This is a genomic window from Bizionia saleffrena (genome assembly GCF_008086175.1).
Lineage (GTDB): Bacteria > Bacteroidota > Bacteroidia > Flavobacteriales > Flavobacteriaceae > Bizionia > Bizionia saleffrena.
Genome location: NZ_VSKM01000006.1, coordinates 1 through 57671 on the forward strand (window position 1 = coordinate 1; position 57671 = coordinate 57671).

The following is a 57671-nucleotide window of genomic DNA, read 5'->3' on the forward strand; positions in this document are numbered from 1 at the left end:
ACACCGCAAGTTTAAGGTGATTATAGCGTTGGGGCTCACCTCTTTCCATTCCGAACAGAGAAGTTAAGCCCAATTGCGCCGATGGTACTACATTCGTGGGAGAGTAGGTCGTCGCCTTTTTTAAAGAACCCTTCATAGAAATATGAAGGGTTTTTTTATACCATAAACTCTCGTAAACCGTCCTTCGAATACCCAATGAAATATCCCACAATGCTTACTATGTAATAGGTATACTAATATACGTGCTATTTTAAACTATAATCAGTTAATTTAATTCTTCAACTTTGAAAAATATCAAGTTTTGTGTTTTAAATTTTATTATATTTCACTCTTAATGTTTTTAAATTTATGGCAGACAATAAAGAATTAGATTTAGCTTGGGATTTTGTAACGCATACCAACAGAACACTTTTTTTAACTGGAAAGGCAGGAACCGGTAAAACTACATTTCTTCATAAAATAAAACAGGAGTCTAATAAACGGATGGTAATTGTTGCGCCCACTGGAGTAGCGGCTATCAACGCGAAAGGAGTTACAATTCATTCTTTTTTTCAATTGCCCTTTGGCCCAATTTTACCAGATGCTGATTTAGCGGGCTCAGCACAATTCAATAGAAAATTTAGTAAAACTAAAATTAATATCATTAAGTCTTTAGATGTATTGGTTATTGACGAGATAAGTATGGTTCGTGCCGATTTACTAGATGGTATTGATAAAACACTTAGACGCTTTAAAAATAAAAATGAGGTCTTTGGTGGCGTGCAATTATTAATGATTGGCGATTTGCAGCAACTCTCTCCTGTGGTAAAAGATAACGATTGGCGATTATTACAACCCTTTTATAAAAACGCATTTTTTTTTAGTAGTCGTTCTTTTCGCGAGTGTAACCCTATTACTGTAGAATTAAAACATATATACCGACAAGAAAATCCGCTGTTTATCACTATTCTTAACGAGATTAGAAATAATAAGTTGAGCGAATCGTCAGCTAAAGAATTAAATAAGCGCTTCAATCCTGAGTTTAGACCTGAAACCGAAGAAGGTTATATTTCCTTAACGACCCATAATAATAAAGCTAATGAGACGAATCAAAGTAAATTAAAGGAATTAAAAGGGAAATCTATTAAGTATGATGCAATAGTCACCGGTAATTTCCCCGAACATTCTTACCCTAACGAATTGGTGTTAAAACTTAAAGTTGGGGCACAAGTGATGTTTATTAAAAATGATAGTACCATTGAAAAACGGTATTTTAATGGTAAAATAGGGCAAGTCGTAGCTCTAAACAAGAGTAAAGTGACCGTACGCTGTCCAGACGATACCGACGATATTGAAACTAGTTTAGAGACTTGGGAGAATATTAAATATAACTTAGATGCTGAAACCAAAGCAATTTCTGAGGACAAAATAGGGAGCTTTTCTCAAATTCCGTTACGTTTAGCGTGGTCTATAACCATACATAAAAGTCAGGGATTAACATTTGAGAAAGCAATTATTGATGCGGAAGATGCTTTTGCTCATGGCCAAACCTATGTCGCTCTTAGTAGATGTAAAACTTTGGAAGGCTTGGTTTTAAAAAGCAAAATTGAATCGAAACAGATTATTAGTGATCATAATGTGATCTCTTTTAATAAGAGCGCCGAAGAAAATTCTCCCGATTCCACAATTCTTCAACAATCGAAATCTCAATATCAATTAGATTTAATTTCAGAGGTATTTTACTTTTATAACTTTCTTTTTCCTATTAATCGCTTACTAGATATTTATTATAAAAATAAAACACGAATTGAAGGGGATATCGAAACAGGTTTAATAGGTCTTAAAAATAACAGTACACAATTAGTGAAAATTAGCACCGCCTTTAAAGCACAATTACAAAGACTTAAGAAGGAAGATGCCACGCCCGAAAATAATAAAGATATTCAAGAACGTTTTACTAAAGCCATTCAGTATTTTAAAGAACAAACAGAAATACTTCTTCAAGCACCCTTAAGAACCGTTTCTTTTACAACAGATAATAAAACTGTGGAACAGGATATTAATAAAAATTTAGATGTTTTGGAGGAATTACTAGCGGTTAAGACTTTATATTTTAAGGAACTTAGTACGAAATTTACTACAGTTGATTTTTTAAAGTTGCGATTGAAAGCCGTGTTTTTACAAAAAAGTGCACCAAAAAAAGAGCGTAAAACAATTATAGATGGTACGGTTAACGTCGAACTATTTGAAGAATTACGACTGTTACGTAATCAAATAGCCCAACGAAACGATTTGATCCATTTTCAAGTATTTTCACAAAAATCATTATATGCAATGTGTGAAACGTTACCAACTACTTTAGTTGCATTGAAGGACATTGAAGGTATGGGGAAAACACGAGTTGATAAATATGGCTCCGCGATTATTGCTGTCATTAAAACCTTTTGTGAAGAAAATGATATTGAAATGACCAGCGATGCTTCCTTAATTGAAGACGACACAATTAAATTAAAGAAAGGAGAAACTAAGACGGTTTCTTTAGAGTTATTTCAATCGGGGAAATCTATCAATCAAATAGCTTTAGAGCGCGAACTAAATGTAAACACGGTATTTGGACATTTAGCAAGTTTTATTTCTTCTGGAGAAATCAGTGTTTCCGATGTTATGACGACATCACATTATAAAAAATTACAAACTCTTATTCCCACAAAAACATTCGAGAATCTTTCAGATTTAAAACAGCAGTTAAATCATAAATTCTCTTATGGTGAATTGCGGTTGGTTGTTGATGAATTAAAAAAAGAATAAAAGGCATAAAAAAAGCTTCAAAATTTCTTTTGAAGCTTTCTAATTATATCCATAACGTTTTTACCCGTTGATAACGCCTCTCGAAATAACAATTTTCTGAATTTCAGAAGTTCCTTCATAAATCTGAGTTATTTTAGCATCACGCATTAAACGTTCTACGTGGTAGTCTTTTACGAAACCATTTCCACCGTGTATTTGCACAGCTTCTACGGTTTGTTCCATTGCCACTTTACTGGCGTATAACTTAGCCATTGCGCTAGACATGTCGTAATTATTACCTTGATCCTTGTCCCAAGCTGCTTTCATTACTAACAGTCTTGCAGCTTCAATTTCTGTATACATATCTGCTAATTTAAAAGCGATAGCTTGATGATTACAGATTTCTGTTCCAAATGATTTACGTTCTTTAGAATATTTTAAAGCTAATTCGTAAGCTCCCGAAGCAATACCTAAAGCTTGCGCCGCAATACCGATTCTTCCGCCAGATAATGTTTTCATAGCAAATTTAAACCCAAAACCATCAACTCCAATTCTATTTTCTTTGGGAACTTTTACATCGTTAAACTGTAGTGTGTGTGTGTCACTTCCTCTAATTCCTAATTTATCTTCTTTTGGTCCTACGTGGAAACCTTCTAAACCTTTATCAACAATGAAAGCGTTAATTCCGTGGTGTCCTTTGTCTCTATCTGTTTGCGCGATTACTAAATACACGTCGGCTCTACCACCACTTGTAATCCAGTTTTTAGTCCCGTTTAAAACGTAGTGATCTCCCTTATCTATTGCTGTAGTTTGTTGCGAAGTCGCATCGCTTCCCGCTTCAGGTTCACTTAAACAAAATGCTCCTAGAAATTCTCCAGTGGCTAGTTTTGTTAAATATTTATCTTTTTGTTCTTGGTTAGCATAATATTCTAAACCGTAACATACTAATGAGTTATTTACGGATACAATTACAGAAGCAGAAGCATCAATTTTAGAAAGCTCTTCCATGATTAATACATAAGAAATCGCATCCATACCACTTCCTCCATATTTTGGGTCTACCATAATTCCTAAAAAACCAAGCGCCCCCATTTTCTTTACTAATTCATCAGGAAACTCTTGTTTATTATCTCTTTCTATAACTCCTGGAAGTAATTCGTTTTGAGCAAAATCTCGTGCTGCGTCACGAATCATTATATGTTCTTCTGTAAGACTAAAATTCATATTGTAAATTATTATTAATGTGATAAATAAAGACTGCAAATATAGCGTATAATTATTTTTTATTCAATAGATATTGCTAATTTTACGGAATATGATAAAAGAGAAGTATAGCGTTATTGGTGTGATGTCTGGTACCTCATTAGACGGCGTAGATTTAGCACATATAACCTTTATTAAAGGGATCGTTTGGCGATTTACTATTAATACATCGCAGACAATTGCGTATTCTAAAGTGTGGTTTGATAAATTAAAAACAGTAACACACAAAACATTAGCAGAATTAGATCAGTTGGATATTGAATATTCTGCTTTTTTAGCACAAACAATTAAACAATTTATAACTAGGCATAATATTACACAAATAGATGCTGTTTGTTCTCACGGTCATACCGCTTTACATCAACCTTTAAACGGGGTAACTTACCAAATTGGAAATTTAGAATGCATATCAGATATTTTAGACAGCATTGTGGTATGCGATTTTAGAATTCAAGATGTTCAGTTGGGAGGTCAAGGTGCGCCATTAGTTCCGATAGGTGATAAACTTCTATTTTCAGAATACGATTATTGTATTAATTTGGGCGGCTTTGCAAACGTGTCTACGACGATAGAAAAGGAAAGAATTGCTTTTGATATTTGTCCAGCAAACAACGTTTTAAACGAATATGTTAGAACGTTAGGTCGCGATTTTGATAATGCCGGCAAAATAGCACAATCAGGAACTCTAAACGAAACGCTCTTGAAACAATTAAATGCTTTGGAGTTTTATGCGCAAACGTACCCTAAGTCGTTGGGTGTAGAGTGGACGGAAGCTAATATTTATCCATTAATTGATTCGTTTAATCTACCGATAAAGGATATTTTAAAAACGATGGTCGAGCATATCGCCATACAAATTTCAAGAGTAATTAATACTACAAAGACGCCTTCGGTTTTAATAACGGGTGGCGGTGTCTATAATACCTACCTCCTTTCTAGAATTGAGCACCTAAGTGCTACAAAAATAACAGTGCCAGAACCAAAAATCATCGAGTTTAAAGAGGCGCTTATTTTTGGGTTTTTAGGCGTTTTACGATTAAGAAACGAGATTAATTGTCTAAAATCAGTAACAGGAGCAGGGAGAGACCATTCCTCCGGGAAAATATATACACCACAAAACCAACAGATATGCTAAGGAATTTCTTAGAAATATTTACAATTAAAAGGACTTTCCAATTAAAGCCATTCATTGTTTTTTTATATTTGTTGCAATTATTTTTAGAAACAAAAAAAGCAAACAATAATATCTGGATTAAAGAGAATTACAGATTAATAATTTTAAAATAGAAAACGACCATACAACTTAAAAAATAAATGAAAGATTTACTTAAGAAATACGAGAATAAAGAGCCTGAAATAATTTTTAATTGGAAAGATTCAGAAACGGAAGCTGAAGGTTGGACGGTAATAAACTCGTTAAGAGGTGGAGCCGCTGGTGGCGGAACAAGAATGCGCAAAGGGTTAGATATTAACGAAGTGTTATCTCTAGCTAAAACGATGGAAGTAAAGTTTACAGTTTCTGGCCCAGCTATTGGAGGTGCTAAATCTGGAATTAATTTCGACCCTAAAGATCCTAGAAAGAAAGGTGTTTTAGAGCGTTGGTTTAAAGCGGTGACGCCATTATTAAAAAGCTATTATGGCACAGGTGGAGATTTAAATGTAGACGAAATTCACGAGGTTATCCCAATGACGGAGGCTTGTGGAATATGGCATCCACAAGAGGGCGTTTTTAGCGGGCATTTTAAACCTTCTGAATCTGAAAAAATAAATATAATTGGTCAGCTAAGACACGGTGTAATTAAAGTTATTGAAGACGCGAAATATTCGCCAGATATTACTAAAAAATATTTAATAGCCGATATGGTTACCGGTTATGGCGTAGCAGAAACGGTAAAACATTATTACGATGCCTTTGGAGGAAGTGTTAAAGGAAAACGAGCGATTGTTCAAGGTTTTGGTAATGTAGGGTCGGCAGCAGCATATTACTTAGCACAAATGGGAGCTAAAATTGTTGGTATTATAGACATTTCTGGAGGCGTTATTAATGAAGAAGGATTTACTTTTGAAGAGATAAAAGAGCTCTTCCTAACTAAAGATGGTAACACACTAAAAACAGATAATATGATCTCATTTGAAGAAATGAACAGTCGTATTTGGTCTTTAGAAACCGAGATTTTTGCACCCTGTGCAGCCTCTCGTTTAATTACGCAGGATCAAATTTCAAAAATGATTGCTTCAGGATTAGAAGTTATCTCTTGCGGGGCAAATGTACCTTTCGCTGATAAAGAAATCTTTTTTGGATCTATTATGGAGTATTCGGACGAGCGCGTAAGTTTAATACCAGATTTTATCTCTAACTGTGGTATGGCACGTGTATTTGCTTATTTTATGCAGACAAATGTAGAAGTAACTGACGAAGCGATTTTTAATGATATTTCGAATACAATAAAAAAAGCAATTCAAGATGTCCACGAGAGAAATCCAAATCCTAAAGAAATTAGCAAAACAGCTTTCGAAATAGCTTTAAAGCAATTAGTGTAAAAACAATCCCTTAACAAACAATCACTGTAAAAAGAAATGGAAACTATAATAATTTTAGTCTTCGTACTTGGGTATTTAGGAATTACTCTAGAACACACTTTGAAAATTGATAAATTAATTCCGGCCTTAGTTATGATGGCTATAAGTTGGGCATTGATTTCGTTAGGAATCGATACTTTTCCTATCTGGTTTGATTCCGCAAAGCATGCCTTAGTCGACAATTTTCCAGCATTGGGCCACGACGAAAGAATGCATTTAATGGAAGAAACATTATTGCATCATTTAGGTAAAACGGCCGAAATTTTAGTGTTTCTTTTAGGTGCAATGACGATTGTAGAAATAATTGATTATTTCGATGGTTTTTCAACGATTAAGAACTTTATAAGAACAAAAAAGAAAAGCAAAATTTTATGGATATTCACCATTTTAGCGTTTTGTTTATCTGCTATAATTGATAACCTTACGGCAACTATTGTTTTAATTTCAATTTTACAGAAAATTGTTAGTAATAGAGATGTGCGTATTTGGTATGCAGGTTTAATTATAATCGCAGCCAATGCTGGTGGGGCGTTCTCTCCTATTGGAGACGTTACAACTACTATGTTATGGATAGGTAAAAAGGTAAGTACTGATCATTTATTTGGTTATTTATTGTTACCTTCTTTAGTTTGTATGGTATTACCAACATTTATCGCTTCTTTTATGCCCGCTTTTAAAGGGAACCTCGAAGAAGATGGTGGTGTAGTAACAAAGCCCAAAAGCAGATTTAGTGGTACAATGCTTTATTTAGGATTAGGTGCCATTATTTTTGTGCCAATTTTTAAAATGGTAACGCATTTACCACCGTATGTAGGGATGATGTTGTCTTTGGGGATTGTAGCCGTTTTTGCCGAGTACTTTAGTTTTTCTAAATTTAGTTTAACGAGTACAGACTCAGAGATAAGTGATGCACATGCCGAACACAGTCCTGTGCATTATTCATTATCAAAAATCGAATTACCAAGTATCTTATTTTTCTTAGGAATTTTAATGGCGGTTGCTGCTTTAGAATCTATAGGAACACTATTTGGTTTTGCGTCGTCCTTAAAAGAATCAGTACCAATGTTAGGTACAGAATTACACCATTCAGGCGTATCAGATTTAGTAGTTATCTTATTAGGATTAGGATCTGCAGTAATTGACAACGTACCGTTAGTAGCGGCCAGTTTAGGAATGTTCTCTGAACCTATGGATAATGAACTTTGGCACTTTATAGCATTTTCTGCTGGAACTGGTGGAAGTATGTTAATTATAGGCTCTGCAGCGGGTGTAGTAGCAATGGGAATGGAGAAAATTGACTTTTTCTGGTACTTTAAAAAAATATCTTGGTTAGCATTAATAGGCTTTTTAGCCGGAACAGCAGTTTTCTTTTATACAAGAACATTGTTTTAACATACACTAAACTTAAAAATAACGTTATACTATATTAGTAATAAAAAATAAAATATGCTAAGCACATTAATACAAGAAACGGCGCAAGATGCAACAGCGCTAGCCGATGGTGAACCAGTAGAAAAAACACTATCTATAATAGAACTAATAACAACAGGAGGGACGGCTGGAATTATAATTATAGCTTTACTATTTGTTTTATTAATTGTGGCATTATACATTTATTTCGAACGTATTCTGGCCATTAAAGAAGCGTCTAAAAAGGATGCAAACTTTATGAATCAGATAAAAGATTATGTCACGAATGGCAAAATCGATTCAGCTCAAAACTTATGTGCGCAAAAAAACACGCCAGTATCACGCTTAATTAGTAAAGGTATTTCTAGAATAGGGAAGCCCTTAGAAGATATTAATACTGCGATAGAAAATGCTGGACGTTTAGAAATTTACAGTCTAGAAAAAAACGTAAGCGTATTGGCAACAATTTCTGGAGCTGCACCTATGATTGGGTTTCTTGGTACAGTTATCGGTATGATTTTATCTATATTCGAAATAGCAAATGCAGGTGGTTCTATCGATATTAAAACGTTAGCCGACGGATTATATACAGCAATGACAACGACCGTTGGTGGTTTAATTGTTGGTATTGTTGCTTATATCGCGTACAACCATTTAGTGGTAAAAACCGATAAAGTAGTGTACCAAATGGAAGCACATTCATTAGAGTTTTTAGACCTTCTAAACGAACCAATGTAAACGTAAAATGATATTTACAATTACAGAAGTTTAATCTAAAAAATAGTTACTATGAATTTACGCGGAAGAAATAAAATAACACCAGAATTTAATATGTCGTCAATGACCGATATTGTATTCTTGTTACTTATCTTTTTTATGATAGCATCAACTTTAGTGTCAGCTGAAGCCATCGATTTATTGCTACCACAGTCTACGAGCAAAACAACTCAGACTAAAAATGTTTCTGTTTCGGTAAATAAAAACAAAGAGTATTTTGTAGATATGAAGCAGGTACCAAAAAGTAGTTTAGAGGCTGAAGTGTTAGCGAAATTAGGGCAGTCAGACACTCCAACAATTACTATTAGATCAGACCAAGATGTCGAAATGAAACACGTGGTTTATATTATGGACATTGCGAATAGAAATAAAATAAAGTCAACATTAGCGGTGAAATCAGTGCAATAAATGAAATATCTTAACACTAAACACGAACGTAATTCTGCAAAAATAACGGCACTTATCGTGCTTATTTTGCTATTGCTACTATTTGTGGTGGGCCCCCCTTATATGGACCCTCCAGAAGAATATGGTGTGGCGGTAAATTTCGGAAATTCTAATGTTGGGAGTGGTACTATACAGCCAGACAAACCGGTAAAGTCGAAAGACCTTAATATCAATAAACCACCAGAAGAAGTACAAGCACAACCTACAACTTCAGAAAAAGTAGAGGAGCCTACTCAAGCCGCCTCAGAAGCCTTAAAAGAAGATGTTTTAACGCAAGAGACAGAAGCTGCAGCAGCTATTAAAAAAGAAGAAACTGCAAAAAAGGCAAAGGCCACAGCGGAAGCAAAGGCAAAAGCCGAAGCGGATAAAGTAGCCAAAGCCAAAGCAGCAGCCGAAGCGAAAAAGAAAAAAGAAGAAGCTGATAAAAAAGCGAAATTGGATGCTATGATGGGCGGATTAAATAATTCCGATGGTGAAAGCTCTGGTAGCGAAGGCACCGATAATCAAGCAGGAGATAAAGGACAATTAAACGGAAGTCCGTATGCAACGAGTTATTTTGGAGATCCGGGCACTGGAAGCGGAGGTGTAGGTTATGGTTTAAAAGGTAGAGGTAGCCCCACTAATAAAGTGTTTAAACAAGATTGTAACGAGTCTGGTTTGGTAGTGGTAAGAATAGAGGTAAACCAAAACGGACAAGTTGTTAAGGCAGAAGCTGGAGTAAAAGGAACAGAAAATACAGCGCCTTGCTTGTTAGAACCGGCTAGAAAAATTGCAGTATCGCATAAATGGAAACCCGATGCTAAAGCACCAACACGTCAAGTTGGTTTTGTAAGTATCAATTTTAAACTCGGTCAATAATAATGACATATCAAGATACTATTAATTGGTTATTCTCTCGATTACCAATGTATCAAAATCAAGGTAAATCGGCTTATAAAATAGATTTATCTAACACGTTACTTTTAGCAAATCATTTAGATAATCCAGAAGATCATTTTAAGACTGTTCATATAGCAGGTACAAATGGCAAGGGGTCTACAAGCCATATGCTCGCCTCTGTTTTGCAAGAAGCTGGTTATAAAGTAGGTTTGTATACCTCGCCCCACCTTAAAGATTTTCGAGAGCGCATAAAGATTAACGGTAAAGAAATCGATGAAGATTATGTGGTTCAATTTGTAGATAGAAACACGTCGTTTTTTGAGAGTAACGCATTGTCGTTTTTTGAAATGACTGTCGGTTTAGCCTTTCAATATTTTGCCGAAAAAGACGTCGATATCGCTATTATTGAAGTGGGCTTGGGAGGCCGATTAGATTCTACTAACATTATTTCGCCAGAGCTCAGCGTTATTACAAATATCGGTTTAGATCATACGCAGTTTTTGGGGAACTCTTTACACGCTATTGCAAAAGAAAAAGGTGGTATTATAAAACAAAAGACTCCTGTAGTTATAGGTGAGACTCAAGACGAAATAAAGGCTGTTTTTAAAGCTATCGCTGAAGAGCAACAAGCAAGCATCACCTTTGCTGATTCATTTAAAACTAAAACGTATCGAAGTGATTTAACGGGTAGCTATCAAGTAAAAAACATAAAAACGGTTTTAGAATGTGTAAAACAGTTACAAAATAAGGGATTTCATATTTCAGAAGGAGCTTTAAACCAAGGCTTACTAAGTGTGGTGAAAAATACAGGCTTATTAGGGCGCTGGCAAATTTTGCAATTACAGCCTAAAGTTATTTGCGATACTGCACATAACACAGCAGGTTTAACATACACAATAACACAGCTTTTAGAAGAGCCTCACAACGCTATGCATATTGTTTTTGGTGTTGTAAATGATAAAGATTTAAGTACTATTGTAGATTTATTACCTAAACAAGCGACCTATTATTTTTGTAAACCTAATATTCCTAGAGGCTATAATGCTAAAGATTTGAAAATCGATTTAAATGCGCACGGATGCAAAGGAGAATCTTATAATTCTGTAAATGAGGCCTATATAACGGCTTTACAAAATGCCGATACAACCGATGTTATATACGTTGGTGGTAGTACGTTTGTGGTCGCCGAAATAATTTAATTATTTTCTTTGAAACCTTTGCGAAATTCAAAAACTAATGTATATTTGCACACCTAATAAATAGGGCGATTAGCTCAGTTGGTTCAGAGCACTTGGTTTACACCCAAGGGGTCAGGGGTTCGAATCCCTTATCGCCCACAGAATCTCAAACACGTTTTGAGTTTTTTAGCTAGCATATTGGTGTTTAGAGTTATTAGAAATAATGAATAACACTTCTATTAAAGCTTTGACAAATTCAAAAACTAGTGTATATTTGCACTCCCTATTAGTAGGGCGATTAGCTCAGTTGGTTCAGAGCACTTGGTTTACACCCAAGGGGTCAGGGGTTCGAATCCCTTATCGCCCACTATAATCCCAAAAGATTTCTTTCTTTTGGGATTTTTTTTGTTTTAAATCTTAACACTTAATTAGTAGATATTCTTTTTATATATCATTTTTTCTGTCGAACTTTAGGTGTACGGAATATATAAAACGAGTGGCGCAATTTTTAAGGAGTATTTAATCTCATCATTGATGCTTTAAGTCATTAATTGTGGCGTTTTTTCTTATTTATTAATAAGTAGGAGCCGTATCTATTCCGTTTATCACAAATAAAACAACTAAAAAAATAAGACTATGACTGTTATAACAGAAAACGTAATACCAGGGAATCACGGAAGAATTTTTACTACAAATGCAAGTAGCGATGCCGAAATGGAAGAATTAAAATCTATTGTCGAAAAAATTGACGGGGTAAAAGACGTGGTTTTAATTAAAGAAGTGTATCCAAAGGAATTTATAGTACACACTACTAAATTAATTAAGAATAATGTGATTGAAAAAGCAGTAAATGAGCTTAAAATAAAAGCCATTCCTAAAGGTATATTTCCACTTTTAAATATATAATTAGTACTAGCATAACCATCAATTTAGATTAGATCTCACCTATGAAAAAAGCAGTTTTAATCGCCTCCTATTCTGTTTCGGCTGTAATTTTATTGTTTCTAGGGGTAGTTGTAATAACTAATATACTCGTTAAGAATAAATTTGAGAAGTTTTTAACTTCTAGGCTGCCCAATCATATCACCCAAGATTATGAAAGTATTTCTTTAAATACTTGGGGGGGCACAATAACGGTGAATGAGTTAACTATTATGCTCGGCAATAAAACGGATAGTGTGGTACACACAAAAGTCTCGGTAGCTAAGTTGATTGTAGAAAATGTGTCTTATTGGGATTATTTAATGCATTCTGAAATTCATATTGAGGATATAAAAATAAATTCTCCTACTATTTCGTATTACACGCACAGGGTCCATAAAAAGCAAGACGCTGCTGTAACGTCAGGGTCTATAAAGCTATATAAACCCATTCTTGTGGATGCATTGAGTATTAATAATGCGCTGCTTTATATTTACGATAACGAAAAAGATTCGCTAGTAGTGTATGTCGAAAACAGCGCGGTAACTATCAATGATATAACGATTGATAAAGACATTATTAACCGTCGATTGCCAGTAGAATTTAAAAAGTATAAAGCAAGTGCCGATTCTATATTTGTAAAAACAAATGCTTTTGAAAATCTTACGGTAACCGACTTTAATTTGGAAGATAAAAAAGCAGTTTTCAACACTATTAAACTGAAAACAAAATATTCAAAAAATGAGCTATCACAGAAAATTACAACTGAGCGGGATCACTTCGATTTAGAAGCCAAAAAACTGACGGTTGATGCCATTGCGTTCGGTTTTGAGGATAGAATGCTTTTTCTATCTAGCGCGTATGTTACGATTGACACTCCTGACTTAAAGATGTTTAGAGATAAATTGGTCGCTGATGATGTAACTATTAAAAAGTTGTACAGCCAATCGTTACGAGAATTACCGTTTCAATTAACTGTCGATTCCGTGGCAATCAATAATGCTTCGATCGAATATACAGAGAAAGTGAAACCAGAAAATAATGGTGGTTCCATTTATTTGAATCAACTTAATGTAAAAATAGCTAACGTTAGCAATACTTATAAGGCGCCTGAGCATACTAAATTGGAAATTGAAGGTTCTTTTATGGAGAATGCACCTTTCAAAAGTCAGTGGGATTTTGATGTCAATAACCCTAATGACGATTTTGTTTTCTCAATGCAAATTGGGGAGCTGCAAGCCGATCGCTTGAATACATTTACGGAACCTAATTTAAAGATGCGTTTAAGTGGACAAACCGATAAAATCTATTATACTATTGATGGTAATAGAACGACTTCCAGTGTTGACTTAAAAGTGAAATATGAAAATTTTGAGATTAGCGTACTTAATAAACAAGGAAATAAGAAGAACTGGGTACTGTCTACCGTGGCTAATCTATTTGTGTCTAAAGACAGTCAAGATAAGAGCGATAATTTTAGAGAAGCCAGCGCGGAGGTAGAGCGAAATAAAACCAAATCTGTATTTAATTTTATATGGCTAAATCTTAGTAAAGGTTTATTGAAAAGCATTGCTGGAAATGGTGAAAAATAAACGTGTTAGGTTCTTTTTTACAGCAGGTTTAATACGCGTTCCAAAGCCATCCCGCGAGATCCCTTAATTAGAAGAGTAGTATTCTTAATACTACTAAAGTCAAAATTATTTTTAAAATCCTCAAACGTACGGTAGCGTTTAATTTTATTAGAGTGGACGTTCGTGATATAGAAGTTTTCGCCTACAAGTAATACTTCATCTATGTTTAGATTAGAGGCTAAAGCTGCAATAGCGTTATGCTCTGTTTTGGCTTCATTACCAAGCTCAAACATATCTCCCAAAACAGCTATTTTTGATGCGCCATTTAGAGTGCTCAAACTTTCTAAAGCAGCCGTCATACTCGTAGGGTTTGCGTTGTAAGCATCTAAAATAATTTTAGCGCCGCTTTTGTTTATAATTTGCGAGCGGTTGTTGGCAGGGACATACCGTTCTAATCCTTTTTTAATGGCAGCATTGCTTACTTTAAAAAACGTTGCAATGCAAATTGCCGCGGAAATATTATTGAAATTATAAGCCCCTATTAGTTGTGTTATTAACTTTTCATTTTTAAAATTTACGGCTATAAAAGGAGCTGCAGCCTCTAAGAGTACTCTAACATCAGCGTTATTTTCGGTTCCAAAACTAAAGATTTTTATGTTACTACTATGTTTTATTTGAAGCGTATCGTTTGTATTAACAAAAATGAGTTTATTGTTCTTCTCAAGATATCGGTATAATTCTGTTTTACCCTTAATAACACCCTCAATACTTCCGAATCCTTCTAGGTGCGCCTTTCCAAAATTAGTAATGTAGCCGTAATCTGGCTTTGCGATGCGACATAAAAAGGAAATTTCTTCCAAGTGATTTGCACCCATTTCTACAATACCAATTTCGGTATGTTTTGTCATAGACAATAGGGTAAGTGGTACGCCAATATGGTTGTTTAAATTACCAACGGTTGCCGTCGTGCAATATTTTTGAGAAAGTGCAGCATTAATAAGCTCCTTGGTCGTTGTTTTACCATTACTACCAGTTAATGCTATAATGGGAATATTTAAGGCCGAACGATGAAATGTGGCTAATTCTTGTAGCGTTTCAAGCACATTATTAACCAGTATTATGTTTTCTGAAGTTTGGTATTCTGCGTCATCAACAATAACATAACTCGCTCCATTTTCTAGTGCCTTATGTGCAAATGTATTGCCATTAAAATGGTCGCCTTTTAAAGCAAAAAACATATCATTCTTGGCAACTTTTCTAGTGTCTGTAGAGACGTTATCGCACTCTAAAAACAGGGCGTGAAGTAAATTTATTTTCATAAAATAAAAGTATAAAAAAAGTCCCAACAAATGTCAGGACTTTTTAAAATATATATTTTATATAAATTAGTTTTTTGTTTTTCTAGAACTTTTCGATTTTGAACCTACTCTAGACATTGCACATCTAAACCCAATATAGTCTGTTGCCATATTTTGTGGGAAATAGCGTCTTTGTGCTGGATCTAACCAGTATGCTCTGTCTTTCCAAGACCCACCTTTATAAACACGAGCTTCGTCGTTTACAAGAGATGTTCTTCTACTTGACTTATCGTATTCTCTAATTAATGTTCCAGCAGAATCTACTTCAACATTATGTTTTGGAGCGTTATACATTTTTCCTGTTACAGAAGCATCTTCACCTTCTACATCGTCATAAAAACCTTGATCGTAATCACGAGAAGAAGCGACGTCACCATCTCTAAAATTCCTGTTATCACTAGTGTCAAAGTTAGTACGTAAGTACGTTTCGTTTTCATCTACTGGCACTTGCGCAATTGCTCCTGGTAAATCTCTAGCGATTACTTTTCCATCTGGAAGCGTATCATATACAATCTCGTCTGTCGTTACAATTTTCACTGTACCGTCTTCTCCAATAGCGTTTTTAGTATAGACATTTCCACGGTAGTAATTAAAGTCATTAAACTCATCATCTACAATTGGTCTATAAACATCGGCAACCCATTCTGCAACGTTTCCAGCCATATCATATAGTCCATTATCGTTTGGTTTGAATGATTTTACTTGAGCAGTAATATCAGCACCATCGTCAGACCATCCTGCGATACCACCGTAATCCCCTTTACCTTGCTTAAAGTTAGCTAATTGATCTCCTCTTACTTTACGAGATCCTGAACGAGTATATTGTCCGTCCCAAGGATATTTTTTTCTACCTCTATATGTGTTGTAACTTCTTAATTCAGATAAACCTAAAGCAGCATATTCCCATTCAACTTCAGTTGGAAGTCTGTATTTTGGAGAAATAACACCCGTTTCTCTAGAAGCATAAACACCAGATTCGTTTCCTTCCGCATCTACTTGTGGTTTTATTTTTCCACCTTTTAAAATCTCTTCGTTTCCACCAAAAGATTGTGTAGGAGCGTTAATATAAGTTTCTGTGTTAAAGTTAGCATCTGCGGTAGCTTCGTATTGGCTTCCTTGTTTTAAGTAACCCTCTTTTTGCAATTTTAATTCGTTAACACGGTCTGTTCTCCATTTAGCGAATTCTACAGCTTGCATCCAGCTAACACCAACAACAGGGTACTCACCATAGCCTGGGTGACGTAAGTAATTGTTTGTCATAACTTCGTTGTAACCCAATCTATTTCTCCATACTAAGGTATCTGGAACAACACCTTCGTAGATTTTTCTAAAATTTTCTTCTTCCGGTGGGAATACTGTTTTAACCCAATCAAGGTACTCCATGTACATTTTATTGGTTACCTCAGTTTCGTCCATATAAAAAGACATTACGTGTTGTTGATTTGGTGTATTGTTCCAATCGTGCATAACATCATCTTGAACTCTACCCATTGTAAATGTTCCTCCTTCTACAAAAACTAAACCTGGGGCATTCTCTTGTCCCTTGTATTGTGTATTGTATTGAAATCCACCTTCTTTAGCGTTAATTTGCCAACCAGTAGCTCTAGATGTGTTAGAACCTCCCGATCTTTTACAGCCAACCAAAGTTAAAGATATCGCTAAGATCACTAATAACCTTGATATAAGTACTTTTTTCATATTCATACGTTTAAGTAAGATAATTAAGTTTTTTTTAAGAGACGCAATATAACAATTCTACATAACTCTACAACTAATTTTATAAAATTTGAATAAAATTTATATTCACTTTGACCTCTTTATTTACAGTATGTCGATTTTAAAACCTCTTTTTAAAGCGCCATATTGGAATACTATAACGGGAGACTTTATAATTTATTATTGTAGTTTTGCTATGTTTTTAAGAAATTTTTAAGAAACCAATACTAACAAGGTTATAATAACGTTATTTAGTCAATGAAAAAGATTTTATTTGTTTTTACTCTATTGGCTTGCACCGCTTTGTTTTCTCAGCAAAAAAAGTTTAATTTAGATTGGAATGGCACGACATTGATGACTACGGATGGTTATCGTGTACAAGTACCCGTTTTCACTCCTAAAGAACAGTATAGTTATGACGTTGATGCGGGATTTAAAATAGTGTCTCAATGGGAAGTAAGTTCTTCAATTAATGAAAACTCGGTTTCTGTAAGTGCTATCAAATACAGTCCTATTTCTATTTCAGAATTAAAGGGAGTCAATTTAAAAAGTATTCCAGACGCCTTTAAATTTTCAGTTAAAAACTCGACAGGTAGAAATAAAAAGTATGTAATGCTTAATGCTTCGGCGATAGTAAAATCGCAAACTGGAGGTTATAATAAAGTGACTGCTTTTACTTTGCAATTTAATACGGCTAGTAGAATGGGAGGGGCAAATTTTTCAGCAAATCAAAGTGTCTCAAATTCCGTTTTAAGGTCGGGGGCTTGGTATAAATTCGCGGTCGATAAAACGGGTGTATTTAAAATATCTAAGAATTTTTTAAATCAAATGGGAATCAATACCAATACTATCGATCCTAGACAGATTAAAATATTTGGTAATGGTGGACAAATGATACCTTATAAAAATGATATTAATTATCCTATAGACCCTATTGAAAATGCCATAACAATTGTTGGTGAAAGTGACGGTGTATTTCACGATAGCGATTATATTTTGTTTTATGGTGTTGGCCCCACCGGGATAGTAAAGGATACGAGAGTGAATACAAATTTAAATCCGTATAGTAATTTAGCGTATTATTATATAAGTATAAGTTCTGGTTTAGGAAAACGTATGCAATCGCTTATCGAGCCTGTAGGCGCTTCAGATGTAGTGATTACGAGTTTCGATGATTATAAATTTCACGAAGTAGATGAATTTAATCTCGCTTTTGTAGGTCGTCGTTGGTTTGGAGATAAATTTGATATAGAAACTACTAAAACCTTCAATTTTAACTTTCCTAATTTAGTAACGTCCCAACCTGTTAAAGTAAAGGTGATTGGCGTTTCTACGTCTGCAAACACGTCTACTATGACGGTTAAATTGAACGGTACCGATGTTTCGACGATGATATTACCGGGCGTTACCACTCCAAATTATGTTAGTGAAGCTTCACTTGAAGAGGATGTGAATTCTACTTCCGATGCTGTCGCTATTCAAATAACATATAACAAGGAAGGTAATCCAGGAGCGGTGGGCTATTTAGATTACATTGCATTAGAGGCCACTCGCGCTTTAAACTTTACAGGAAGTCAAATGCGTTTTAAAAAGAATGCAACAGCACAAACTACTGGAATTGGGGAATATGTTGTGTCGAATAGTGCTAATGTAAAAGAAATTTGGGAGGTTACCGATGCTAATAATGTAAGAACAAAACAAAATTTCGGGAACTCTAATATCAATTTTAAATCGGCTTTAGGAACAGTTAGAGAGTATGTTGCTATTTCAAATTCGGGATTCTACACACCTGTACTAGCTGCTAACTCTTCAGTTCAAAACCAAGATATAAAAGGACAAATATTTAAAAATAGTCAAGGAGATTTTCAAGATATAGATTATATAATTGTCACGCCAAATGCAAATTATAATCAGGCAGAACGCTTAGCGCAAATAAATAGAACTAGAAATAATTTAAATGTAAAAGTAGTTAGTTTAGAAACGATATATTCTGAATTCAGTACAGGAAATAAAGACATTTCAGCCATTAGAAACTTGGTGAAATATGTTTACGATAATGCCAGTACACCAGATAAACGACTGAAATATTTGTGTTTGTTTGGAGATAGTTCTTTTGACTATAAAGGAAGGATTGCCGAAAACACCTATTACGTTCCTTCGTGGCACGCTTATAGTAGTTTTAATTTAATCAATTCTTTTGTAACAGACGATTTTTATGGGATGATGGATCCCGATGAAGGAGAGTTATATATAAGTGATAAATTAGATATAGCTATAGGTCGTATGTTAGCCGACTCCCCGCAACGTGCTAAAGAATTAGTAGATAAAGTAGAAAGCTATTACACAAAAGAGGCGTACGGAAGTTGGAGAAATAATGTCGTCGTAATTTCCGATGATGTTGACGAATCTTACGAATCTAGCTTGCAAGAAACAACCGATAATATTGGTGATTTAATTTCAGAAAACAAACCTTTTATAAATGTCGTTAAAATCCATACCGATTCGTATAAACAAGAATCGTCGGTAGGAGGAGACCGTTATCCAGAGGTAACCACCGCTATTGCAAATGCTATAGAAAACGGCGCGTTGGTCGTTAATTATTTTGGTCACGGTGGGGAAGATGGATTAGCAAAAGAAAGAATTTTTGAAAAAACCGATGCTCAAGCATTGCGTAACGAATGCAAATTAAATTGTTTTGTTACCGTAACCTGCGAGTATACACGATTCGATAACCCGTTGCGCGAAACCGCTGGAGAATTAATTTACTGGAATACCTCTGGAGGTGCCGTGAGTTTAATAACAACGACACGTCAGATTTTTCTAGGTGTTGGAGTTACTTTTAATGTAAAGTTAGAAGAGTATTTGTTTTCATTTAGTGATTTAGATACCTATGGCGATTATGAATACCCATCGATGGCTGAAGCTCTAAGACTTACTAAAAGTGATCCCTCCATTTCTGGCATTGGTCAAAAACACTTAGTTTTTTATATTGGTGATCCGGCCTTAAAATTAGCCTTTCCAGAGCCAAATGTTAGACTTACAAAAATTAACGATGCTCCTGTGGCTCAAAACACCGAGGTTTTAGAGGCTCTAAGTTATGCGAAATTAGCAGGAGAAGTAACCGATTTAGCAGGAAACGTACTTACTAATTATAATGGTAAAGTAATCACAACAATTTACGATAAACCTATAGACCGCGAAACACTAGGAAACGATAATACGACGCAAGGTGGACAACTTATAATCTTAAATTATAAAACCTTAGGCGAGGTTATTTTTAGAGGTTTAGCTACAGTTACTAATGGTCAGTTTGAGTTCGATTTTATTGTACCAAAAGATATAGGTATTCCTGTTGGGTACGGTAAAGTGAGCTTTTATGCGTATCGAGAAACACCATTGTCCGATCAATCGGGTGCAACAACAACCAATTTACAAATAGGGGGCATTAACGAGAACGCGCCAGAAGATAATATAGGGCCCGTTATAAATTTATATCTCAATGATGAAAACTTTGCTTCCGGCGGAATTACCAACGAGTCACCAACATTATTAGTAAAACTTCAAGATGAAAACGGTATAAATACCGCCAGCGGAATTGGGCACGATATCGTGGCTACTATTGATGGCGACGAAGTCAATCCATTTGTTTTAAATAACTATTATGTTACAGAATTAGACGACTATACGCGCGGAGGATTAAGTTTTCCATTTAGAGATTTAAAACCTGGATTACATACGTTAACTTTAAAAGCTTGGGATGTGTATAATAATTCCTCGATTGCCGAAATACAGTTTGTCGTTTACGATCAAGATAATGGTTTAGTAATAGATAGAGTCTTAAATTATCCTAACCCCTTTGTAAATTATACCGAGTTTTGGTTTAATCATAACAGTTCAGAAATATTAAATATTTCTGTTCAAATTTTTACTATCTCTGGAAAAATAGTACGAACAATTAATGGTCAAACCTCGGGGGCGGGTTCTAAAATAACGACCTCAACGTCTCGCGATATCGTGTGGGATGGAAGGGACGATTTTGGCGATAAAATAGGAAAAGGAACCTATGTTTATAAATTGAAAGTACAATCGACATTAACTAACGATACCGTCGAAAAAATAGAGAAACTTGTAATCCTCTAATAATAAATTATATTTGTCTAATAAAAATTATATATGAAGAATAAAATAATAGCATTAGTTGCGTTGCTTACTGCCTCTTTTCAATTAAGTGCGCAGAACTCATTCGAAGTAACACCAAACCCCGATTCACGGGTGATAACTACAGGTATGCCCTTTTTATTAATCGCGCCAGATGCAAGAGCAGCGGCTATGGGAGATATGGGAGTAGCGACATCTGTAGATGCGTATTCTCAGAAGTGGAATCCCGCTAAATATGTATTCTCGACAGCAAAATCTGGAATTTCTTTAAGTTATACACCGTATTTAAGTAAGTTAGTTAATGATATAGGTGTCGGTTATGTATCTTATTTTAATAGGTTAAACGAACAAAGCGCTTTTGGAGCGAGTTTAACATACTTTAGTTTAGGTGAGATAGAGTTTCGAGAAACTGCAGATCAAGAGGCGTTAGTTCAAAAACCGAACGAACTAGCTTTAGATGTCTCATATACTTTACGTTTAAGCGATCAATTTGCTATGGCGGTTGCTATGCGTTATTTAAGATCGGATTTAAAATTAAACACTGGAGGAAATGATATTAAACCAGCAAGTACTGTTGGCGTAGATATTACAGGGTTTTACCAGAGTGAAGAAGAAGCGTATAACGATTTTAACGGGCGCTGGAGAGGTGGTTTTGCCATCCAAAACTTAGGACCAAAATTTAAATACGACGAAGGTGGTCAAGAAAACTTTCAACCAACAAACTTGCGTTTAGGAGGTGGTTTCGATTTTATATTCGATCAATACAATACATTAGGTGTTACTGTAGAGGTTTCTAAACTTTTAGTGCCAACACCTCCAGTGTATGGTACACAAACAGAATATGTAGATAATAACAATAATGGTGTTTACGATCCCGAAAACGGCGATGAGTTTGTAGACAGAGATACCAGTTATATTATAGACGGTAAAGATCCAGATGTTAGTTTTATTTCTGGTGTTTTTCAATCGTTTGGTGATGCTCCGGGAGGGGTCAGCGAAGAGTTAAAAGAATTTACTTATGCCTTAGGAGCAGAGTATATGTACCAAGATGCGTTTGCGTTTAGATTGGGTTATTTTAATGAAAACGAAAGTAAAGGAGCGCGTAAGTTTTTTGCATTGGGAGCAGGGTTTAAGTACAATGTTATTAATGTAGATTTATCATACTTATTTTCGGCGTCTAAAGTGCCAAGTCCGTTAGAAAGCACATTGCGATTCTCTCTAACATTTAATTTAGGAGAAGGTTCATATACCGAGTATTAAGAAAAAATCGTTAAAACAGAAAAAAACTATTGTGTAAAAGCAATAGTTTTTTTGTCTAACACCACTTTTTATAATAGCAATAAGATAAGTTATGAAAGAATTAAAAATAGAAACCACATTATACGTCTACGATGCGTTAAGCGAACTAGATAAAGAGGTGCAGGATTTAATGGAGCAGGCCGTTGAAGCAAGAGACAAAGCGTATGCGCCGTACTCTAAGTTTTATGTTGGTGCCGCTTTATTGTTAGATAATGGCGAAGTAATAACGGGTAGCAATCAAGAAAATGCGTCGTACCCTTCGGGCTTATGTGCAGAGCGAACCGCTATTTATTATGCGGGCGCAAAATATCCTAAGGCTCAGATTGTAAGAATGGCAGTTACCGCAGCGTCACAAATTAATAAAACAACAGCCCCAATCCCACCATGTGGTGCTTGTAGACAGGCTATTGCGGAGTACGAAGTAAAACAAGAAGTGCCAATAAAAATTTATTTTATGGGTGAAACAGGTGCTGTTGCAGTCTCTAATTCTCTAGCAAATTTATTGCCTTTGCTTTTCGATAAAGCCGCTCTATAACGATTTCGTAACATTTTCCGTTTTACAGTTTTTTCATTAGTGACTAATGTATTACTTTTGCTATTCGTTTATTAAAAATAACGTTTCCAAATGCAAAAAATAACAAAAGAAGTTTACCTTAAATGGTATGAAGATATGTATTTCTGGAGAAAGTTTGAAGACAAACTAGCTGCGGTCTACATACAACAAAAAGTAAGAGGATTTCTTCACTTATATAATGGTCAAGAAGCAGTGCTAGCAGGAGCGCTACATGCTATGGATTTATCGAAAGATAGAATGATTACTGCCTACCGTAACCACGTTCAACCTATTGGTATGGGTGTAGACCCTAAACGTGTTATGGCAGAATTGTACGGAAAAGCAACAGGAACATCTCAAGGCTTGGGAGGTTCTATGCATATTTTTTCTAAAGAACACCGTTTTTATGGTGGACACGGTATTGTTGGTGGTCAAATTCCTTTAGGAGCAGGTATTGCTTTTGGAGATAAATACCACGATAGAGATGCCGTTACACTTTGTTGTTTTGGAGATGGCGCAGCACGTCAGGGATCACTACATGAAACATTCAACTTGGCAATGTTATGGAAGTTACCTGTTGTTTTCGTTTGCGAAAATAATGGTTATGCGATGGGAACATCTGTAGAACGTACCGCTAACCATACCGATATTTGGAAATTAGGATTAGGTTACGAGATGCCTTGTGGACCAGTAGATGGAATGAATCCTGTAAAAGTAGCCGAAGCATTCGACGAAGCTATTGCAAGAGCACGTCGTGGTGACGGACCAACATTTTTAGAGCTTAAAACCTATAGATTTAGAGGACACTCTATGAGTGATGCACAACATTATAGAACTAAAGACGAAGTAGCAGAGTACAAGAAAATAGACCCTATTACGCAAGTAAAAGATAGTATTCTAGAAAACGAATATGCTACAAAAGAGGATCTTAAAGCCATAGACAAACGTGTTAAAGAGTTGGTTAATGAATGTGAGAAATTCGCTGACGAATCAGTATACCCTGAGAAAAACGTAATGTACGACGCTGTTTACGAACAAAAAGATTATCCGTTTATAGAGCATAAAATAAAATAAGCTATGGCAGAAGTAATAAATATGCCGCGTTTAAGCGACACGATGGAAGAAGGAACAGTTGCTAGCTGGTTAAAAAAAGTGGGTGACAAAATTGAGGAAGGAGATATTTTAGCCGAAATTGAAACCGATAAAGCAACGATGGAATTCGAGTCTTTTCACGAAGGGACGTTACTTCATATTGGTGTTCAAGAAGGAGAAACAACCAAAGTAGATAAGCTTTTGGCAATTATTGGTGAAGAAGGTGAAGATATTTCTGCGTTATTAGATGCAGGCGAAAGTACTTTGGAAGATAAAAAAGAAAAATCTGAAAGCTCTCAAGATGAAACTGAAGATACATCATCTGAAGATAATATAAAAGACGCATCAAAAACTGCTGAAACTAACGAAATTCCTGAAGGTGTTACCGTGGTAACAATGCCTCGCTTAAGCGATACGATGGAAGAAGGTACTGTGGCGACGTGGTTAAAGCACGTGGGAGATACCGTTGAAGAAGGAGATATTCTTGCCGAAATCGAAACAGATAAAGCAACAATGGAATTTGAATCTTTCCAATCGGGTATATTATTATACGTCGGTCTAGAAGAAGGAGATTCTGCTAAAGTAGATGCCTTATTAGCTATTATTGGCCCAGAAGGAACAGATGTTTCCGGAATTGCTAAAAACTATAATAGTGGAGGTGAGTCTGCTAAAGCTGAAAAGCCAGTAGAAAAAGAAGCGCCTAAAAATGAGGGAAAAACAGCAACGGTTGCAACGCCAAAAGCACAAGACAAAAAAACCGAAGCGCAACCGGTACCAAAAACAAATAATTCTGGACGTATATTTATTTCCCCTTTAGCCAAAAAAATGGCCGAAGAAAAAGGAATCGATATTAATGAAGTTCAAGGTTCTGGAGAAAACGGTCGTGTTGTAAAACGCGATATAGAAAGCTTTACTAGTTCGGTAGCATCGTCTGCTTCTGCAGCGAAGTTTGTACCAACTGGCCAGGAAGATTTCGACGAGAAACCAAACTCGCAAATGCGAAAAGTAATAGCGAAACGTTTAGCAGAGTCTAAATTTACAGCACCACATTATTATTTAAATGTGGAGTTCGATATGGAGAACGCTATGGCTTTTAGAGCACAATACAATTCGTTACCAGATACAAAAATATCTTACAACGATATGATTGTTAAGGCGTGTGCTTTAGCATTACGTCAGCATCCACAAGTAAATTCTCAGTGGTTTGCAGATAAAATGAAGTTAAACAATCACGTACATATTGGCGTCGCGGTAGCTGTCGAAGATGGTTTAGTCGTGCCGGTTGTAAAATTTGCAAACGAGCAATCGTTACCTCAAATTAATGCAGCGGTAAAAGATTTTGCTGGTCGTTCACGAAGTAAGAAGTTAACACCTCAAGAAATGGAAGGAAGTACCTTTACTGTTTCTAACTTAGGAATGTTTGGCATTGAAAGTTTTACATCCATTATCAATCAGCCTAACTCTGCCATTTTATCTGTGGGAGCCATTCTTGAAAAGCCAGTAGTTAAAAACGGACAAGTAGTAGCTGGAAATACAATGAAATTATGCTTGGCTTGCGATCACCGAACAGTTGATGGTGCAACGGGAGCTCAGTTTTTACAAACATTAAAAGGATATATTGAAAATCCAGTAACGATGTTAGTATAATTTACAAATCATACTATAATTAATCCTGTATCAATTTTTTTGATACAGGATTTTTTTATCTTTAAACTTTAATAAATTCAATTACCAAACAAACCAATAATTATGAGAAAACTACTAGTATTATTTTTAATTCCCTTTTTATTTATTAGTGTATCTGCTTGTAAATCATCAGGGGTTACCACTGAAAAAAAATACACAGTTACAGCAGATGAGGTTAAAGCAATGGTTTCTTTTTTAGCTTCAGATGAATTAAAAGGAAGAGATACCGGTAGTGAAGGTATAAATACAGCGGCGACTTATATAGCTAATGAATTTAAAGCTTTAGGTATAAAACCTTATTTTGAGGAGTATCGCGATACTTTTAAAATGGAAGGTGTCGATGCTTTTAATGTGGTAGGGTATATTGAAGGAAACGATGCCACTTTAAAAGATGAATTTATTATTATCGGTGCACACTACGACCATATTGGAGAAATTGCAGCTGTAGAAGGAGATGTCATTGCAAACGGTGCTAACGATAATGCCGCAGGTACGAGTGCTGTTATGACTTTAGCTAAATATTTTTCCACTAAGAAAACAAAACGTAGCTTATTATTTGTGGCGTTTACCGCAGAAGAAAAAGGCTTGTTAGGGTCTAAACACCTAGCCAATACATTAAAAGAAAATAATTTTAATTTGTATGCGATGTTTAACTTAGAAATGATAGGTGTACCATTAATTAATACAGAGCATCAAGCGTTTCTTACAGGATACGACCGTTCAAATTTAGCCGAAGTAATGAATACGTATGCGGGTCAGGAATTGATTGGCTCTTCGGAGGTTGCTAAAAAATACGGTTTATTTAAGCGCTCAGATAACTATCCGTTTTTTAAAGTGTTTAATGTTCCTGCACACACGGTGTCGTCATGCGATTTAACCAACTTTGATTTTTACCACCACGTACACGACGAAATCGATAAACTCGATTATACATTTATGGCTAATTTAATAAATGCCTTAGGGCCAGTTATAGAAAAAACGGCGAATGCCTCAACAAACGAAATACAGTTATATGGAAACTAAAAATATAATTATTACGGGAACTAGTCGGGGTATTGGTTTCGAATTGGTGCAATTATTAGCGCGTCAAGGCCACAATGTATTGGCATTGTCTAGAAATAATGAGCCTATAAGTAATCTTAATTTTAAGACTCTTAATGCTTTTGCGTTCGATTTATCCAAGCCTGAAGATTATGAGAAAGTGACACACTTTATAGAAACAGAATGGAAGCACGTTGATATTTTAATTAATAACGCGGGTGCTTTAATTAATAAGCCTTTTATGGAAACAACTAGGGAGGAATTTGAAGCCGTTTATAAAACAAATGTTTTTGGAGTTGCCGAAATGACACGTACCGTTTTACCGTTTATGAAAAAGGATTCTCACGTTGTTACTATCAGTTCAATGGGCGGTATTCAAGGGAGTGTAAAATTCCCGGGGTTATCTGCTTATAGTTCTAGTAAAGGCGCTGTTATAACGCTTACCGAGCTTTTAGCGGAAGAATTTAAAGCAACAGGGCCAAGCTTTAACGTGTTGGCTTTGGGCGCAGTAAAAACCGAAATGTTAGCAGAGGCTTTTCCGGGGTTAGAGGTGCCCACTTCAGCGTTGCATATGGCCGAATATATCGCACAGTTTTCATTAACCGCGCAAAAATTTTACAACGGTAAAGTGTTGCAAGTTTCTAACTCTACACCTTAGGTTTAAGGCAGCTTGCAATGCAGCATTCAACATAAATAAAATATGGCAGATACACAATCTAACCCGTTTCCTGTGGGCGCTTTAGCACCTTCATTTAAACTGTTAAATCCGTTGACTGGCGCGAAGCAATCGCTGGAAGAATGTAAAGGAGAACACGCCACGGTTATTGTGTTTATGTGCAACCATTGTCCGTTTGTCATCCATATTAATAAAATGATGGTAGCAGTGGCTAATAAGTATATTAAAAAGGGCGTTACGTTTATCGCTATTAGCAGTAATGATGTTAAGAATTATCCTCAGGATTCCCCCAAATTAATGGCAGAATTAGCGCAAAATGAACAGTTTCCATTTCCATATTTATACGATGAAAGTCAGGAAGTGGCGAAAGCGTATAATGCGGCGTGTACACCCGATTTTTACGTGTTTAATAATCGTTTGAAAGCGACGTACCACGGCCAGTTCGACGATTCTAGACCTAGAAATGGAAGGCCCGTTACAGGGCACGATGTACAATATGCTTTAGACCGTATTTTAAGTCACGGTGCACCACCCGAAAATCAGAAGCCAAGTATTGGGTGTAATATTAAATGGAAGCAAGAGTTAACGTAAAAATAAGAGTATTTAAACACCGATGGTGTTAAATTAAAGTACTTTTGTGAAAAATTATAAAATGCAACAAACAACAAATACAATTTTAATGATTCGTCCTGTAAGTTTTAGGATGAATGAACAAACTGCTGTTAATAATTATTTTCAAGAAGAATTACAGTTGAAAAACGCCGAAGTTAATGCTCAAGCTCAAGACGAATTTGATAATCTTGTAGGAAAACTAAGAGCGGTTGGTGTAACTGTAATTGTTGAAAATGATGTTCTTGAATTAGATACTCCAGATTCTATTTACCCAAACAATTGGGTGAGTTTTCATGAGAATGGAACTGTTGGTTTATATCCAATGTTTGCAGAAAATAGAAGAAGAGAACGAAGAGAAGAGGTTTTAGAACGTCTTGAAAAAGAAGGTTTCGAAATAAAAAATATTATCGATTACACGTCTGCGGAAGCAGAAGGTGTTTTCTTAGAAGGTACTGGAAACTTATTGTTAGACCGCGCAAACGAAAAAGCCTATTGCGCATTATCTCCTAGAGCAGACGAAACGTTATTTATAGAATTTTGCGAAGATTTTGAATTTACTCCAATAGTATTTACAGCATACCAAACGGTAGAGGGAAAGCGATTGCCTATTTACCACACTAATGTTATGATGTGTATAGCAGAAACATTTGCCGTTATCTGTTTAGATACTATAGACGATAAAAAAGAACGCAATCTCGTTATTAAAAATCTACAAGAAGATAATAAAGAAATTATTAACATTTCTGTGGAGCAAATGGAGCACTTCGCAGGAAATATGTTACAAGTGCTTGGTGCTGAAGATAAGCGCTATTTGGTAATGAGTGAAGCGGCCTTCAAGTCGTTATTACCAGCACAGATTACTTTAATAGAAAAACATTGTGAGATTATTAATAGTCCGTTACCAACTATCGAGGTTTGCGGTGGCGGAAGTGCACGTTGTATGATGGCTGAAGTGTTTTTGCCAAAAGTTTAATTTAAACTAATTCGGGTGTTTTAACCTTATCTTTAGGGAGTTCTATGTAAAACGAACTCCCTTTATTTATGGTGCTGTCCACCCAGATTCTTCCATTATTTAATTCTACCAAGTCTTTACAGATACTTAATCCTAAACCGGTACCTTTTTCGTTGTTTGTGCCAATAGTTGAAATTGAATTTTTGCTAAATAATTGGCGTTGATTTTCTTCTGTAATACCAATTCCCGAATCGGCAACTGTAATCAAAGCGTAGCCGTTACTTATGTGGTTTGAAAGCGTAATAATATCTCCAGATTTACAAAACTTAACAGCATTCGCTAAAAGGTTTTGTATAATTATTTCAACCATACTTCTATCGGCATACACGACGTCTTTTACCGTTTTATCAACGAGTTGAATGTTTTTACTCTGCAGTTTTAAATCGATTAGTTTAATTTTCTCGTAAAACACCTCTTGAATATCAAATAGGGAAGGATTAGATACTAAGGTTTGCATTTGCGATTTGGACCAGTTTAATAAATTAAAAAGGAGTAGCGATGCATTATTAGCATTATCACTCAATTCCGGTAATAAACTGCGAAACTCATCTTGTGAGATAGACCCATCCTTTAATAAATCTATAAACTCTTTTGTTGAAATTAAGGAATCTTTTAAATCGTGAGAGACAATAGAAAACAGCTTGTCTTTAATATCATTAATACTTTCCAAATGTTCTTTTTGTTCTAATATTGATTTATTCTCAAGTTCTATGTCTCTATTTTTTGTTTCGAGGCGTCTTATGTCTTTTAATAGACCATTACGTTTTATTGAAATTGAAATTAAAAATAAAAGGGCTATAGCAAATACAATAATTAAGACGTAAAAAGCTAGTTTAAAGGGGGTATTAGCTTGCGTGTTAGCAACAGTGCTAACCTTTATTTTTGATAAGGTCGATACTTTAAGGTCATCATTTTCGATAGTAATAGCATCTAAAGTTCTCGCGAGTTGCTCTTTTTTCTCTTTTTCTCGGTCTAAACGATTCTTAATAGTGAAGTATTTTGATTGCCATAAATACGCTTGCTTAAAATTACCTTGTAACGAATCTAAATCTTTTAAAAGTCTGTAACTATATAATAGTTTTTGTTTATCATTAATAGATTCTCCCAGTGTTTTGGCTTCTAAGGCTAATTTTTTCGCCGTTTTAAAACGTCTTTTTATCCTATTTAATTCGGCTAAACCATTTAAAGAGTGTATCGTTCCTTCTGTGTTTTTTAATCGTCTGTTAATTTCTAATCCTTCAATAAGATGTCTATTTGCTAAATCTAAATTTTTAAAATTAATATATGCTGTACCCAGTTGCGGCTGTATTCTACCTTTATATTCCTCGTTCTTAGTGTCGAGGAGGGTTAGTGCGTTTTCAAAATTAAATACAGCTTCTTTATAGTGCTTGTGTTCAATATATAATTCTGCTAAATCAATGTGTGTCTGTAGTATGGCCTCTCGGTTTCCCAGGTTTTTATTTATTTCAATATTTTTAAGATAAAACTTTTGAGAATTTTCAAATTGATTAATGTTTTTATAAGCAGAAGCCAGTGTATTGTAAGCCTCAGAAAGCGTAGGCGAATCGTTTTTACTTTCTAATTGAATAATTCCTTTTTTAATATTAATAATTCCTTGCTTATAATCGCCGTGTTCAATTTGTATAGCTCCCAATTTGCTGTTAATTTCCGCAGTGAAAAGGGAATCGTTTAATTTAATGGAAAGTGCTTTTGATTTATTTAGTAGGTTTACCGAAGTAATATAGTCGTCTTTTAAAGAAAGAATTAATGCTTTATAGTACAGCAGTTGCGCTAGTTTTTTATCCGAATTTAATTTTTTAGATAATTTCTCACTTTGCTTAATATGCTTTAGGGCTTTATCAAAATCCTTTAGAGCTATTAAGTTTTTAATAATTTCAATAGAAATAGCAACTTTTGAGGACTCAGAGCTTTCGTAAGCTAATTGTATAGCAAGATTATCTAATTCTTCAGTTTGAGAAAAACAGTTTAAGGAAACTAGAGCTAAAAATAAAACGAATAGATGCTTCATACATTTATCGCTAATTAACAAATGTTAAATCGAATTCGGGGTTAAAAAAAGTAAAAGTATTTAAAGTCAGTTAATTAGCAGTAACAAAAATTAGAAAAATGTTATAAAAAAACTAATTTAAAGGTTAAAAAACAAGTAAATCAGATTAAACAGACATACGGTAGGATTACCTCGTTGAATTAAGATGTGAAATATAATCATTCGGTGGTAACGTTAAAATGCCGTACTTCTTTTAACGTTTTATAACGACGCTTAAAACAAGGTTCCTTGAAGACGGTTTCTTTAATTTCTTAAGACTGAATGCAAGCGGAATCCGGTATTTTTGTAATAATAATAGTATCTTTGCAAGTCTAAAAAACGTTATAAATGAGCCTTCAAGCAACAGTATCAAAACAAGTACAAAAAGCGGTACACGAACTGTATCAAGCGAACCTAGAAACGGTAGAATTTCAAGCGACTCGTAAGGAGTTTGCCGGAGATATTACTATAGTTGTATTTCCGATGCTGCGGGTAATAAAAGGCAATCCGGTACAAATTGGTGAAGCAATTGGTAGCTATTTGGTCGATAATGTTAAAGACGTAAAAGCCTTTAATGTTGTTAAAGGCTTTTTAAATATAGAGATTGAAGATAGTTATTATATCGCGTTTTTTAATGCGGTAAAAGATAATAGTACCTTCGGCTTTGTGTTGCCTTCAGTAGAAGGTAAATCGGTTATGGTCGAGTACTCTTCACCTAATACCAACAAACCACTACACTTAGGCCATGTTAGAAACAACTTATTAGGATATAGTGTTTCTGAAATTATAAAAGCGTCGGGAAAAAAAGTCTATAAAACTCAAATTATAAACGACCGTGGTATTCATATTTGTAAGAGTATGTTAGCCTGGAAACGTTATGGTAATAATGAAACACCAGAGTCTACAGGATTGAAAGGCGACAAGCTAGTTGGTAATTACTACGTAAAGTTCGACCAAGAATATAAAAAAGAGATTGAAGCTTTAAAAGCGGAAGGAAAAACTGAAGATAAAGCAAAAAAAGAGGCGCCTATTTTAATTGAAGCGCAACAAATGCTTTTAGCGTGGGAAGCGGGAGATGAAGAAACGGTTACACTCTGGAAAACGATGAACCAATGGGTGTATAAAGGTTTTGATGTAACCTATAAAAACCTCGGGGTGGATTTCGATTGCTTGTACTATGAAAGTGAAACGTACCTTTTAGGAAAAGAATTCGTAGATCAAGGTTTAAAAACGGGGGTGTTCTTTAAAAAAGAAGACGGTTCGGTGTGGTGCGATTTAACCGAAGATGGCTTAGACGAAAAAATCGTGTTACGAAGCGATGGTACAGCCGTTTATATGACGCAAGATATTGGTACGGCAATACAGCGTATTAAAGATTATCCAGATGTTGGTGGAATGGTCTATACTGTGGGTAACGAACAAGATTATCACTTTTCAGTATTGTTTTTAATATTGAAGAAATTGGGCTTTGATTGGGCTAAAAACTTATTTCATTTAAGTTACGGAATGGTAGATTTACCTTCGGGAAAAATGAAAAGTAGAGAAGGAACAGTGGTCGATGCCGACGATTTGGTTGCTGAAATGGCTACCACAGCAGGAGAAATCTCAGAAGAATTAGGAAAGTTAGACGGTTATTCTCAAGACGAAAAAAACGAATTATTTAGCACTATTGGTTTAGGCGCCTTAAAATATTACATCTTAAAGGTAGATCCTAAAAAACGAATTTTATTCGATCCAAAAGAATCTATCGATTTTCAAGGAAATACAGGGCCTTTTATTCAGTATACGTATGCTAGAATTCAGTCTATTTTAAGAAAAGCGAATTTAGAAGCTGAAGGTCTTGTTACAGATTTTGCTTACGAATTACACGATAAAGAAAAAGCATTACTAAAGCAATTACAAGTGTTTCCAGAAGTCATTCAGAATGCGGCAACACAACATAGTCCTGCTTTACTAGCCAATTATACTTACGATTTAGTAAAAGATTTTAATTCTTTTTACCAAAACGTACCTATTGTTTTAGGTAACGACGACCCGCAATCTCAAGTATTTAGAGTGCAATTATCGAATATGGTAGCGCAAACTATAAAAAATGCTTTCGGTTTATTGGGCATTAATGTGCCAGAACGTATGTAATAACGTCTGTAATTTTACAGAAGCCTAAACAGTTAAGCGATTCGTGTATAGTGTTAACGGAACGCTATATGCGATTTTAAAATTTTAAAATCTTCGTTCTTTTATTACATAAATGCTTAAAATTAACGCATGCAAAATACTATTTCAAACCATATTCCTAAACAAGCAAAAGCTCAAGTTGTACAACTTTTAGAAGAAGATGGTTTAAGTGTTTTAGTAAAAAAAGAACGTAAAACACGTCATGGTGATTATAGAAAGTTACCAAACGGAAAGCATCAAATAACGATAAATAGCAATTTAAATAGCTATCGGTTTTTAATTACATTAATACACGAAATAGCACATTACGAAGCGTATAAAACCTATGGTAAATTTATAAAACCGCACGGTAAAGAATGGAAGTACACCTTTCAGCATTTAATGTTGCCCTTTTTAAATCCAGCTATTTTTCCTGTCACTTTATTGCCCTTATTAGCACACCATTTTAAGAATCCTAAAGCTAGTAGCGATACTGATACGGCATTGGTTTATGCGCTTAAACAATACGACTCCCCAAATGACAAAACCCTTGTGTTTGAGGTGCCTTTAGGAAGCACTTTTAAATTATATAATGGCAGAGTGTTTAAAAAAGGAGGGATACGCACAAAACGTTATGAATGTGTTGAAGTTAAGTCGGGAAAAGTGTATCTTTTCAATCCCAATGCAGAAGTTGAAATCATAGCTTCAGCTTAATTAAATTAAAATTAAAAGTATTTCTCTTACAAAGAAATTATAAATATGAATAAAAATTATTACGCTATTTTAATGGCTGGTGGTGTTGGATCTCGATTCTGGCCAGTAAGTACTCAAGAGTTTCCAAAACAGTTTCACGATATGTTGGGAACAGGCGAAACATTAATTCAAAAAACATTTAGTCGCTTATCTAAAATTATTCCCAAAGAAAATATCTTCATTTTAACCAATGAATGTTATAACGATTTGGTTTTAGAACAGTTGCCAGAAGTATCGTCCAAGCAAGTGGTGTTAGAGCCTGCAATGCGAAATACAGCGCCTTGTATTTTATACGCGTCCCTTAAAATTGAAAAAATAAATCCCAATGCGGTCGTTATTGTAGCACCTAGCGATCATTGGATTGAAGATGAGATGGCGTTTACAAACAATGTTGAAGAAGCGTTCGAGTTTTGCCAAGAAAACGATGCATTAATGACCTTAGGTATTAAGCCTACATTTCCTAATACAGGGTATGGCTATATCGAATTCGATAAAGAAAATACAGATACCATTAAACCGGTTAAGCAATTTCGAGAAAAACCAGATTATAACACGGCAAAAGAATTTATAGCCAAAGGTAATTTTGTGTGGAATGCTGGAATTTTTATGTGGGGTGTTCAAAATGTCCTAAAAGCATTTAAAGAGAATCAATCGGATTTGTTTACTCTTTTTAAATCGGGGCAAGCCCTTTATAACACTAAAGAAGAAGCCGCTTTTATTGAAGAAAACTATCCTAAAGCCGAAAACATATCAGTCGATTACGCCATAATGGAAAAATCGAAAAATGTGTTTGTACTTCCAGCCGCATTCGACTGGAACGATTTAGGAACTTGGGGAAGTTTATACGATAAATTACCAAAAGACGATAATAATAATGCCATTGTAAATGCGAAAACGTTAGTCGAAAATAGCACTGGTAATATGATTAGAACCGAAAACGATAAGGTGGTTATTGTCGACGGATTAAAAGATTACATCATTGTAGATAAAAAAGATGTTTTGCTTATCTTTCCTAAAGACAAAGAGCAAGATATTAAAATTGTATTAAATAAAGTAAAAGAGAATTTTGGTGATCATTTAGGTTAGAATATGAGCGAAGAACATAAATTTAATTTTTCTGAAGAGGAAGAAAATGGATCCAAGGGTAACGCGGAATCAAAGACTGAAGGAAAAGCAACAGGATCTTCTAAAGAAGCAGTAAAAGAAGATGCCAAAGGACTTTTTGAAAGTATAAAAGCCTTTCTAGTCGAACTTTTAGACTTTAGAAGTGATACCGATCGCGATGCAACTATAGCAGCGATTAAAGCGGATATTCCTTTTAAAGGCGCAACAGCTTGGATTTTGATTTGTTCTATTTTTGTGGCTTCCATTGGTTTAAATGCTAACTCTACAGCAGTGGTAATTGGCGCGATGTTAATTTCTCCGTTAATGGGGCCTATTTTAGGAATAGGCTTATCTATTGCCATTAACGACATTGATACTTTAAAACGGTCTCTAATAAACTTAGCTATAATGCTTATTTTAAGTTTATTAACAGCGTATTTGTTCTTTGAATTTTTCCCGTTAAGTGAAGATACTTCCGAGCTTCTAGGACGTACACGACCAGATATTCGCGATGTTTTAATTGCCTTTTTTGGTGGTTTGGCTTTAATTATTGCACGTACCAAAAAAGGAACGATTGCCTCGGTAATATTTGGGGTGGCTATTGCAACAGCCTTAATGCCGCCTTTATGTACGGCCGGCTATGGTTTGGCAAAAGGAAACTGGAGCTATTTTAGTGGTGCGATGTATTTGTTTAGTATCAATACTATATTTATTGCATTAGCGACGTTCTTGGTACTAAAAATATTGCGATTTCCAATGCTTAAATATGCTAACTCGGCAAAAAGGAAACGTATTTCTCAAATAGCTTCAGTAGTAGCAATTATTGTAATGATTCCTGCGGCGATTTCATTTTACACGGTATTACAAGAAAGTAAGTACGAAATGTCTTATAAAAACTTCATAGAAAACGAGATTGAAACTAACGACGATTTATGGTTGCAACGCAAAAAGTTAGACATTAAAGAGCATAAAATTAGTCTTTATTTTAATGGTGAAATGAGCGATGCTATTATTACCGCTTTACGAAATGAACTAAGAAACGGCTCAGACTATAATAATATTAAAGATTTCGAATTGGTTATTAATAGTAATGAAACCAGAAGCGTAGACCGTATTTCTGAGTCTCTGGATCGCGCTTATGCTGATTTAGATAGAAAGGATAACGTAATCCACGGACTTCAAACAGAAATTGAAAGTTTACAGGAAACTGTTAAGAACTTAAATATCCAGATGGAGAAGAAGGGGAATCCTTTTGGAACTATTTCATTTACTACTTTAGCTAAGGATGCTAAAATTAGATTTAGAGATTTAGAATATTTCGGTTATTCTAAAATGTTAGAAACAAAAGATTTTATTAAAATAGACACGGTTTCTGTAATTGATGTAGAATGGGATAAACGATTACAGGACTCAGTAAAATTAAGAAAAGAGAAAGAATTAAAAATATGGTTGAAGAATACCGTTAAAACAGATTCTATATTAGTAAAGAAACATTTAAGGTGAAATTATTCTAGTAGGCCCGCATCTGTACAAGGGTAAGAGAGTAGATTCTAAAAATCACTAAAGTTTCAACATATCAGATAAACTATTAATATCAGATTTTTTTAGTTAAGAATTTTCATTCTCTTCAATATACATGCGTCTCACTTTTTTAAATAAGTTAGAGGAGTAAACAAAATCAGTAACCACTTCGTTATCGGTTTGAAAAATGGTGTCTTTCGATCCTTCCCAAGCTTTTAAGCCATCTTTTAAAAACACTATTTTCTCGCCTATTTCCATCACCGAGTTCATATCGTGTGTGTTAATAACCGTGGTAATATTGTATTCTTCGGTAATTTCTTTAATTAAATTATCTATAACAATAGCTGTTTTAGGATCTAGACCAGAGTTCGGTTCATCGCAAAATAAATACTTAGGGTTATTTACAATAGCACGAGCAATAGCCACCCGTTTTTGCATTCCTCCAGAGGCCTCACTTGGCTTTTTTTTATTAGCGTCCTTCAATTCTACTCTGTTTAAAACAAAGTTAGCGCGGTCTTGCATTTCACTCTTACTTTGTTTAGTAAACATTTGCAGAGGGAACATTACATTCTCTTCAATAGTCATAGAATCAAACAAGGCACCGCCCTGAAACACCATACCTATTTTAGCACGCAAATCTCTTTTCTCAGCTTCAGATAATTCGGCAAAAACTTGCCCTTCGTAGGCGATTTTTCCTTTTTCATAATCGAAAAGTCCTAAGAGACATTTTAAAAACACGGTTTTACCGGAGCCACTTTGGCCAATAATTAGGTTTGTTTTACCTTTTTCGAATGTGGTGCTGATGCCTTTTAATATATGAGCATCACCAAACGATTTTTCTAAATTAGTAACTTCTATCATTAGCTTAATAACATTTGGGTTAGTATATAGTTTAAAAGAATAATTACAACACTTGTCCAAACAAAAGAGGTCGTACTCGCTTTTCCTACTTCTAAGGCACCACCTTTCATATAGAAACCGTGATAGGAAGGAACGGTTGCTAAGACAAAGGCAAATAATAAGGTCTTTAAAAAGGCATACACCATATGAAAAGGTTCGAAATCTTGTTGTAATCCCGTAATATAATCATCTATACTAGCGTAACCTCCAAAAACACAAGCGGCTAATCCCCCGACAATACCTAAAAACATGGCGATGGAAATAACGAAAGGGTAGAGTGTAAGTGCTATAAATTTAGGGAATACTAAATAGTTTAATGAGTTTATTCCCATAACTTCTAAAGCATCAATTTGTTCGGTAACTCTCATCGTACCAATACTAGAGGTTATAAAAGAGCCCACTTTTCCAGCCATTATTATGGAGATAAAAGTAGGTGCAAATTCTAAAATAACCGACTGTCTCGTAGCAAAACCGACTAAAGATCTGGGGATAAGTGGGTTATCCATATTTAAGGCGGTCTGTATGGTAACAACACCTCCCACAAAAAAAGAGATAAAAGCTACGATGCCAATAGATCCAATTACCAAGTCGTCTATATCCTTTAAAATCAGTTGTTTCATTACAGACCATCTGGTCGGTTTACGAAACATCTCAACAATCATTAAAAAATAAGTTCCAATATTATGTAGGTACTGCATAGAAAAAAATATACTGCTAAAGTATAAAATTATTGGTCGTATTTAACGATAATTTTAAATTAAGATGTGTTTAAAGCTGTATTTTTGGTAGTTCTTAACAAATACGAATACTATGAGAATTTTTGTCAGTATATTTTTAATAACCATACTTTTAGGGTGTCGTGCCCAAAGTCAATTGAATCAAGCTCCTTTAGTTAGCGTGGCAGAAAAGACGTCTACGCAGCCAAAACTTGTTGTTGGAATCGTAGTCGACCAAATGCGTTACGATTATTTAACACGTTTCAATGATAAATTTTCGGAGGGCGGATTTAAGCGAATGATTAGTGAGGGTTTTAATTGTAAAAATAATCATTACAATTATGCCCCTACGTATACAGGGCCAGGTCATGCCTCTATTTATACGGGTACAACACCAAAATACCACGGTATTATAGCCAACTACTGGTATGACAAGCACGAAGGATCTCGCGTATATTGTGTTGGTGATTCTATTGTTAATTCTGTGGGGACAACGACAGCTGCGGGTAAAATGTCACCGCATAGAATGAAAACAACGACTATTGGTGATGAAAATAGATTATTTACGCAATCCAAAGGAAAAACAATAGGGATTTCTATTAAAGATCGTGGTGCTATTTTACCTGCAGGGCATTCTGCTAATGCCGCTTATTGGTTTGTTGGCGATGAGGAAGGGGCTTTTGTAACGAGCAGTTTTTATGTGGATGCTTTACCAAAATGGGTATCTAATTTTAATGCTTCGGGAAAAAGTGACAGTTATTTAAAAACGTGGAATACATTATATGATATTAATTCTTATACTGAAAGTGGAACTGATTTAAATACGTTTGAAGGTGGTTTTAAAGGAAAAGAAGACGCTACATTTCCTTACGATTTAAAAGCATTAAGTACCGAGAATGGAGGCTATGATATTTTAAAAAGCACGCCTTACGGAAATAGTATTTTGGCCGATTTTGCTATTGCCGCACTTGAAGGCGAAGCATTAGGTGAAGATGAGGTTACCGATGTGTTTACAATAAGTTTTTCTAGCCCCGATTATATTGGTCATAATTTTGGAGTGAATTCTAAAGAAGTGCAAGATACTTACATTCGTTTAGATCAAGATATTGAACGTTTATTAAATGCCTTCGATGAAAAAGTAGGTAAAGGAAATTATACGGTGTTTTTAACCGCAGATCATGCTGCAGTAAATGTGCCTGCTTACTTGCAGAGTTTAAAAATACCTTCAGGTTATTTTAATAATAAATTATTTAGAAAGCACGTGAAAGGGTTTATAGCGGACCGTTTTTCTGATTTAGAATTGGTTGAAAGTATTAGTAATAATCAAATATTTTTGAATCATAAACGGATTATTGAATTGGATTTAGATTTAGCAACTGTTGAAGAGGCACTTGTGAACGAAATTATTCACTACGAAAAAATTGACAAAGCCTACACGGCAAAAACAATGCAAAATGCGTCTTTTACCACAGGTATAGAAGAGTTAATTCAAAACGGATACAACCAAAAACGCTCTGGGGATGTTATTTATGTATTGGATCCTGCGGTTATTAGTTATAGTAGAACGGGGTCTACACACGGGTCGACTTTAAACTATGACACACACGTACCTTTATTGTTTTATGGAAACGGAATTAAAAAAGGAAATACTTTAAAGAAAACAATTATTACTGATATTGCGCCAACACTTTCAGCGTTATTAGGAATTAATTTCCCAAATGCCGCTACAGGTCAGCCTCTAGATTTTGTTTTAGAATGATATAATATTAAAAAAAATAATAAAAAATTAGCCGTCAAATTTAGTTTTGATGGCTTTTTCTGTTTTTACTAAGACCGGTATTATCGAACCTATAATTAAAAGAGTACTCAGGATGGCCGCGATATCATGGGATACCTCTAAAACAAATCCTAATAGAGAAATGAAAGTGAGTGTAACTCCACAAAAGATTAAAAGTTTAGAAGCGTATGTTTGTGCGAAATCCCACTGCTCTTGGTTTTTCATAGAGCGTCTGGTTCTATAGCCATAAAGAGGATTAATTTTCTTAGGAGGAAAGAGATGCATTATACAACCCACAAGTACAAAAATTACTCCCACTAGGGCTGGCATAGGTAAGATAGAAGCAACAAAATTCATAAACGAATTAAAAATTAGTTGTTATTTTCGGTATAAAAAATAATTATTCACTAATTCAATATACGTTTTTTTTGCATCATCCGTAGAGATGTTTTCTATCTGGAAAAGGGCATTTGTTTTAAAGGCATTAATAATTGGCGTTCGACTGTTTGGTCTTTCGTAATTATTTGTTGCCTTCTTGTAGTACGCATAAAGCCTTAATAAGAAATCCGCAGGAAAAGGTTCTGTATGATCGTTAATACGATCCACAGTCTCTTTAAATAGTATTTCAAGATCTTCTGAAGTCATTTGTTTACATTTCCGCAATAATACTTTCTCCACCACTTACTTTTTGGTTTAACTGAACTTTAATTTTGGTGTCCAAAGGTAAATATAAATCTACTCTCGAACCAAATTTAATAAAACCAGAATCAGACCCTTTTTCAACCTCTTGATCTTTCACAGCATAATTAACAATACGTCGCGCTAAAGCGCCAGCAATTTGGCGGTATAGTATTTCACCATATAATTTATTATCTACAACAACTGTTGTACGCTCGTTTTCTTCACTAGCTTTAGGATGCCAAGCCACTAAAAACTTTCCAGGATGGTATTTACTGTACGTAATTTTACCAGCAACAGGATATCGTGTAACATGAACATTTATCGGAGACATAAAGACACTAACTTGTAAACGTTTATCTTTAAAATATTCGGGTTCAAAAACTTCTTCAATAACTACAACCTTACCGTCTACAGGAGATATTATCGTACTATCGTTAAGCACTAATTTCTTTTTAGGGTTTCTAAAAAACTGAAGAATTAAAATTAAAAAAACAAAAAGAAACGACATTAGTAGATAGTTTAACCAAGTTGTACTAACAAAGTTGTCTACAATTAAAAATAAGCCAATAACAATAATAAATGTTAGTGCTATAATTTTATGGCCTTCTTTATGAAACATATTTTAAAATTCTTAAGAATAAATATATAAAAGGAGCGGCAAAAATAATACTGTCAAAACGATCTAATAAACCGCCATGACCTGGCATTATAACACCACTATCTTTAACATTTGCTTGTCTTTTAAACTTAGACTCTATTAAGTCGCCAATTGTGCCAAAAACACTAATTATTACACTTAAAAGGAGCCATTGGTTTGTTGTTAATGTGCCAGTAAAGGTAGCAATAAAATAACTAGAAACACAAGCAAAAAACAAACCGCCTAGAAAACCTTCGACTGTTTTTTTAGGTGAAATGCTAGGAAACAACTTTTGCTTACCAAAGTTTTTACCTACAAAATAGGCAAAGGTATCATTAACCCAAACCACAATGAAAGCACCTAATAGAAGTTTCGGGTTAAAGTTGTTATCGTAGTTGGCAATGAGAATAAGAAAGACAAAAGCACTAGATAAATAGAAGGTAGTGAGTAGGAAGCGTTTAGAAGAAAATAGAGGGATTTCCTTTTCTGAAAACAAGTCCTTTATTAAGAATAATTGTACAAAAATAGTAATTACTTGTAGTACTTGAGTTGCGGCGTCTATAGCGACATCTGTTTTTATAAGAAGCTGCCAATACCCGAAAATGAAGTATAAGACGGTGAAAATAATGTAGGGAACACCGTTTCTTACCCCTATTAATTTATTAAATTCTTGTAAGGAGATTAACCCGAAGACAAAAAACAAAATAATTAGAGTATGAATATTATATAACGATATAATGAGTAAGGCTACATAAAGTAAACCTGAAAGGGATCGAGTAAGTGTTTCCTTCATGTATTATAAGTCTTCTAAAAGCAGCAAATATAAGTTTTTTGAAGGACTACCGTAGGTTAAAAAATCTTTTTCGGCAACAGGTTTAAAAAGTTTTATTGTCGTAATGTTGGTAGGGATTTTATTGGCGTTTTTAATCTTGATTTCTTTTAAGCCCTCACCTATATTACCTACAATCTGGCTAGTCGTGGCGAAAACTATAATGTTGCCTGGAAATTCCGCCAACTTCTTTTCAGCTAGCTGATTAGAAGAAATTAATATAGCACCATCGTCTGAAATTAAATTCTCGCAAGTCGTTACAAAGTAAGTAGCATCATTTAAAGTGCCTGGATTTAAGTACAGATCGTTAAAGCGTTGTTTTAAATTTTGGTCGTAGAAATAGGCCGTTTTATCTTGCCATTTATTTTCTTCAATAATTAAAGACAAGTTATCGTAAACCTCATTCATATTATCACAGTACAAGAACTTACCTCCATTATCTTTAAAGTTTATTGTAAAACTCTCGTCGATTGGTAATTTTACAGGAGGCATATACTTACCCCTGTTTGCAGCTGTTACTTCTTCCTTTTCTTTATCAGATTTAGAAGGAAATAGTTTTCTAAATAGACTCATTAAGATCTTGCTATTATCAAATTTTTCACCGATTTATTCAAATATAAAAAATCTTAAACTAACTAAAGAGTTAATTTAAGATTTTTAAAGTAATGCAACTATATTTTATAGTGTTTATTCTTCTTTTGCCTCAGCTACCTTAGCATCTTCAATTTCTTCAAGGTCCCTTTGAATGTCTTTTTCAAAAGCTCTTTTTCCGAATATCTTTTCTAGATTATCTTTGAAAATAACTTCTTTCTCCAATAATACATTAGCTAATTCAGTCAATTTATCTTTATTGTCTTCCAACAACTTGATTGCTCTTAAATATTGTTCTTCAATAATACTTGAGATTTCTTGATCTATTAATTCAGCAGTTTTTTCACTATAAGGTTTTGAGAAACCATATTCTTGTTCTCCTGAAGAATCGTAATACGTTAAATTTCCAACTTTCTCACTTAGACCATAGATAGTAACCATAGCACGTGCTTGTTTCGTTACTTTTTCTAAATCGCTTAGTGCTCCAGTAGAGATGCGGTTAAAAATAACCTTCTCGGCTGCTCGACCACCCAGTGCCGAACACATTTCGTCTAGCATTTGTTCTGGTCTAACAATTAAACGCTCTTCTGGTAAATACCAAGCTGCTCCTAAAGATTGACCACGAGGTACAATAGTAACTTTTACTAAGGGTGCTGCATGTTCTAGCATCCAACTTACCGTAGCGTGTCCTGCTTCGTGATAAGCAATGGCTTTTTTGTCGTCTGGGGTAATAATTTTATTTTTCTTTTCTAGGCCACCAACAATTCTATCTACAGCATCTAAAAACGATTGTTTATCTACCGCTTTCTTACCATTTCTGGCAGCTATTAGGGCTGCTTCGTTACATACATTAGCAATATCTGCACCAGAGAATCCTGGCGTCTGTTTTGCTAAAAAGGTAACGTCTAGTCCTTCAGCTTTCTTTAACGGTCTTAAGTGTACTTCAAAAATTTCTTTACGCTCACGAATATCTGGTAAGTCTACAAAAATCTGACGGTCAAAACGTCCAGCACGCATTAAAGCCTTATCTAATATGTCGGCTCTATTGGTTGCTGCTAAAACAATAACGTTTGTGTTTGTGCCAAAACCGTCCATTTCTGTTAACAGTTGGTTTAACGTGTTTTCACGCTCGTCGTTACTTCCTGACATTGCGTTTTTACCTCTCGCACGTCCAATAGCATCAATCTCATCTATAAATATTATAGAGGGTGATTTTTCTTTGGCTTGTTTAAATAGATCTCTAACTCGAGAAGCACCTACACCCACAAACATTTCAACGAAATCTGAACCTGATAGGGAGAAGAAAGGTACTTTAGCTTCACCGGCAACGGCTTTAGCTAACAGTGTTTTACCTGTTCCTGGAGATCCTACCAAAAGGGCTCCTTTTGGTATCTTACCACCTAAAGAAGTATATTTTTCAGGGTTCTTTAAGAAGTCTACAATTTCTTGTACCTCTTCTTTAGCCCCCTCTAATCCTGCAACATCTTTAAAAGATGTTTTTACTTTTGTGTTTTCATCGAATAGTTTGGCTTTCGATTTTCCAATATTGAAAATCTGACCACCGGCACCTCCTCCAGCGCCACCAGACATACGACGCATTATAAAGATCCAAACTCCTATTAGTAAAACAAAAGGAAGTAAACTAAACAGTAAATCTCCCCAAGGGTTAGATTCTGTTTTATATTTTATAACGGTACTTATTGTAGAGTTATTTTTAGTTTCTTGAATTCTGTTTTCGAAATTTTGGAGATCTCCAAATTCGAAACTATAATTAGCTTCTTTTGCTGAAGAAAAAGGAAACGGTTGAGAAATTGATTTTTCGTGAACCGATTTTCCTTCCGCATCTTTAGTTAAATAAACTTTTGCTTCTCTCTTATTTACAATGTCAACTTTGTCAACATCGCCGTTTCTTAAGTATTCGAAGAATTGAGAAGGTGATATTTTCGCACTTTCATTAAAGTTACTACTTCCAAAAAATTGTACTGCGATTAAAGCAAGTATGATACCTCCATAAATCCAATATGGATTAAATTTAGGTTTCTTTGGTGTTGTGTTTTTTTTATTTTCTGCCATGAATTTTTTTTATAAGTTTGATTCTATTTTAGTTGTTTTGGCATCACCCCAAAGGCTTTCAATATCATAATACTCTCTAATATGCTTTTGAAAGACATGTACCACAACATTTACATAATCCATTAAAACCCATTCTGCATTATCCTCTCCTTCAATATGCCAAGGCTTATCTTTTAATTCTTTACTTACCTTTTTCTGAACAGAGCTTACAATAGCGTTTACTTGAGTGTTGGAGTTTCCTTCGCAAACAATAAAATAATCGCATACCGTGTTTTCAATTTTTCTTAAATCTAGAATATTTATTTCGCTACCCTTTACATCTTCAATTCCACCTATAATAGACGTTATGAGTGCATCTGTATTTATTTCTTTTATTGCCATTAATCTAATTTAATTTGTGCAAAGTTATTATTTTTTAGTTCTTTATACTTTAAAAAAATCATAATATCTTTATGATTTATATTTAACGCGAAGATAACCAATTTATATGCGTATAATCAAACTTGATGCCACCGAATCTACAAACTCTTTTTTAAGAGATTTAAGCAATAAAAATAGCTTAGAAGATTATACGGTTGTGGTTGCTAAACAGCAAACACAAGGGCGAGGACAGAGGGGAACTGTTTGGAATGTAAACCCAGGCGAAAACTTAACTTTTAGCGTGTTTAAGGACTTTTTAGACTTAAAAATAGAACACCAGTTTTATATAAGCATCGCTATATCTTTGGCTTTAGTGGACACATTAAATGCTTTTAAGATTAAGAAAGTAAGTGTGAAATGGCCCAACGACATTTTGTCAGAAAACAAAAAACTGTGTGGTATTCTTATCGAAAATGTCATAAAAAACAACGCCTTAGACTCTTCTATAATAGGAGTCGGGTTAAATGTTAACCAAAAAATATTCATTAATTTGCCAAGAGCGACGTCAATGGCTTTACAAGAACAGCATCTTTTTGAGTTAGATGAAGTGTTATTAGTGTTTTTGAAACATTTAAAAGACTATTTTAAGGACTTGGAAGCGGGGTTGTTGTCTAAGCTGCATACAACTTACGAAACCCACCTGTTTAGAAATAATAAACCTTCAACATTTAAAAATGCTGAAGGTTTAGTGTTTTCTGGTTTTATAAAAGGAGTGTCGCCTTCAGGGCACCTTCAAGTACTCTTAGAAGATGCTATTTTAGAAACTTTTAGTCTAAAGGAAATTTCGTTACTGTATTAAATTGCCGTTTTCATATTAGTGGCTAACGTTTCAATAAATTTACTTATTGGCCCTTTTATCATCATAGCCATCATAGCGTTAAACTCACCTTCAAAATGCAGTTTTACATCGCTAGAATTTTCATCGATAGCATATATGTCTGCTATTAAAGAAAAATCTAATTTACCACCAGCGGCCCCTAAAACTATTTTATTTGGTGGCACGGTTTCTTTTTTCTTCAATATAATTTCGGGCATTCCTTTTAAAGCGAATAAAAACTTGTCGTTATCTAAAACTTCAAATTTGCTAATGTTTTCGGGCATCAGGGTTTCAAAATTTTTCACATCGCTTAAAAAAGCAAAAGTGTCTTCTACTGATTTTGGTACCGTTACTTTAGGAGATTCTAATTTCATAGTAGTGTTTTTATGTTCTTTTTACAAGCGTATCAATTAGCGTTCCATTCGCTCGGATTGGAATTCCAATCGGACAAAGTTGTTAATTCTGCTTGTTTTATGTAATTAGCCTCAACAGCTTCTTGCAATAGGCTGTCGTAATTACTTAGCGTATGTAAGGTGATATTGGCGTCTTCGAAATTTTTTGTAGCCACTTCAAAGCCATAAGAAAAAATAGCAACCATTCCTTTAACATTAACATTGGCTTCCCTTAAAGCCTTAACGGCATTTAAGCTACTGTTTCCTGTGCTAATTAAATCTTCGATAACGACAACGTTTTGTCCGCTCTCAATAAAGCCTTCAATTTGGTTTTGGCGACCGTGCTTTTTAGCTTCAGGGCGTACATAAACAAATGGTACACCTAGATATTCGGCAACTAGTACGCCTATGGCAATAGCGCCTGTAGCAACACCGGCGATAACGTCTGGCTTACCGTATTCTTGCTCAATAAACTTGGCCATTTCTTCACGAATATAATTTCTTATTAACGGAAAAGAAAGTACCACTCTATTGTCGCAATAAATTGGAGATTTCCAACCCGATGCCCAAGTAAATGGGGCGTTTGGTTGTAATTTAATGGCATTAACTTGTAGTAATACCTTAGCGGTTTGTCTGGCAGTATATTTGTCGATAATCATAAGCACAAAAGTAGGAATAATTTAATTTACTAGTTATATGTTCGATAAAAAAAAATATTTTTAATAATCTGTTCAGTTCTTTAAAAAATGATATTTTTACAAGCAGTAAATAAACACTTATACCTATATATGTATCGCATTTTTGTTAATGACAAACCTATTTTTTTAAATACAATAGTAGAAAAAGAAACCGACTTTAAAAATTTTCTTTTAAAGGATGCTAATATGGAGACTGTAGTGCAGACTTTATCTAAGAAAAAAATGAGTTCTGTACGCTTAATACACCATAATGAAGAAACACTGCTTAAAAAGTTTTTAAAGAAATTACCAAATGTTATTGCTGGCGGTGGAAAAGTACACAATGAGAATGGCGACATTTTATTTATTTATAGAAATGATAAATGGGATTTGCCAAAAGGAAAAGCCGAAAAAAAGGAAACCATTGAAGAAACGGCTTTGCGAGAAGTTGAAGAAGAGACCGGTGTTTCTGGACTTGAAATTATAAAACCATTAGACATTACCTATCATATTTTTAAGCGTAACGGTAAACTTAAAATAAAAATCACCCATTGGTTCGAAATGAAAACGAAGTATTCTGGTGAATTATTACCGCAAGAAAATGAAGGGATTACTAAAGTAGAATGGTTAAATAACGAAAACTCTCAAAAAGCCTTAGAAAACTCTTACGCTAACATTAAATTGTTGTTTTAAATCCGCATTCTCTTACACGAAGAATGTATAACGCTAAACAATGCAACACCACTTCTATTCAAAATCTAAAAGAGAACAAAATCAAATCCAATTAAAAATAGGTAGCTTCGCGCTACTCATTAATTCACTAGCGCTATCCGTGTCTTTTTTTAGCGGATTCTATCTTGTTTTTTTCTTGTCATTAGCGATTACACTCTCTATAGTTGCTCCTTTTTTTGATGTGCCATCACTTAAGCAAAAAGGAAGTTTAGTATACTATTCCTCTCTTTTGGTTGCTGAAAGAGAAAAAAAAGGAGTAGTGAAAATTCACGGCGGATCATTATTTGATTATGTTTTTGTAATTGATAGAGCTTTAAACGGAACTCAAAGAACTAATTTTATTCTTCAGCAATACCTGGAAGGGCTTTTAAATTTGATAAATGATTTTGAAGCGAAGAAAAATACAGCGGTCAAAATACAAGGAACGTCTTATATTCTTAACGAAAGAACTGCTAATAGAATAGGGTTAAAAATTATTAAAACAGACTTCCTTCAAAAATTTATTCTCGTATTTAACTATTTCCCTCTATTGATTTCAAGTTCTTTTGCAAAGGGAAAGCTCTCGTTTCCAAACCTTAGAAAAAGCAAATCATTCGAGGGTGAATTAATCGAATTAATGCAACGAAAACAAAACATTCAAAACTTAAATAACAAACTGAAAAGGAGCAGCGCTGGTCTTTAATAGAAGGTATCTTTTTAGCACACTCTTATTCTGTAATACGATAGATAGGGTAGTGTAAGTGCGCTTTTTCGTAATTCACACTGCGTTTATGTAACCAATCAAGTTGTGAGTACCAGTTTTCTCTAAACGCTTTGTTCTCTGTTTTACGTTTTTCAAATGCTGTTTTTAATTCTGGATTAGTCTCTAAAAGCGCTAAAGCTTTATCTTCCCAAACATAAGGCGAAAAACCTTCTTTTTGTTGTAGAATAGTATCGAAGAAATTCCAATTAAAAAAGGAATCGATTGCTGAAGGTTCTAATGTTTCCAATACATAACGAAGGCCGTCTTGGTTTGTGTTAACCAAAATATCGCCAGCACGGAAAGCTATTTCTAAAGTATCGGTAACCACAGTTGTGTCATAATGCGAATAATGGCCTTCGTACGGCTGTCTTCTAGTTTTGAAATCTTCAATTTTATAACGCTCCACTTCAATAATGGAATCTTTAGCTAAAGGTTCTGTTTTAATGTTATTGAGCTGTAATAATGACAACACGTTATGCCAACCTTGCGGAATGACATAATACTCGGGTATTGTTACTTTTTGTGTGGCTTTAAAATAATTATTGTAAATAATGGCTTTGGTAAATGGTTTGTCGCGGTCGTATTTTAAACGTTTTAGATTGGTAACTTCGCTTGTTATTATTTCTCCTTCGTAGCCTTTAAAATTTAATACAGAATGTTTAGTGGTATCCACCACCCAATTAAACTTATAGGTTGTATCGCGCTTAAATTGCTTTATGTTGTTATTGCGGACCTCTTTAATTAAAGCATAATCGGTTTCTGTAATACCGATGAGTGTTTTCATTAGCTCATAAGTACCTTTCACACGCTGTTTGTAAGGTTTTAGCATATGGGTTTCTACCATTATTCCTAACGTATTAAACAAAGTGGTATATCCAGTAGAATATCTAGGCGCATCCAAGAATTGAGAAAAGCCGTTGTCTGGAACAGTATTAAAAACATTAACGTATGGTGTAATATCCCAATTCTTATTAGCAAGATTTAGCTCTAAATCGGGCATCATTTTCTCGTGAAGATACGCCCCCAATTCCCCGCCTAATTTATTGTGCTGCGTAAATAAATGGGTAAGCGTGTATTGGTAGTCTGCGCCATTGCTGACGTGGTTGTCTACAAAAATATCTGGTTGTACTTTATGAAACAATGCGGCAAAGGCTCTAGCATTTTTAGTATCGCTTTTTATAAAATCGCGATTTAAATCGTAGTTACGAGCGTTTCCGCGAAACCCGTATTCTTTTGGACCGTTTTGGTTGGTTCTCGTCGCCGTGTTTCGGTTTAAGCTTCCCCCCACATTATAAATGGGTATGGTTACCAAAACGGTGTTTTTTAAAGTCTCTAATTTGCCTTGTGCCAAATCGCGAAACAGTAACATCGTAGCATCGATTCCATCGCTTTCTCCCGGATGAATGCCGTTATTAATAAGGACAATAGCTTTGTGTTTTGCTAATTGTTCAAAATTAAATTCCGCATCAGGATTGTACGTAATAAAGTGAAGTGGTTTACCGGCGTCTGTGTTGCCAATAGAGTCCATTGCAATACTCGGGTAAGTGGCTGCTAAATTACTGTAAAACTTAATTACGTCGTAATAGGTTCCTGTTTCGGTGCCGTTAGATACTTCGAAATGGGTGGACACATTTAAAGGCTGTAATATTTTTTCTTCGGAAGAATGACAAGCACAAAGTACGCTTAGTAAACAGTAAATAATAAACTTCATAAGGTCTTAATTTTCTTATTCTTAGCGTGAGGGATGGAGCAATTGTTGAAGCTTTCCTGTTTTTTTTATCGGGAAGCGACTTGCGAGAGCGCGACCTTTAGGGCACGCCCAAATTAATTTTATAAAAACAAATATAGTAAATAGCATTTGGGTATCTGTTATTTAAGCGTACTTTTGCACCCTGAAAAAAGTTAAAAAATGACAGATTTTATAAGAAAAATAGTGCCCAATGCAAAAGACGATGTGCTTGCAGGTATTACTGTATCGCTAGCGATGATTCCTGAGGTTGTTGCCTTTGCATTCGTTGCGCAAATAGATCCGCTAGTCGCACTTTCTGGGGCTTTTATTGTAGGGTTAATTTCTGCTATTTTTGGTGGTAGACCTGGTTTAATTTCGGGTGCTGCTGGTGCTGTAGCCGTTATTTTTGTAACAATGATTTCTGAAGGACATACGCGAGGGATGTTGTTTGATCAACCTGTGGAAAATATGGGCTTTTTCTACCTATTCGCCTGTGTGATTTTAATGGGTATTATCCAAATTTTTGCAGGTGTTTTTAAATTAGGACGTTTTGTACGTTTAATTCCGCACTCGGTAATGATGGGGTTTGTAAACGGTTTGGCTATCGTTATTTTTTGGGCTCAGGTAAAAATGTTTTCCCATAAATCGTTGGAAGTCTCTAGCGATGGTGTAAAAAATTATATTACTACGTTTATGACGGGTACCGAATTATACATTATGATTGGGCTAGTCGCTTTAACCATGGCTATAATTTGGTTATTACCAAAATTAACAACCAAGATACCAGCGTCTTTAACGGCGATTTTAGTAACGACGCTGTTAGTTGTTTTTTCTGGACTTGATGTTACTACTGTAGGTTCTTATATTATAGAAGGTGGTGGTACGGGATTAAAAGGAGAGTTTCCAACCCCTAATTTAGAGCTTTGGGAAAACTTACCAATTAATCTTGATACCTTATCTTTTATTTTGCCGTATGCGTTTTTAGCAGCGTCGGTGGGATTAATTGAGTCGTTAATGACAATGAACTTAGTCGATGAACTAACAGAAACACGAGGAAACGGAAATCGCGAATGTATTGCTCAAGGAGCAGGAAATATGGTAAGCGGATTGTTTGGAGGTACTGGTGGTTGCGGTATGATTGGGCAAACGGTAATTAATATTAATGCTGGTGGTCGTGGTCGCCTATCGGGGATTATGATGGCGGTGACTTTATTAACGTTTATTTTATTTACCGATAAATTCATTGAACAAGTACCAATTGCTGCTTTAATAGGTGTAATGTTTATGATGGTTATAGAAACGTTTGCGTGGTCAAGTTTTAGAATCTTAAAGAAAATACCAAGATCGGATGCTTTTGTACTGATTACGGTATCGGTAGTAACCGTTATTTTTGATTTAGCCATTGCGGTATTTGTTGGTGTTATTATTTCGGCATTAGCCTTTGCTTGGGAAAACGCCAAGAAAATTAGAGCTAGAAGACGCGTAAAAACCGATGGTACGAAAGTGTACGAAATTTGGGGACCATTATTTTTTGGAAGTATCCAGGCGTTTAATGATAAATTTGATGTTAAAAACGATCCAGATCACGTAGAAATAGATTTTATTGAAAGTAGAATAAGCGACCACTCGGCGCTAGAAGCTATTTTTATTTTGGTTGAAAAATATGAAGCTGCTGGAAAAACGATTAGGCTTAAGCATTTAAGTGAAGATTGTAAAGTGCTAATGTATAAGGCGAGTCCGAAATTTAAAGATGTAATCATCGTAGATGTCGAAGACCCGCGGTACCATTTGGCAGCAAACCCAGAGGAGTTTCCAAAACCGCTCTCGGAGTATAAATTCTAATACCGAAGTTCGGTATTTCTCATAAAAAAAAAGTCTACATTTCCTATTACGGAAACTGTAGACTTTTTTTGTTTTTATAACTTTTATTTTATAGAGAAAGATTTAAACACGAACGCTAGCTGGAACCAGTTTTGTGTAGTCTCCATGATGTCTAATGACATCGCGAACAATAGAGGACGAGATGTAAGAAGTGCTTGCCGCTGTAAGTAAAAACACGGTTTCTATGGGTGCTAAATCTCTATTGGTATGTGCTATGGCTTTTTCAAATTCAAAATCTGCAGGGTTTCTTAATCCGCGTAAAATAAACTTCACATCGATTTCCTGACAAAAATGGACTGTTAAGCCTTTGTAAGTTTCTATTTTTACTTTTGGCTCGTCTTTAAATGCTTCTTTTATAAACTCTAAACGTTGCTCTAAAGAAAACATATATTTTTTATCTGAATTAATGCCGATGGCCACAATTACTTCGTCGAATAGGGAGATGGCTCTTTTTATAATGTCGTAATGTCCTAATGTAATAGGGTCGAAAGATCCCGGAAATAGTGCTCGTTTCATAATTTGTCGTGTTATCCTTTTGTTTATTAGCTTTTAGATAAATTGCAGTTTTATTTCTTCAGTGCTTCTTCAATGGCACTACTAAATAATTCCAACATAGAAATGCCGGCTTTCGCCGCTTGTTGAGGTAAAATGCTTTCGTTGGTTAATCCCGGAACGGTATTGACTTCTAATAGATGTGGCTCTCCGTTTTTAAAAATAAATTCGCTACGTGAATAGCCTTTCATTTTTAAGATTTCGTATACCTTTTTAGCTACGGTAACCACTTTTTCTTCCTGTACCGTTGTTAATCTTGCCGGTGTTATTTCTTGCGATTGCCCGAGGTATTTAGCTTTGTAGTCGAAAAAATCGTTATCGCTTACTATTTCAGTAAGTGGTAATACTTTTGTTTCTCCTTTATAAGTGATCACACCCACAGACACTTCTGTACCGTCTAAAAACGATTCTATAATAATTTCGTCATCTTCATTAAAAGCCACGGTAATTGCTTCTTGTAAAGCTTCTTGTTTATACACTTTGCTAATACCAAAACTACTTCCGGCTTTATTTGCTTTTACAAAACACGGTAGGCCCACTTTTTTAATGATGTCTTCTTCGTTTATGGCATCGCCTAAATTAAGATAATAGCTTTCAGCAGTTAAAATACCATACGGTTTTAAAACACTTAAGCAATCTCGTTTGTTAAAAGTCAGCGCTGCTTGATACATACCGCAACTGGTTTGTGGTCTGTTAAGGAGTTTAAAATAGGCTTGCATAAACCCGTCTTCTCCCGGCGAGCCGTGAATAGCATTAAAGACACAATCGAATGTTATTTTTGTACTATTTACCACTACCGAAAAATCGTTTTTATCCACTGGAAATTCTTCGTCCTGGTGGTCTACAAGTACCCATTTGTCTTTAAAGATATGTATGCGATATGGAGTGTAGTTAGACGCTTTTAGCGTGTCGTAAACAACGTTTCCACTTTTTAAGGAAATTTGATATTCGCTAGAATATCCTCCCATAATTATCGCTATATTTTTTTTCATTGAAGCTGTATTTAATGTCTGTTGAGTTGCGCTACTTTAAAATAAAGCATTTTATTTACAGACCGTAAAAATATCATTTATTTTATTTGAAACAGAAACCTTTTAGTTTTTATATATTTGCCATACTATTTAGAGTAAAAAAATGATTATATAATACTTAAGTAGTTGAACTAAATAATTTTTAATGAGTCTAGTCAAATTTTTAACGAGTAAAGTGTTTGTAAAACAACTCGTATTAGCTGTTGTAGTAGTTATCGTTTTATGTTTTCTTGTTTTAAAGTGGTTAAACATCTCTACTAATCACGGCGAATTTAAGTCTGTGCCCGATTTAACAGGGAAATCATTAGGGGTAGCACAAATAGAGCTCGAACAAGAAACACTAACCTTAGAAATACAAGATTCGGCAAATTATAATCCAGACTATCCTAAGTTTTCTGTAATCGAACAAGAGCCAAAAGCAGGAAGTCAGGTAAAAGAAGACCGTAAAATATATATTACTTTAAATCCTTCAGGATATCGTAAAATAGCCGTTCCAGATTTACGTCAGCGTACTTTTAGACAAGCAAAACCAACCTTAGAAGCGCTAGGCTTTAAAATAGGAAAGACAACATATATCGATAATATTGGTAAAGATATGGTGTTAGGTTTACGTTTTGAAGGAAACCCAATAGCGGCAGGAGAACAACTATCAAAAACATCAACTATTGACTTCGTTTTAGGAAACGGAAACGGTAATTAAGCTTATAATGACAGAAGACTATACACCAGAATTACCAGAAAACGAAAACGAGACACTTTACGAGCACTTCGCATTTACCGTAGATAAAGGGCAAACACCTCTTCGTATCGATAAATATTTAATGAATTTTATAGAAAACGCCACGCGTAATAAAATTCAAGCCGCTGCGAAAGAGGGCAATATACATGTTAATGACGCCCCTGTAAAGGCCAATTATAAAGTAAAACCAGACGATAGTATCCGGGTGCTTTTTTCGCATCCGCCATTCGAGAATTTGTTGGTTGGCGAAGACATGCCCCTCGATATTGTGTACGAAGACGATACCTTATTAGTAGTAAATAAAGCCGCAGGAATTGTCGTGCACCCCGGTCACGGAAATTATTCAGGAACCTTAATAAACGGCTTAATTTATCACTTCGAGAATTTACCGAAAAACTCTAGCGACCGACCAGGGTTGGTACACCGTATCGATAAAGACACTAGCGGATTGCTAGTTGTCGCAAAAACCGAACACGCAATGGCACATTTGTCTAAACAATTTAAAGACAAAACTAGCGAGCGCGAATATGTAGCTATTGTTTGGGGTAATATGGAAGAGGATGAAGGGACTATACAAGGTAATATTGGCCGCCATCCTAAAAATAGATTGCAAAACACCGTGTTTTTCGGCGAGGACGAAGACAAAGGAAGACCTGCTGTAACGCACTTTAAAGTCATAGAGCGTTTAACGTATGTAACCTTGGTAACTTGCAAGTTAGAAACCGGACGTACGCACCAAATTCGTGTGCATATGAAACATATTGGTCACACCCTTTTTAACGACGAACGCTACGGCGGAGAGCGCATTTTAAAAGGGACAACCTTTACCAAATATAAACAGTTTGTAGATAATTGTTTTAAAATATTGCCGCGTCAAGCACTGCACGCTAAAACCTTAGGTTTCGAGCATCCCAAAACGGGAGAGTTTATGCAGTTTAGCGCTCCAATTCCAGAAGATATACAGCAGTGTATCGAGAAATGGCGAGGCTATTCGAAACATTTAGAAGACTAAAAAATTAAAGCACGTTAAATCGTGCTTTGTTTATGCGCTGATTTACTTTTTAAAAGTGATTTTTAATTTGGGCGTTCCACTATTTTCTACCTACAATAGTGGACAGGTTTTCGGCAGTCGCTTCCCGATTTAAAAAATCGAGAGAGCTCCAACAAAGCCTCAACCCTTAACGCAAAAGATACCAGAAGATTACTATGTTAATCAACGTATATAATAGAATGCCAAGGCTTTTGTGAGTCTTCACATTAAGTAATAGCGCATTTAAATTTTCTATAAAAAAGAGAGGAATTGGCTGTGTTTTTAAAAGTATTTGCCATAGTTAATAAAGAGTACTGTGGTAAAAAGACAAGAAAAAGCACATTGATTTTTCACTAGAGAACTACTATAAGCATCACCCAATAGCAATCTGGATGTGACAATTGTAAACGCGTGTTTCTATACCTTGGCCAACATTAATTAATCATCACAGCAATTTTTATTCTCGTTAACACCGCAAACGTAAAGGTCAGAAGGGAAAAATGACGTGAATTAGACAATATCTCCAGATTTGAAAGTAAAACCCAATCTAAATTAAGCCTTCAAAATTCTGAATCTTTCGCTGTAACAGACGTATAGCTTACCAAAATACGAGGTTTAGTAATTAATAACTAAAATTAGACGGCTGCTTCAGGATGAATACCCCAGCGTGTTTTATCGGCAAAAGCAAAGTCCATATTGTATTTCTCTGGAATCTCTCCATTAACCATCGATCCTGGTTTTATTGATGGGAAAAGTTCTTCATAAGTTATCATGTCATTAAATGAAATACGACGATAAATATGAGAACGTGTTAAATTTCTCACTTCATCTAAACCTGTAGCCCCTAAAAGTTCAACGAAATTTTTAAGTGTTTTTTCGTGATAACTAGCGACACGGGTTTTTTTATCTCTAGGAACCAAGCCTACAGTAAGTTTAGGATCTTGTGTTGTTATACCTGTAGGACATTTATTTGTATTACACAGTAAGGCTTGAATACACCCCAATGCTAACATCATAGCGCGGGCTTGATAACAAGCGTCGGCTCCCAAAGCAATTGCACGCGCAATATGAAAAGCAGAAGTGATTTTTCCCGAAGCAATAATTTTAATATGTTGTCGTATCCCCATTCCTGTTAGAATATTATGGACAAAATCAAGACCATCAATCAAAGGTGCACCTACATAATTACTAAATTCTGGTGGTGCAGCGCCTGTTCCGCCTTCACCGCCGTCTACAGCAATATAATCAGGATAAATATCCAAACCTACCATAGCTTTACAAATGGAGATAAATTCACTTTTATAGCCAATACACAATTTAAACCCCACCGGTTTCCCTCCCGATAAATCTCTTAGTTCTTTAATAAACTTTACCATTTCAATTGGTGTATCAAAAGCGGAGTGATAGGGTGGAGAACTAACCTTAGTATGTGGCTCAATATGTCTGATTCTTGCAATTTCTTCGGAGTTCTTTTCGGCTGGTAAAATACCACCGTGTCCGGGCTTTGCCCCTTGCGAAATTTTGAGTTCAATCATTTTTATATGAGGATGTTGCGATTTTTCGGAAAAGAGTTCTGGATTGAATTTTCCTTCTTCCGTTCGGCATCCAAAATAAGCTGTACCAATTTGCCAAATCAAATCACCACCGTGCTTTAAATGATAGTCACTTAACCCGCCTTCTCCGGTATTCTGTGCGAAATTTCCAATTTTAGCGCCGCCATTAAGCGCCTCAACGGCAGCAGAGCTAAGCGCACCAAAACTCATAGCTGAAATATTTAATATACTAGCAGAATACGGTTGCGTACAATCTTTATTACCAATTATTACTCGGGGATCGTGATCTAAAGTTTCAAAAGCTTTTGGCGCTATTGAATGACATATCCATTCATAGCCTTCGGCATAGACGTCAAGTTGAGTGCCAAAAGGAATCGTATCACGCACGCCTTTCGCTCTTTGGTATACTGTGGAACGGTCCACGCGATTAAAAGGTCTACCATCAATATCGGATTCTATAAAATACTGATACATTTTAGGACGTAAATCTTCTAATACGAAGCGCAGCCTACCTAGTATTGGATAATTTCGCATAATAGTATGTCGCGTTTGGAGAATATCATAATATCCTAGAATGGTAAAGGATAATACAATCCCA

49 protein-coding genes, 2 tRNA genes and 1 rRNA gene (1 of these 52 running past the window's edge) are annotated in these 57671 nt (G+C 35.1%); 33 read left to right on the plus strand and 19 right to left on the minus strand.

Annotated elements, in window-relative coordinates:
- Window positions 1–12: 12 nt before the first annotated feature.
- Both rrf and ES676_RS06795 read left to right on the plus strand, forming a co-directional pair.
- Window positions 13–120: ribosomal RNA gene (gene rrf / locus ES676_RS06790) — 5S ribosomal RNA — on the plus strand.
- 228 nt (window positions 121–348) lie between these two features.
- Window positions 349–2787: a helix-turn-helix domain-containing protein gene (locus tag ES676_RS06795; protein WP_148369575.1), complete on the plus strand. Its 2439-nt coding sequence runs from the start codon at window positions 349–351 to the stop codon at window positions 2785–2787.
- A 60-nt stretch (window positions 2788–2847) separates the two neighbouring features.
- Here the strand turns inward: ES676_RS06795 and ES676_RS06800 are convergent, their stop codons facing one another.
- Entirely contained in the window at window positions 2848–3990 is a 1143-nt protein-coding gene (locus tag ES676_RS06800; protein ID WP_148369576.1) for an acyl-CoA dehydrogenase, read from the minus strand.
- Between the two features lie 91 nt (window positions 3991–4081).
- Here ES676_RS06800 and ES676_RS06805 point away from each other — a divergent pair, with 91 nt between their 5' ends.
- The 11 genes from ES676_RS06805 to ES676_RS06855 all read left to right on the plus strand — a co-directional run bounded on the left by ES676_RS06805 (window position 4082) and on the right by ES676_RS06855 (window position 13813).
- The gene (locus tag ES676_RS06805) at window positions 4082–5164 is read left to right on the plus strand and encodes an anhydro-N-acetylmuramic acid kinase (RefSeq protein WP_148369577.1); all 1083 of its coding nucleotides are present in this window, start codon (window positions 4082–4084) and stop codon (window positions 5162–5164) included.
- A 179-nt stretch (window positions 5165–5343) separates the two neighbouring features.
- Complete coding sequence (locus tag ES676_RS06810) at window positions 5344–6570, plus strand: Glu/Leu/Phe/Val dehydrogenase dimerization domain-containing protein (protein WP_148369578.1); 1227 nt, start codon at window positions 5344–5346, stop codon at window positions 6568–6570.
- A 36-nt stretch (window positions 6571–6606) separates the two neighbouring features.
- Complete coding sequence (gene nhaD / locus ES676_RS06815; protein WP_148369579.1) at window positions 6607–8001, plus strand: sodium:proton antiporter NhaD; 1395 nt, start codon at window positions 6607–6609, stop codon at window positions 7999–8001.
- A 54-nt stretch (window positions 8002–8055) separates the two neighbouring features.
- On the plus strand, window positions 8056–8757 hold the full coding sequence (locus ES676_RS06820; RefSeq protein WP_148369580.1) for a MotA/TolQ/ExbB proton channel family protein: 702 nt from the start codon (window positions 8056–8058) through the stop codon (window positions 8755–8757).
- A 51-nt stretch (window positions 8758–8808) separates the two neighbouring features.
- Window positions 8809–9204: an ExbD/TolR family protein gene (locus ES676_RS06825; RefSeq protein ID WP_148369581.1), complete on the plus strand. Its 396-nt coding sequence runs from the start codon at window positions 8809–8811 to the stop codon at window positions 9202–9204.
- Window positions 9205–10101, plus strand: a complete 897-nt coding sequence (locus tag ES676_RS06830) for an energy transducer TonB (protein ID WP_148369582.1) — start codon at window positions 9205–9207, stop codon at window positions 10099–10101. It begins immediately after the preceding gene.
- A 2-nt stretch (window positions 10102–10103) separates the two neighbouring features.
- Window positions 10104–11321 carry a bifunctional folylpolyglutamate synthase/dihydrofolate synthase gene (locus ES676_RS06835; protein ID WP_148369583.1) on the plus strand — a complete coding sequence of 406 codons (1218 nt, stop codon included), beginning with the start codon at window positions 10104–10106 and terminating at the stop codon, window positions 11319–11321.
- A 63-nt stretch (window positions 11322–11384) separates the two neighbouring features.
- Window positions 11385–11459, plus strand: a tRNA-Val gene (locus tag ES676_RS06840).
- A 133-nt stretch (window positions 11460–11592) separates the two neighbouring features.
- Window positions 11593–11667 (plus strand) — tRNA-Val (locus ES676_RS06845).
- A 269-nt stretch (window positions 11668–11936) separates the two neighbouring features.
- On the plus strand, window positions 11937–12206 hold the full coding sequence (locus ES676_RS06850) for a heavy-metal-associated domain-containing protein (protein WP_148369584.1): 270 nt from the start codon (window positions 11937–11939) through the stop codon (window positions 12204–12206).
- A 41-nt stretch (window positions 12207–12247) separates the two neighbouring features.
- Window positions 12248–13813 (plus strand): hypothetical protein, encoded by a 1566-nt coding sequence (locus tag ES676_RS06855; RefSeq protein ID WP_148369585.1) that lies wholly within the window; start codon window positions 12248–12250, stop codon window positions 13811–13813.
- Between the two features lie 17 nt (window positions 13814–13830).
- On the opposite strand, the gene ES676_RS06860 is transcribed toward ES676_RS06855, so the two are convergent.
- Both ES676_RS06860 and gldJ read right to left on the minus strand, forming a co-directional pair.
- On the minus strand, window positions 13831–15111 hold the full coding sequence (locus tag ES676_RS06860; protein ID WP_148369586.1) for a UDP-N-acetylmuramoyl-tripeptide--D-alanyl-D-alanine ligase: 1281 nt from the start codon (window positions 15109–15111) through the stop codon (window positions 13831–13833).
- Between the two features lie 66 nt (window positions 15112–15177).
- Window positions 15178–16854, minus strand: a complete 1677-nt coding sequence (gldJ, locus tag ES676_RS06865; protein ID WP_211357857.1) for a gliding motility lipoprotein GldJ — start codon at window positions 16852–16854, stop codon at window positions 15178–15180.
- Window positions 16855–17124: 270 nt separating this feature from the next.
- Between gldJ and porU the strand changes: the two genes are divergently transcribed.
- From porU to ctlX, 9 genes are all read left to right on the plus strand, one after another.
- Window positions 17125–21006 carry a type IX secretion system sortase PorU gene (porU, locus tag ES676_RS06870; protein ID WP_148369588.1) on the plus strand — a complete coding sequence of 1294 codons (3882 nt, stop codon included), beginning with the start codon at window positions 17125–17127 and terminating at the stop codon, window positions 21004–21006.
- A gap of 33 nt (window positions 21007–21039) precedes the next feature.
- Complete coding sequence (gene porV, locus ES676_RS06875; protein ID WP_148369589.1) at window positions 21040–22284, plus strand: type IX secretion system outer membrane channel protein PorV; 1245 nt, start codon at window positions 21040–21042, stop codon at window positions 22282–22284.
- Window positions 22285–22375: 91 nt separating this feature from the next.
- Window positions 22376–22858 (plus strand): cytidine deaminase, encoded by a 483-nt coding sequence (gene cdd / locus ES676_RS06880; RefSeq protein WP_148369590.1) that lies wholly within the window; start codon window positions 22376–22378, stop codon window positions 22856–22858.
- Between the two features lie 90 nt (window positions 22859–22948).
- A complete protein-coding gene (pdhA, locus tag ES676_RS06885; protein ID WP_148369591.1) occupies window positions 22949–23950 on the plus strand; it encodes a pyruvate dehydrogenase (acetyl-transferring) E1 component subunit alpha in 1002 nt (333 codons plus the stop codon).
- A 3-nt stretch (window positions 23951–23953) separates the two neighbouring features.
- Window positions 23954–25615 (plus strand): pyruvate dehydrogenase complex dihydrolipoamide acetyltransferase, encoded by a 1662-nt coding sequence (locus tag ES676_RS06890; RefSeq protein WP_148369592.1) that lies wholly within the window; start codon window positions 23954–23956, stop codon window positions 25613–25615.
- Between the two features lie 102 nt (window positions 25616–25717).
- Window positions 25718–26677, plus strand: coding sequence for a M28 family peptidase (locus tag ES676_RS06895; RefSeq protein ID WP_148369593.1), 960 nt, complete (start codon window positions 25718–25720; stop codon window positions 26675–26677).
- On the plus strand, window positions 26667–27353 hold the full coding sequence (locus ES676_RS06900) for an SDR family NAD(P)-dependent oxidoreductase (protein ID WP_148369594.1): 687 nt from the start codon (window positions 26667–26669) through the stop codon (window positions 27351–27353). Before ES676_RS06895 ends, ES676_RS06900 begins: the two co-directional genes overlap by 11 nt.
- Before the next feature lie 42 nt (window positions 27354–27395).
- Window positions 27396–27962, plus strand: a complete 567-nt coding sequence (locus ES676_RS06905; protein ID WP_148369595.1) for a thioredoxin family protein — start codon at window positions 27396–27398, stop codon at window positions 27960–27962.
- A 61-nt stretch (window positions 27963–28023) separates the two neighbouring features.
- Complete coding sequence (gene ctlX, locus ES676_RS06910) at window positions 28024–28956, plus strand: citrulline utilization hydrolase CtlX (protein WP_148369596.1); 933 nt, start codon at window positions 28024–28026, stop codon at window positions 28954–28956.
- A 1-nt stretch (window position 28957) separates the two neighbouring features.
- Here ctlX and ES676_RS06915 read toward each other — a convergent pair whose 3' ends face one another.
- A complete protein-coding gene (locus tag ES676_RS06915) occupies window positions 28958–31024 on the minus strand; it encodes an ATP-binding protein (RefSeq protein ID WP_148369597.1) in 2067 nt (688 codons plus the stop codon).
- Window positions 31025–31390: 366 nt separating this feature from the next.
- Here ES676_RS06915 and argS point away from each other — a divergent pair, with 366 nt between their 5' ends.
- The 4 genes from argS to ES676_RS06935 all read left to right on the plus strand — a co-directional run bounded on the left by argS (window position 31391) and on the right by ES676_RS06935 (window position 36556).
- Window positions 31391–33178, plus strand: a complete 1788-nt coding sequence (gene argS / locus ES676_RS06920) for an arginine--tRNA ligase (protein ID WP_148369598.1) — start codon at window positions 31391–31393, stop codon at window positions 33176–33178.
- A 129-nt stretch (window positions 33179–33307) separates the two neighbouring features.
- Entirely contained in the window at window positions 33308–33910 is a 603-nt protein-coding gene (locus ES676_RS06925) for a SprT-like domain-containing protein (RefSeq protein WP_148369599.1), read from the plus strand.
- 45 nt (window positions 33911–33955) lie between these two features.
- Window positions 33956–35035 carry a mannose-1-phosphate guanylyltransferase gene (locus ES676_RS06930; RefSeq protein ID WP_148369600.1) on the plus strand — a complete coding sequence of 360 codons (1080 nt, stop codon included), beginning with the start codon at window positions 33956–33958 and terminating at the stop codon, window positions 35033–35035.
- Between the two features lie 3 nt (window positions 35036–35038).
- Window positions 35039–36556 (plus strand): DUF389 domain-containing protein, encoded by a 1518-nt coding sequence (locus ES676_RS06935; protein ID WP_148369601.1) that lies wholly within the window; start codon window positions 35039–35041, stop codon window positions 36554–36556.
- 105 nt (window positions 36557–36661) lie between these two features.
- On the opposite strand, the gene ES676_RS06940 is transcribed toward ES676_RS06935, so the two are convergent.
- Window positions 36662–37435: an ABC transporter ATP-binding protein gene (locus ES676_RS06940; protein ID WP_148369602.1), complete on the minus strand. Its 774-nt coding sequence runs from the start codon at window positions 37433–37435 to the stop codon at window positions 36662–36664.
- Window positions 37435–38172: an MlaE family ABC transporter permease gene (locus ES676_RS06945; RefSeq protein WP_148369603.1), complete on the minus strand. Its 738-nt coding sequence runs from the start codon at window positions 38170–38172 to the stop codon at window positions 37435–37437. The genes ES676_RS06940 and ES676_RS06945 overlap by 1 nt, the downstream gene beginning before the upstream one ends.
- 112 nt (window positions 38173–38284) lie before the next feature.
- Between ES676_RS06945 and pafA the strand changes: the two genes are divergently transcribed.
- Complete coding sequence (gene pafA / locus ES676_RS06950) at window positions 38285–39949, plus strand: alkaline phosphatase PafA (RefSeq protein ID WP_148369604.1); 1665 nt, start codon at window positions 38285–38287, stop codon at window positions 39947–39949.
- A gap of 27 nt (window positions 39950–39976) precedes the next feature.
- Here pafA and ES676_RS15240 read toward each other — a convergent pair whose 3' ends face one another.
- From ES676_RS15240 to rsfS, 7 genes are all read right to left on the minus strand, one after another.
- Window positions 39977–40192, minus strand: a complete 216-nt coding sequence (locus ES676_RS15240; RefSeq protein ID WP_170234433.1) for an SdpI family protein — start codon at window positions 40190–40192, stop codon at window positions 39977–39979.
- Between the two features lie 153 nt (window positions 40193–40345).
- Entirely contained in the window at window positions 40346–40612 is a 267-nt protein-coding gene (locus tag ES676_RS06960; RefSeq protein WP_148369606.1) for an acyl-CoA-binding protein, read from the minus strand.
- A 4-nt stretch (window positions 40613–40616) separates the two neighbouring features.
- A complete protein-coding gene (locus ES676_RS06965) occupies window positions 40617–41267 on the minus strand; it encodes a phosphatidylserine decarboxylase family protein (protein WP_148369607.1) in 651 nt (216 codons plus the stop codon).
- On the minus strand, window positions 41257–42078 hold the full coding sequence (locus tag ES676_RS06970; RefSeq protein WP_148369608.1) for a phosphatidate cytidylyltransferase: 822 nt from the start codon (window positions 42076–42078) through the stop codon (window positions 41257–41259). Before ES676_RS06970 ends, ES676_RS06965 begins: the two co-directional genes overlap by 11 nt.
- 3 nt (window positions 42079–42081) lie before the next feature.
- The gene (locus tag ES676_RS06975; RefSeq protein WP_148369609.1) at window positions 42082–42687 is read right to left on the minus strand and encodes an LUD domain-containing protein; all 606 of its coding nucleotides are present in this window, start codon (window positions 42685–42687) and stop codon (window positions 42082–42084) included.
- A gap of 114 nt (window positions 42688–42801) precedes the next feature.
- Window positions 42802–44778, minus strand: a complete 1977-nt coding sequence (gene ftsH, locus ES676_RS06980) for an ATP-dependent zinc metalloprotease FtsH (protein WP_148369610.1) — start codon at window positions 44776–44778, stop codon at window positions 42802–42804.
- A 9-nt stretch (window positions 44779–44787) separates the two neighbouring features.
- Window positions 44788–45159, minus strand: a complete 372-nt coding sequence (rsfS, locus tag ES676_RS06985) for a ribosome silencing factor (RefSeq protein WP_148369611.1) — start codon at window positions 45157–45159, stop codon at window positions 44788–44790.
- Window positions 45160–45265: 106 nt separating this feature from the next.
- Between rsfS and ES676_RS06990 the strand changes: the two genes are divergently transcribed.
- On the plus strand, window positions 45266–45997 hold the full coding sequence (locus ES676_RS06990) for a biotin--[acetyl-CoA-carboxylase] ligase (protein WP_148369612.1): 732 nt from the start codon (window positions 45266–45268) through the stop codon (window positions 45995–45997).
- Here ES676_RS06990 and ES676_RS06995 read toward each other — a convergent pair.
- Entirely contained in the window at window positions 45994–46389 is a 396-nt protein-coding gene (locus ES676_RS06995; RefSeq protein WP_148369613.1) for an SRPBCC family protein, read from the minus strand. The two genes, ES676_RS06990 and ES676_RS06995, sit on opposite strands and share 4 nt — an antisense overlap.
- 32 nt (window positions 46390–46421) lie before the next feature.
- Window positions 46422–47066, minus strand: a complete 645-nt coding sequence (gene pyrE / locus ES676_RS07000; protein WP_148369614.1) for an orotate phosphoribosyltransferase — start codon at window positions 47064–47066, stop codon at window positions 46422–46424.
- Window positions 47067–47195: 129 nt separating this feature from the next.
- On the opposite strand from pyrE, the gene ES676_RS07005 reads away from it, so the two are divergent.
- Together ES676_RS07005 and ES676_RS07010 are read left to right on the plus strand one after the other, a co-directional pair.
- The gene (locus ES676_RS07005; RefSeq protein WP_148369751.1) at window positions 47196–47777 is read left to right on the plus strand and encodes an NUDIX hydrolase; all 582 of its coding nucleotides are present in this window, start codon (window positions 47196–47198) and stop codon (window positions 47775–47777) included.
- 40 nt (window positions 47778–47817) lie between these two features.
- Complete coding sequence (locus ES676_RS07010; protein WP_148369615.1) at window positions 47818–48498, plus strand: hypothetical protein; 681 nt, start codon at window positions 47818–47820, stop codon at window positions 48496–48498.
- 25 nt (window positions 48499–48523) lie between these two features.
- Here the strand turns inward: ES676_RS07010 and ES676_RS07015 are convergent, their stop codons facing one another.
- Window positions 48524–50269 (minus strand): M14 family metallopeptidase, encoded by a 1746-nt coding sequence (locus ES676_RS07015; protein ID WP_148369616.1) that lies wholly within the window; start codon window positions 50267–50269, stop codon window positions 48524–48526.
- Between the two features lie 198 nt (window positions 50270–50467).
- Here ES676_RS07015 and ES676_RS07020 point away from each other — a divergent pair, with 198 nt between their 5' ends.
- Window positions 50468–52129, plus strand: a complete 1662-nt coding sequence (locus ES676_RS07020) for a SulP family inorganic anion transporter (protein WP_148369617.1) — start codon at window positions 50468–50470, stop codon at window positions 52127–52129.
- A 102-nt stretch (window positions 52130–52231) separates the two neighbouring features.
- Here the strand turns inward: ES676_RS07020 and coaD are convergent, their stop codons facing one another.
- Together coaD and ES676_RS07030 are read right to left on the minus strand one after the other, a co-directional pair.
- On the minus strand, window positions 52232–52684 hold the full coding sequence (gene coaD, locus ES676_RS07025) for a pantetheine-phosphate adenylyltransferase (RefSeq protein ID WP_148369618.1): 453 nt from the start codon (window positions 52682–52684) through the stop codon (window positions 52232–52234).
- A 50-nt stretch (window positions 52685–52734) separates the two neighbouring features.
- Window positions 52735–53712 (minus strand): D-alanine--D-alanine ligase, encoded by a 978-nt coding sequence (locus ES676_RS07030; RefSeq protein WP_148369619.1) that lies wholly within the window; start codon window positions 53710–53712, stop codon window positions 52735–52737.
- A gap of 184 nt (window positions 53713–53896) precedes the next feature.
- Between ES676_RS07030 and ES676_RS07035 the strand changes: the two genes are divergently transcribed.
- Together ES676_RS07035 and ES676_RS07040 are read left to right on the plus strand one after the other, a co-directional pair.
- Window positions 53897–54451: a PASTA domain-containing protein gene (locus ES676_RS07035; RefSeq protein WP_148369620.1), complete on the plus strand. Its 555-nt coding sequence runs from the start codon at window positions 53897–53899 to the stop codon at window positions 54449–54451.
- Between the two features lie 7 nt (window positions 54452–54458).
- Window positions 54459–55502: an RluA family pseudouridine synthase gene (locus tag ES676_RS07040; protein ID WP_148369621.1), complete on the plus strand. Its 1044-nt coding sequence runs from the start codon at window positions 54459–54461 to the stop codon at window positions 55500–55502.
- 653 nt (window positions 55503–56155) lie between these two features.
- On the opposite strand, the gene ES676_RS07045 is transcribed toward ES676_RS07040, so the two are convergent.
- Window positions 56156–57671, minus strand: partial view of an FMN-binding glutamate synthase family protein gene (locus ES676_RS07045; protein WP_148369622.1) — the 3' portion only. 92 nt of this gene lie beyond the right edge of the window; 1516 of the gene's 1608 nt are visible here — the last part of the coding sequence; its start codon lies off the right edge, out of view; its stop codon occupies window positions 56156–56158.

Bases quoted from the DNA above. Each gene is read 5' to 3' on its own strand.
- ES676_RS06795 (WP_148369575.1), top strand. From the start codon at position 349: ATGGCAGACAATAAAGAATTAGATTTAGCTTGGGATTTTGTAACGCAT.
- ES676_RS06800 (WP_148369576.1), bottom strand. From the start codon at position 3,990: ATGAATTTTAGTCTTACAGAAGAACATATAATGATTCGTGACGCAGCA.
- ES676_RS06805 (WP_148369577.1), top strand. From the start codon at position 4,082: ATGATAAAAGAGAAGTATAGCGTTATTGGTGTGATGTCTGGTACCTCA.
- ES676_RS06810 (WP_148369578.1), top strand. From the start codon at position 5,344: ATGAAAGATTTACTTAAGAAATACGAGAATAAAGAGCCTGAAATAATT.
- nhaD (WP_148369579.1), top strand. From the start codon at position 6,607: ATGGAAACTATAATAATTTTAGTCTTCGTACTTGGGTATTTAGGAATT.
- ES676_RS06820 (WP_148369580.1), top strand. From the start codon at position 8,056: ATGCTAAGCACATTAATACAAGAAACGGCGCAAGATGCAACAGCGCTA.
- ES676_RS06825 (WP_148369581.1), top strand. From the start codon at position 8,809: ATGAATTTACGCGGAAGAAATAAAATAACACCAGAATTTAATATGTCG.
- ES676_RS06830 (WP_148369582.1), top strand. From the start codon at position 9,205: ATGAAATATCTTAACACTAAACACGAACGTAATTCTGCAAAAATAACG.
- ES676_RS06835 (WP_148369583.1), top strand. From the start codon at position 10,104: ATGACATATCAAGATACTATTAATTGGTTATTCTCTCGATTACCAATG.
- ES676_RS06850 (WP_148369584.1), top strand. From the start codon at position 11,937: ATGACTGTTATAACAGAAAACGTAATACCAGGGAATCACGGAAGAATT.
- ES676_RS06855 (WP_148369585.1), top strand. From the start codon at position 12,248: ATGAAAAAAGCAGTTTTAATCGCCTCCTATTCTGTTTCGGCTGTAATT.
- ES676_RS06860 (WP_148369586.1), bottom strand. From the start codon at position 15,111: ATGAAAATAAATTTACTTCACGCCCTGTTTTTAGAGTGCGATAACGTC.
- gldJ (WP_211357857.1), bottom strand. From the start codon at position 16,854: ATGAATATGAAAAAAGTACTTATATCAAGGTTATTAGTGATCTTAGCG.
- porU (WP_148369588.1), top strand. From the start codon at position 17,125: ATGAAAAAGATTTTATTTGTTTTTACTCTATTGGCTTGCACCGCTTTG.
- porV (WP_148369589.1), top strand. From the start codon at position 21,040: ATGAAGAATAAAATAATAGCATTAGTTGCGTTGCTTACTGCCTCTTTT.
- cdd (WP_148369590.1), top strand. From the start codon at position 22,376: ATGAAAGAATTAAAAATAGAAACCACATTATACGTCTACGATGCGTTA.
- pdhA (WP_148369591.1), top strand. From the start codon at position 22,949: ATGCAAAAAATAACAAAAGAAGTTTACCTTAAATGGTATGAAGATATG.
- ES676_RS06890 (WP_148369592.1), top strand. From the start codon at position 23,954: ATGGCAGAAGTAATAAATATGCCGCGTTTAAGCGACACGATGGAAGAA.
- ES676_RS06895 (WP_148369593.1), top strand. From the start codon at position 25,718: ATGAGAAAACTACTAGTATTATTTTTAATTCCCTTTTTATTTATTAGT.
- ES676_RS06900 (WP_148369594.1), top strand. From the start codon at position 26,667: ATGGAAACTAAAAATATAATTATTACGGGAACTAGTCGGGGTATTGGT.
- ES676_RS06905 (WP_148369595.1), top strand. From the start codon at position 27,396: ATGGCAGATACACAATCTAACCCGTTTCCTGTGGGCGCTTTAGCACCT.
- ctlX (WP_148369596.1), top strand. From the start codon at position 28,024: ATGCAACAAACAACAAATACAATTTTAATGATTCGTCCTGTAAGTTTT.
- ES676_RS06915 (WP_148369597.1), bottom strand. From the start codon at position 31,024: ATGAAGCATCTATTCGTTTTATTTTTAGCTCTAGTTTCCTTAAACTGT.
- argS (WP_148369598.1), top strand. From the start codon at position 31,391: ATGAGCCTTCAAGCAACAGTATCAAAACAAGTACAAAAAGCGGTACAC.
- ES676_RS06925 (WP_148369599.1), top strand. From the start codon at position 33,308: ATGCAAAATACTATTTCAAACCATATTCCTAAACAAGCAAAAGCTCAA.
- ES676_RS06930 (WP_148369600.1), top strand. From the start codon at position 33,956: ATGAATAAAAATTATTACGCTATTTTAATGGCTGGTGGTGTTGGATCT.
- ES676_RS06935 (WP_148369601.1), top strand. From the start codon at position 35,039: ATGAGCGAAGAACATAAATTTAATTTTTCTGAAGAGGAAGAAAATGGA.
- ES676_RS06940 (WP_148369602.1), bottom strand. From the start codon at position 37,435: ATGATAGAAGTTACTAATTTAGAAAAATCGTTTGGTGATGCTCATATA.
- ES676_RS06945 (WP_148369603.1), bottom strand. From the start codon at position 38,172: ATGCAGTACCTACATAATATTGGAACTTATTTTTTAATGATTGTTGAG.
- pafA (WP_148369604.1), top strand. From the start codon at position 38,285: ATGAGAATTTTTGTCAGTATATTTTTAATAACCATACTTTTAGGGTGT.
- ES676_RS15240 (WP_170234433.1), bottom strand. From the start codon at position 40,192: ATGAAAAACCAAGAGCAGTGGGATTTCGCACAAACATACGCTTCTAAA.
- ES676_RS06960 (WP_148369606.1), bottom strand. From the start codon at position 40,612: ATGACTTCAGAAGATCTTGAAATACTATTTAAAGAGACTGTGGATCGT.
- ES676_RS06965 (WP_148369607.1), bottom strand. From the start codon at position 41,267: ATGTTTCATAAAGAAGGCCATAAAATTATAGCACTAACATTTATTATT.
- ES676_RS06970 (WP_148369608.1), bottom strand. From the start codon at position 42,078: ATGAAGGAAACACTTACTCGATCCCTTTCAGGTTTACTTTATGTAGCC.
- ES676_RS06975 (WP_148369609.1), bottom strand. From the start codon at position 42,687: ATGAGTCTATTTAGAAAACTATTTCCTTCTAAATCTGATAAAGAAAAG.
- ftsH (WP_148369610.1), bottom strand. From the start codon at position 44,778: ATGGCAGAAAATAAAAAAAACACAACACCAAAGAAACCTAAATTTAAT.
- rsfS (WP_148369611.1), bottom strand. From the start codon at position 45,159: ATGGCAATAAAAGAAATAAATACAGATGCACTCATAACGTCTATTATA.
- ES676_RS06990 (WP_148369612.1), top strand. From the start codon at position 45,266: ATGCGTATAATCAAACTTGATGCCACCGAATCTACAAACTCTTTTTTA.
- ES676_RS06995 (WP_148369613.1), bottom strand. From the start codon at position 46,389: ATGAAATTAGAATCTCCTAAAGTAACGGTACCAAAATCAGTAGAAGAC.
- pyrE (WP_148369614.1), bottom strand. From the start codon at position 47,066: ATGATTATCGACAAATATACTGCCAGACAAACCGCTAAGGTATTACTA.
- ES676_RS07005 (WP_148369751.1), top strand. From the start codon at position 47,196: ATGTATCGCATTTTTGTTAATGACAAACCTATTTTTTTAAATACAATA.
- ES676_RS07010 (WP_148369615.1), top strand. From the start codon at position 47,818: ATGCAACACCACTTCTATTCAAAATCTAAAAGAGAACAAAATCAAATC.
- ES676_RS07015 (WP_148369616.1), bottom strand. From the start codon at position 50,269: ATGAAGTTTATTATTTACTGTTTACTAAGCGTACTTTGTGCTTGTCAT.
- ES676_RS07020 (WP_148369617.1), top strand. From the start codon at position 50,468: ATGACAGATTTTATAAGAAAAATAGTGCCCAATGCAAAAGACGATGTG.
- coaD (WP_148369618.1), bottom strand. From the start codon at position 52,684: ATGAAACGAGCACTATTTCCGGGATCTTTCGACCCTATTACATTAGGA.
- ES676_RS07030 (WP_148369619.1), bottom strand. From the start codon at position 53,712: ATGAAAAAAAATATAGCGATAATTATGGGAGGATATTCTAGCGAATAT.
- ES676_RS07035 (WP_148369620.1), top strand. From the start codon at position 53,897: ATGAGTCTAGTCAAATTTTTAACGAGTAAAGTGTTTGTAAAACAACTC.
- ES676_RS07040 (WP_148369621.1), top strand. From the start codon at position 54,459: ATGACAGAAGACTATACACCAGAATTACCAGAAAACGAAAACGAGACA.